The sequence below is a fragment of the Dyadobacter luticola genome, from assembly GCF_005860805.1.
Classification (GTDB): Bacteria; Bacteroidota; Bacteroidia; order Cytophagales; family Spirosomataceae; genus Dyadobacter; species Dyadobacter luticola.
In genome coordinates this window covers 461,374-519,044 of the sequence record NZ_VCEJ01000004.1, presented here as the reverse complement: position 1 = coordinate 519,044, position 57,671 = coordinate 461,374, and the positions used below count along the sequence as shown (strand labels likewise).

Sequence of the window (57,671 nt, the reverse complement as noted above, 5' to 3'; positions counted from 1 at the left end):
GCGACCAGTCCGGCATTGTGCAGTAGTTTCAGGGAAATTAATTTGCTATACCCTGTTTTGCCGTCGAATTCTAGGATTTTCAATCGATAATATGCCTGGTCGCCGGTGTGCGTGAGCGAATCGGTGTAGGTATATGCGGTACTTGTCAGGATGTTGGCACTTACTTCTCCGATCTTGGAGAACGTTTTGCCGTTTTCGCTATACTCGATCTCATACATCTGAATGTTTTCCTGCTCGGCGACTTTCCAGTCGAGCTTCACTTTTTGATCATCTGTTTGCTTTCCCTCGAAACTGATCAGTCGCACAGGCAACGGATTCTGGGCAGCAGTCCCTCCGAAAAAGCCGCTGAACCCTTCCACGGAGAATGTTACTTCCCAGCGGTTCAACGCCGCATTAAATCTGATATCCGAGTCATCTGCGTCGATCACGGTACGGGAATCTGTATACGACGAAGGGCTTCCACTGCCATCGGAGCTTTCTCCGTGAAACTGGTAAATCCGGAGGTTGGCCTTTCTCCCGTCTTCACCCTCGACTTGGCCGGTTGGTAGATAGTCGGAAGGACTCAACTTTGCATTCAATGCGTCAAATTCTGCCTGGGTGAAATACAGTACCACCCGCCCCGAGGAAGATTCCGGGTTCTCGGCAGGCGTTATATCAAAATGCCTTTGAAGATATGCCGCGCCGGCGTACGAATTCACCTGCGCATCTACCCACACCTTGGCCGTAACGTCGCCACTTATATTGGTGCCCGGTATCAATGTCAGAAGGTCTGCATCGCAAACAGTACCTGCTACGGTAAAAGTATGCGCCACCTTAGGACCGTCATCACTGAATGTGAATGAACTGGTTTTTGCATTTCCAGCCAGCGCAAAAGCATTGGGCGGCCTTACACCCTGAAATTCGAATGCACCGATATCGACCTGTTTATTAAATATCCTATTGTTTCCTGCCAAATCAGTATTTGATACCACATCTGCGGCAACCCCGTTTAAATCGCCCGCATCAATAGCCCTGCTGCATTGATCCAGTGAAAAGTCGCCCGCTTCCGTGTCGACAAATTGCGGGTCTATATCCAGGTTTCCGCCCTGATCTTCATCACTTCCGAGCTGCCAGTTTGCACTTCCTCCACTTCCGCCGACGATACTATTGGAAAAACTAGCAGTGGCGTTGGAAAAAAAATTGAGCTGGTCCGGGCCACCTTCGCCGCGCCGGACGTTTTGTGTGATAATGCTGTTGTAAATCGCCGCAAGTCTTCCGTCGATAGACAAAACGGCGACACCAACCATCCCCGATTCCGATATTTCAGATATATTCTGAGCGACTGTTGTATTAAGTATCCCAATTCCGGCGATATTTCTGCCATCGAGGATGGCACTGCCAAATCCCTTGTCATAATTGTGGTAGATGGCCGAATTGAAGATTCCCGAACTCGCCTCAAACCCCATGAACCCTCCACCCACATGTCCCAGATTGTTTCTGATGATCAGTCTGTCAAAAATGGCTATTTGTCGTGTCTGATAAACGAATATGCCTGACCCGTAGGCGGCAGGAGTTTTGGTTTCAAGGATAAAAAGCCTGTCGTCCACATTTGAAGACGTATTATTTGCTCCTTCGATCGTGAACCCGTCCATGACACGATCCGTGTTCAGGTACATTCCGTAAACAAGGTGGTGGGCGTTTTCGCTGAATGCATTAGGAATACCATTGTTCGAGACGTCAGTAAAATTGAATTCATCATCCTGATTGAAGTCACCACTCAAAACACTTGCATTCTCTTTCAGCCGGAGATTGCGTTCTGCCAGCGACGATTCAGTCCCTTTAAATCCCCCGTATAATTGAATGTCACCTGTGAGAAGGAAGCTATTTAAAGGACTTTTCGGATCGGCATTTGAAAAATCGTCCAGGCGATAAAGTGGATGATAAATGCCACCTGCAACCCAAATTTGTCTGACATTCAGAAGATGGGAGGCAAGAACCGCATCGGCTACTTCGGCTGCTGCGTTGTTCCAGTCATGTCCATTTTTCGAGCCAGAGCCGCCTTTTTTGACAAACAATATTCCATTCTCATTTGGCGTGAGTGTGGTTGATAAAATGCCGTATACACTTTCCAGCGCGCCGATGTCGACGGTATTTTTTATAATGCGCGGGGTTCCGCGAGGATCGGTTGTAATGCCTGATAAATCGGGATTCTGGCCGGATTGGAAATACAGATTATTGCCTTTGTTGACGGCAGGGCTGCCCGGTTTTAACCCTAAAAGACCATTACCCTCGTCAAACAAAGCAGGATTTACATCCAAATTACCGCCCAGATTGTTTCCAAAAGCTGCATTCCATGAACCGCTCCCGCCACTTCCCGGCACAATGCTGTTGGCAAAAGAAGGCACTGTTCCATCCAGCACTTCTACCGCAGCGCCCGTGCCGAGATTAGCGCTGATAATCGTGTTGCGGATTTTCGGAGCTGCGCCTGCAAGTACCAGCGCGGCACTGGTCTGTCCGGTATTCGCCGAGATCGTATTGTTGGTTAAAATAGCAGAAGAATTCAGGGTATAAACCGCACCTTTTCCATCCACGCTATTCGCATTGACAATCGCGTTGGTTAAAACAAAATCGGATTCGGAAGCATAAATCCCGCTGCCATCCAGCGCATAATTGCTGGTGATATGTAAATTGCTCAGCGATGGCGCCGAATTGAAAAGAACGATCCCACCTCCGACATTCTGCGGAATATCGCGCCCGTTAACAGAAACTGCCGACCCGTTGTTTGCATTTCCTCCCCGGATAACAAATCCGTCCAGGCTCGCGCCAAATACATCGCCAGCAGAGGTTACTACGTGAAAGACAACCCCGTTTCCGTCCAGCACGGAGGCAGGTGGCCCGTTAACATCCTCAGCCTCCACACTATTACCTGCGGAAATGTTGAGCTTACGTTCGGCAAGCGTTTGTTCAGTGCCTTTGAATCCGCCATAGATTTTGATATCAGGCAGTAACAGAAACGTGCTGTTGCTCGAACCTTCTCCGGTTTGTTCTATATAGTCGCCATCATAGCGGGGATAGTAGGTTCCATTGGCAACCCATATCTGCTCCACACCCGGATTTTCATGGGCATATTTGAGGGCTTCCGCCAGTTCCCAATACGCATTTTCCCAGCTGCTGCCATCATTTGCTCCGGGCGCCCCACTTTTTACAAACACAATCGGAAGAACTGCCGACGAGGTTGATTTCAAATGGCCCGCAGGCTTTTGTTCCTGAACACGTCCGACGGCAAATGCTTCGCTGATTAGCAGTTGAATGAATAGCAATGTGCAGAAAATCAGGAAAGAAGCGCCGCCGCCGGAAGTGTATAGTTTCTTCATTTGTCTGGGACCTAATGACATTGAGTAATGTGCCCGACAAAAGAAAAGAATGCTACTACACTGCGCAATGACAAGTTCCTACTATACGTAGTGAAATTTTGGGGAGATACGGAAATTAAACAGCCAATTGTGAAGGTGCTTTTCCAAACTGTTTTTTAAAAACATAGGAAAAATGGGACAGGTCTTCGAAGCCTACTTCGAGATAAACATCGCTCGGCCGCTGGTGGTACTGTGTAATTTGAAAATACGCTTCATCTAAGCGTTTCTTTTTCAGCCAGTTTCCAGGTGTCATGCCAAAAGTTTTTTGAAAATCACGCTTGAAAGAGGATTCGCTGCGACCCGTCAGAAAAGCAAACCGCTCCATGCTGACATTGAACCGAAAATTCCGGTTCATGAATGCTTCCAGGTCAATTTTGTCCGGCATCCCGAAGTTGAAGAAGATATTGGCGAGGCCGGGCTGTGATTTGAGTAAGATCAGCAATAATTCCTCGCGTTTCAAATCGGCGAAGGTTTCATCCAGTTCAAGATTACCGAGATAGTAGGGCTCCAAAGATTGAATGTAATGCTTCAAAAAGTGGTTTTCTTCAATAAATAAAAATGAATCCGTGTAGTCCGATGGTTCGGAAACACAAGAATGCCGCTCCGCAAACCGTCTTAAAAATGCTTCATCGAGGGTAATGATGATTTTTTCAAACTGGTCATCTTCCTTGAACTTGGTGTAGTGGATCAGTTGATTTTTCCGGGCGATAAAATAGTCGCCCGGATGCACGGAATAGCGTTTGTTACCATCGTAAGCCTTCATCGAACCCTTCAAGAGGAACATAAAATAATGTTCCGGAATGAAGTATTCCGGGGAAATTTCCGGACCAAGGTAGCAGGAGTGTATTTTGTTGATTTCCACTTTTCGATAACAAATGTTACGCAAATTTAATCACCTCGGCCGGCTGTCCACGCTCGCCAATATCGCTTCTTCCCTGCTGCGCGGATGCCAGTTCAGCGTTTTAACTGCTTTTTTGTTCGACATGCTCGTATATGCTTCTGCGGCTGTCGGTTGCAGGTCGGCAATCAAAGATGCGCTTTCCGGACGTTCTTTTTTAATCAGCTCAGCCACATCATAAAAACTCACGGCTCCTTCCGATGTAGCCAGAAAACGCTGTCCGGCGGCTTCCGGCATGAGCATGGCCTTGATATGAATGTCCGCCACGTCGCGTACATCCACCACGCCAAATGTAAAAGCAGGACTCTCTTTAATGTTACCGTCTAAGATCGCCTTGATAACCCCCTCAAAGGAAGCAGGATAAATGCCGCCGATGATCGGGCCAAAAATCCCGACCGGATTGATAACCGCCAGCTCCATCCCTTCGCCCTCATTTTTGACAAATTCCCAGGCGGCTTCTTCTGCAATGGTTTTGGATTTGATGTAGGCAGGGATCGCAGCGTCTTTATCCGTCCAGTCGTTTTCATCAAAAATATGCCCTTTCCGATCTGAACCATAGCCGATTGCCGCGAAGGAGGAAGTAAGTACCACCCGTTTGACGCCTGCATTTCTTGCCGCCTTTAAAACCCTGAGGGAACCGTCACGGGCTGGAATGATCAGATCATTCTCATCTTCCGGCTCGCCCAGCGGGAAAGGTGACGCTACATGCAGCACATAATCGCAGTTTTCAACGGCCGCGTCCCAACCATTATCGCTCGTCAGATCTGCTTCAAAGAATGACAATTTTGACAAATCCGTCAGCCCTGCTTCATTCAATGCGTCAACGATACTTTGTGTTTTGGACAATGTCCTAAGTGTTGTTTTAACGGTATATCCTTGCTGCAAAAGTTGCAAAATCGTGTGGATGCCCACAAATCCGGTCCCGCCGGTCACCAATACTGTTTGATTGCTCATTGCTCTTTTTATTAAGTTCTGATGCAAATATCAGTGATTTCGGAAGCGGTGACTTTGCTGTGGAGGCCAAGTTTGCTTTGTTGTGGCGGTCAGTCCTGCTCTGCATATTTATAGTCACTCTGCCTGGGCATGGTAGCTACTTCATACTTTATATTCCACGCTTTAATGTGCTCCAAAATTGGCAAAAAGGCCAGGCCCTTTTCTGATAACCGATATTCAACCCTCGGCGGCAATTCCTTGTAAGCCAATCTTTCCAATAAGCCGTCTTCTTCCAATTCTTTCAACTGCTCGGTCAGCACTTTCCTTGAAATGTGCGGGACGATGGCGTCAAGCTGACCAAAACGCATGGTACGGGTTCCCATTACATTGATAATCATCGGCTTCCATTTATTACCAATCGTGCCGATGGCTCTCGTAAACGGACAATTTGAATTACAGAATCTTTCGTCTTTCATCGCTCTGAAAATTTGTAGTTACCCATTGGTAACCAGAATAAACTATAATAGTTTCAAAAGTAAACTATTGATGGTTCCTTTGCAATACAAATTTAAATAAAATTGAAAATGAGCAAGTTAGAGAATAAAGTAGCGGTAATTACAGGCGGCAATAGCGGTATCGGGTTTGGTATTGCCAAGGAGTTTTTAAATGAAGGTGCAGTAGGAACAATCGTCGGCAGATCGCAGGAAACGCTGGATCGTTCTATGGCGCAACTGGGTGGTAATTTTATTGGTATCAATGCCGATGTGACCAGGCTTGCCGATCTGGAAAGGGTCTTTAAAGAAACATCCGAGAAGTTTGGTAAAATAGATGTGATCGTGGTCAATGCAGGTGGTGCGGTAACCGGAGCTGCATTCGGTTCTGTGGCCGATACTACCGAAGCCGACTATGACCGGACGATGGACCTGAACCTGAAAAGCGTCTATTTCACGGTTAACAAAGCACTGCCGTATATGAATGACGGCGGCTCGATCATCCTTATCGGGTCCAATGCAGCGCACCGGGCCTATACTTCATTTTCCTTATATGGCGCGGCCAAAGCGGCTGTGATCCATTTCGCGAAAGGCTTTTCAAATGACCTTTTGCACAGAAAAATCAGGGCGAATGTCATCTCACCGGGCACCACGGATACACCCGTATTCGACCGGTTCGTGCCCGCAGAACAACTGGAAGCTGTCAAAAAATACTGGGCGGATGTGATGCCGATCGGCCGGATCGGGCAACCTTCCGACATTGGGAAAACCGCCGTTTTCCTGGCCTCCGACGACTCTTCGTTTATGCTCGGCGCCGAATTGCTTGTGGATGGCGGGCTGAGCTATTTATCCAAATAATTAATCACACCGACGCAGGATCCACAAAAACTGCGTCACTAAACAATCTCAAAAATGAATCCATCAAAAAATAACTCAGCGAGTTACGCCATCATCGGTTTCGGAAAGATCGGCCAGGCTTTGGCCAAGGCATTTGCCCGCAAAGGCATCGAAGTATCCATCGCCACAACGCGCGACCCGGCAAGTTTTGCCTCCGATGCGGCCGCAATCGGCCCTACCATCATTCCCGCAACCCTTGCGGAAGCCGTCAATGCGGATGTGATCTTTTTGGCGGTGCGTTTCGAATCGCACCCGGAAGTTGCAAAAGCACTACCCGACTGGCAGGAAAAAATCATCATCGATGTGACCAATGCATACGGAATATCTCCTGAAAAACTCGGAGGACAACCTTCCGCAGTGGTCGTCGCCCAGGCCTTCACCGGTGCCAGACTTGTGAAAGGTTTCAATCATTTGGGCGCTGCGATTCTTGGCCAGGATCCTTCCGTGCATGGCGGAAACAGAGTCGTGTATCTGGCGAGCGACGATGATAGCGCGGCAGCAGAAGTAGGCGCGCTGGCGGAAAAACTTGGTTTTGCACCCGTCGATCTCGGCGGACTTTCGGAAGGCGGATTACTTGTGCAGGCGAAAGGTGATAGCTGGGGTCAATTGATTTTCAAGGACCTGGTAAAGTTTAATTAAGCGATCATTCACATTCATAGAATACACAAAATGAATAAGTTAGAAAACAAAGTAGCGGTCGTTACCGGTGCTTCCAAAGGAATAGGTGCCGCTATCGCAAAACGCTTTGCCGCAGAAGGCGCCAGGGTGGTTGTCAATTACGCATCGAGCAAAGAAGGCGCGGAACGCGTGGTAACGGAAATTACCAATAACGGAGGCCAAGCCATTGCAGTACAGGGCGATATATCCAAAGAAGCCGACGTAATCCGGCTGTTTGAAGAAGCGAAGAATGCTTTCGGTACGCTGGATATCCTGGTGAACAATGCGGTATTTCAGCAATTTCTACCAGTTGAGCACGCCACGGCAGAAGCTTTTCATCAGCATTTCAATGTCAATGTGCTGGGGCCTGTCCTCACAATCCAGGCGGCTTTAAAATTGTTTGGCGAAAAAGGCGGTAACATCATCAACATCAGTTCGGGCGCCAGCAAATCACCGATGGCGGGTGTCTCGCTGTACTCCGCCACAAAGGCCGCATTGGACGCCATCACGGTTTCTTTATCCAAAGAGCTGGGCGCCAAAAACGTCCGCATTAACTCCATCTTACCAGGCGCCACCGAAACAGAAGGCGCCACCAGCGCGGGCGTCACCCCCGGCAGCGAGTACGAAAAAATGTTCGTCGCCAACACGCCACTGGGTCGGAGAGGCCAGCCCGAAGACATTGCGAAGGCAGCGGTGTTTCTGGCATCTGAGGATGCTGCGTGGATTACCGGGGAGTCTATTTCGGTTTCCGGGGGAATGTTTGGGTTTTAGAAGTTTGGGGTAGGTTTTGGTATGAAAGGTGAAAGTTATTTTCAGCTTTATTGTCAATCAGAAATAAAAACTGCGGCGGGCTGTCGCAGTTTTTGTTTCCTCAACTCAAAACCGCATGATAATAATAATTCCCTCCCTCATCTTCGAATTCCTCGATCATTGAGAACCCATATCCAATTAGTAAGGCTCTATACTTTTCTGCTCCGAGGGACAGCGATTGCTTTAATGTAAGAACGTCTTCCCAGGTTACCTTTTGAGCTGGTGCAGTAAACAAAAATTTCCCGCCGCGATTCAGCGCATGAGCGGCTTTTTGTAAGACAATTTCCTGCTCTTTCTCGGTCAGCAAAAACACCAATCCCCACGCCACAATCGCATCGAATTTCCGGTTAAAAAATGGGGAGTCCTCCACGGCTTCGCAGGCGACCGGGTTGTCGGGGAAGTTCTGCCGGAAGATTTGAACCATCGAAGGTGACGCATCGAGCCCGAAAACAGTCAAACCCTCTTCCACCAATACCTTGGAAACAGGCACGCCGGTACCGCAACCTATATCGAGCACCGTGGCATTCGGAGGTAGCGTCTTCGCCCAGCGCCGGATCGACGATACTCCAATTCCATTCGCATCCTGCGAGCGACTTTTACTGAAAATTAGTGCGTTCTCCTCATAGCCATTTGATTTATCCATCTGCATTGAGATTGAATGTTGTCTTGCCTTACATTGCTATCATTACTTTTTATTTGCTGCTTTTCAGGCTTCCCGAAAGCCAGGGCTTCAAAACCTTGATAACCTGCGGCATCACAACCCAGGTAAGCAGCCCCACCATACAACTGGCTATAATCAAGGTCCGGAACGCAGGATGAAGTTGCTGAATGAATGGACCGATAACATAAGTCAGAAACAGGCTGGTCGGGTATACGCCGCAAAGTGTGGCCACTGCCATTTTCCACCTCGGGGGAGGAACCGGTGAGCGAAACCACGCTTCTAGCCCGGTAAGCTCCCGATAGACCGGCTCTTCCGTCAATGTCGACGCATAGGCTTCCCAATCTTTAAAAAACTTTGAATTATAAAAAGCATCGCGCTCGGCCTGGTTGGCGAAAGTCCGTAATATGCCAATTTCGCGGCTCTCGCTACCCGGCAAAGCAGTCATCATGGCGGCACCATGCACCCCGCCATGCCAAAAAGAATCGCCCAAAAACTGCCGCAACGCTTCTTTGAACTCTTCCTCTTTTCCAAGAAGTACTTTACGGGTAATCGCTACGTGAATGGGCATAGGAGTGTTATTGCATTTTTGTTGGAGTAGCCGTAAATATACTAAATGCGGGGTTTTGCCGCCTGCGATCCGAGAACAAGTGGGTAGGCTTTGTTTTGTTCCAGGATGTTTAAAATATCCGGGTTGTTTGGACGGATGAAATTACTTTAACAGTTTGGCGGCTGAACTATCACACCTATTCAAGTTCTCCATCAATTTATGTCAAACCTCAACGATACTAAACAATTATCAACATCATAGACTATTTTTCCATGCGATCGTCCATAAAAATACTTTTCCTTGTCTGCCTTTCCTGCCTGAGCTTGTTAGCATGCAAAGAAAACAAAGAGCCACAACGAGCTCAATGTGGTTGCGATAGCGACGCAGAGGCAGTGATCAATACGATATCCGGAAAAATAGAAGTTGACACTTCTAAACAGCCTGCGGTTTACAGATTGCAAGGTTACTATGCAACTGGATTAACGGTTTGCAATGACTCAACTTTTCAAACGCTTTTAGCTCAACATAAAATTGCAAATGGTGATAGCGTTGTATTCAGCGGAGAAGCAAAAAATACCTGTGCGGATTGTGAATTCTGCGGCCTGATTTCGGTTAAGACCTTAACAAAAAAATGATTATTGGCTGGAAGCTATTAGCGCAGTGGCCTGCTAACCTCTCTCTGGAACCGGGTTTTTATCCAAAAACCTAGCCATATCTTCTGCCTGTTCTAAGAACAAATCAGGCATTACGAAGGACTTAGAGACGGATACATGACTTGCTACTTTGGCATTCGTATACCCAGAAGCAAACGCAGGCTCTTGTCTTGGGCTATCCTTTTTTATTGTTTGAGTCGCCATAGTGTCTTTTTTAGAAACCATTTTCCTGACGTCAGGAAAATGGTTTTGTAAAATCAATTTCTAAGTCAAATAGTAGTATAAGCGAAAGGTCTGCAATGTAATTCTCTCACCACTGGCGAGAGTTGATCCGTGTGGTTGAAAGCTTTATTTTTTACTCCTTTTCGTACCTCTCAATACTTTCTTTTCCTCACTATCAAGCTCCGCTGAACTTTCTTAACATCGTCAGCCGGAGGTAGTTCTTCGGGTTTAATACCTCTCTCAATTAGCATTTCCCCCACTGCCAGGTTATTATCTATATGCTCTTTTTCGATTGGCGGTATACCTTTGAGATCTCTGGTTTGAACATTAATGCTTGTCATCTCAGCCGCTAGATCTTTCGCTTTCAAGCTGATAGTTGGAAGAAAATCGGCGACCGGACGGTTTTCAGGGATATTCATTTTTCGTTTCAATAGCTGGGTCGAGTGGCGGAAAAGTGCCTGGTCACCTTTCGATCTCCGAGGCCGCATTTTCAAATCCCTTGAAAAGTAATGTAATGTCTTCTGTCTTCATAGCATGTTTTATAGTGATTCAGTTGGTATATAGTTAATGCATATTGACCATTTTCCTGACGTCAGGAAAATGGTTCTGACCTAAACTTTCAAGTTTGTGATGGTCCCTATTTACTCGCTCCATTTACCGAACGGCAGCTTTTTACCGTTTATTCATTCCCCCACCTCCCATCCAAAATTTCCCCTATATTTGCCTCGCAAACTTTAATAAATTTTTCATGAAACTATTTTCTAATGTCAGACCAAAATGGTCCTGGAGAGGCATACGGGTGCAAGTCCCGAGACCTGACCGATGTAGTTTCATTCGTTAAAGTTTGCGGTGACCTCTCCTTATTTCTCACTCTTTTTTTCATGGTCAAATGCAAACTTTAACGAATGAAGAAGGAATCGGCTCGAATGCAAACCCAGTCAACGCAACGTCCGATGCACGTCACGCATCAAATGTCGGCGACCCGTTGACGCAATCGCAAGCAGAATTTTGGTACCTGATCGAATGTCAGGGCTGCAAGGAGCTGGCACAATCGCTCAAAACAATCCACGATCTGGCGCTTTATTACTCGGATATCCCGTTTGATCAGCGTGAAAAATCAGCATTGTTCGACTTGAAGGTACTTTGGGAAGGCCTCGAAAAAATGGGGGCGAAAGCTTAGAAATTGAGGACTGTCGGCGACAGTCCTTTTTTATTGTAGCACGTGAACGCTCCGCAGGATGCTGTATATCCAAATCCCGTCACACCTCTCAGAGATGAGCAGCGCGTCCAGGTCGCCAGAGACAAAGCGCAATATTATTTTTAATTAGTATAAATAATTTTACTTTTGCAGAAAATTAAACGTTTGCTTGATGAAAGTAAAATTACACTCCCTACTATTCTTTATCGCTTCCATTTTTTCCGTCCACCTCGCTTACGCCCAATCTGATTCCGGGGTAATACGGGGGATTGTTTTGGATAATCATAAACAGCCTGTCCCGTTTGCTTCCGTCATGGTGAAAGGGACTAATATTGGCACCACCGCAAATGGTGACGGAAGTTACCGGCTTGGCAATTTGCCCAAAGGAAATGTTTCGATCAGAGCCTCTTTTATTGGATATACAATTCAGGATAAGGACATTACACTTGAAGCTGGCTCGGAACAAAACCTCGACTTTGAACTCAAAGAAAGTTCTTCCCAGCTCGATGAAGTGATTGTTTCCGCAGGACGCAGGGTGGAGTCGTTGGCAGAAACGCCGTCATCTGTAACGGTTGTTAATGCGAAGGAAATTGGTGCACTCTCAACCATAAGCCCCAACATTGCCAACATTCTGGCGTTTTCGGTTCCGGGTTTGGGCGCTTCTACCAATCAAACCGGCAACTCGGGACAAACCTTGCGCGGTCGTAACCTGCTGGTGCTGATTGATGGCATACCGCAATCCACGCCGCTCAGGGCCGGCGGGCGGGATATCCGCTCGATTGATCCTTCGGTGATCGAGCGGGTGGAGGTGATCAAAGGTGCCACGGCGATTTACGGAAACGGTGCCGACGGCGGACTGATGAACTACATCACGAAAATTCCAAAGACGGACCGGAAAATCGGTGGATACAGTCAGTTGAGCCTTACAGGCAATACCCGTGGAGATAGCACGCTGGGTTTCCGTGCGTCGCAGCAGCTTTACGGACGGGTGGCTAAGTTCGATTACGTCGTAAGCGGAATGTATGAAAAAACCGGCGTATATAGAGATCCGAAAGGGCTGGTGATATCTCCTGATTACGGATTGGGCGAAACCAAGATATACAATGCATTCGCCAAGGTGGGTTACAATTTCACTGGTTCCCAGCGCATTGAGGCGATGTATAATTATTACAGCTCCAACCAGCATTCTGCTTACGTGGCCAAAGCCGGTGTTTACAGAGAATCTCCCGCGATCGGCGTGTGGGGAACCCGGAAAGGAATTGACGAAGGGACCCGCTACAACCACAATGCCAATATTCAGTATACCAATAAAAATATCGTGGGCCGGACTTCTCTGACTGCCAATGTGTATTTGCAGGATTTCTGGACGGTTTATTCCAATTCAGAATCATTTTTTGGCAGCGGACAATCCGCCATTATTTCTACTAAAAAAGGTTTCAGGCTTAATCTAAACACACCCTTTACTGTTTCGTCCAAACTGTCGGGAGACGTCACTTATGGTGTGGATATATTGAATGATAAGACGGAGCAGAACCTGGTGGACGGCCGCTCTTGGGTGCCGCGCATCAATATGAATAACCTGGCGCCCTATGCCCAGCTTACGACGCAATGGTTTGATTACCTGAACCTTAAAACAGGCCTGCGTGCTGAAAATATCAAAATGGACATTGCCGATTACGCCACGCTGGCCACGGGTCCCGATGGTGCAGGAAGCATTAATGTGACAGGCGGAAAGCTGGATTACAATGCTTTTGTGTTCAATGCAGGACTTCGTTATTCCAAATTCAAGCGGTTTAATCCATTCGTCAGCTATTCACAATCATTCTCGATTTTTGATCTGGGCCGGATATTAAGGGCTGCAAACGAGAATACGGTGGCTGGTCTGCAAACCGAGCCGATCATCGTAAACAATTACGAAGTCGGTTTCAGCAGTGCACTGGGACCATTGAATGTGTCGGCTGCCTATTATTACAGCACATCAAAACTGGGTTCCAATTTACTGCTCGTGGATGGTAAATACGTGGCGGAACGGTTGCCTGAGCGGGTTTGGGGTTACGAATTTCAGGTGGATTATCAGGTCACCAACAACTTCGTTTTGGGAGGTAACTATGCTTTCGTGGAAGGCAAAGGGGATAAGGACGGCGACGGTAATTTCAATGGTCCAACCGATAAATATCTGAACTCAAACCGTATTACACCGGCGAAAATCGCGGCTTACGCCAGGTACAACAAAGCCCGTTTCAATGCAGACCTGAACTGGCTGTATGTGGGCAAGCGCGACCGGTTTGCACCTAACGAAAAAGGTGTTTATCCGATCGGGGAAGGTCCTATCGAATCTTATAATACATTCAATTTGTCTTTGGGGTACAAAATCACGGAAAACCTGAAAGCTGATTTAGGTATTGAAAACTTGCTTAATACAATTTACTACCCGGCTATTGCCCAGTTTTACGGCACGGCCATTGATTACCGGAGAGGGAACGGGCGCAGATTTAACCTTACCGTAGGATACCGGTTTTAGCAAATATGAAATTCAAAAAAGTGGTCAGCTTTTTACACCTCTGGCTCGGACTTGTGTCCGGGCTTTTTGTGTTTTTGATTGCTGTCAGCGGCTGCCTCTACGTTTTTGTCGACGAGCTAAAACCCATCGTTTACCGCGAGCGTCTTTTTGTTACCCCGGAAAATAAGGAAAAGCTCCCTTTGACCCAACTGCTGAGCATTGCCCAAAATACAATCGGAAAGGACAAAATCATCACGCGGATCGAAATGGCCAATGCGCCGGACCGGTCAGTAACGTTCCGGTCGCAAAAGAATAACACCGATGGATTGACGCACTGGGACTATTTCGAATACTATTACCGGGTATACATTAATCCTTATTCGGGGAAAGTAATTTACGTGGAAGACTCAAAAAATGAGTTTTTTCAGCTCGTACTGGCATTGCACATGCGAATGCTATTTGGAGAAAAAGTAGGGCATTACGTGGTCGGATATTCGGTGCTGATCTTTGTCATTATGTTGATTTCAGGCTTTATTCTCTGGTTTCCCAAAAAGTGGACAGCCAAAAGCATTAAGAACCATTTCACTGTTAAATGGCGTGCAAAATGGAAAAGACTCAACTATGACCTGCACCAGATCCTAGGACTCTATGCATTTCTTATTCTGTTACTAACCTCCCTGACGGGTCTGGTCTGGGCATTTGACTGGATGCAGGATTCAGTACGTTTCGTCGCAAATGGCGGCAAAAATATAGAAAAGCCCGCCCTGCTGGTTTCAGACACATTGCAGCCGAAGGCCGTTTCCGGATTGGATCAGGCATTCAAAACCACCGCCACTCGCTACCCGGATGCGTATGCGTACCAGGTACTATTGCCCGCCAAAGCCACTTCCACAATCAATACATTGGTCTACAAAAAAGACTGGAACCGCTTCGACCGCCAGCTGATCGTATTTGACCAATATTCCGGAAAAATGCTTTCCAACACCTCCTTTCAAAACCTGAATAACGGCGACAAAGCCTACCAACTCAATTTCGACTTGCACACGGGCGCATACATGGGTCTGTTCGGTAAAATCCTCTCCTTCTTTGCAGCCCTGGCCTGCTCTACATTACCCGTCACCGGTTTTTACATTTGGTGGGGTAAAAGGAGAAAAAAGTCAACTGTCCGAAGCGGGAAGGTTGGTGCTGGGCTTGTTTAATATGTGGGAGGTTGGAAATAGCAAGGTGCAGAAGTGATCATTATGGGCCGACGTGAAAATGTAATTCAGGATGCAGCAGCAGAACTAGGCGTGACTGGGTTTGTGAGCGATCAGAGTAAAGTTGCAGATATCGAAGCGCTGGCAAAACAAGTAAGCGAGCAGTTTGGGAAACTGGACATCTTGTTCATCAACGCAGGCGTGCTGGGCGGTGCGGGAATTGAAACCGCAACAGAAAGTGATTCATGTATACTTCCAGCAAAGCGGCGTTAAATGCGGTCATGAAAATTGCGGCGATTGAACTGGCACCGCGGAAGATCCGGGTGAACGCGATCAGTCCCGGCCCGACGCAGACTGAGATTTTGAATAAAATGGGTTTGGATCCAGCAGCCCGCCTGGCATTGGACGGCGGGATGATCGAGCGCATTCCGCTGAAAAAAGTCGGAAGTGCCGATGATGTGGCTAAAATGGTGACCTACTTTTCAGGAGAAGCTTCGAGCTTTATTACCGGGGCGGAAATCGTCATGGACGGCGGGATGAGTCTTTGACCATTTGGGTTACTTAGCGCAGCATTTGAAGCAAGCGCAGGTGCAAATCACTGTGCTTTTTTGCACGTTCAGGGCATCGATTGACATTGAAGGATAGCAGCATCATGAATGAAGAACAGATCAGAAAAGCGGGTGAAATCCTGTCCGATCCGAGGAACCAGAAGCAGGAAGTCCAGGCATTGCAGGATACCATGTATGTCATCGGCGGCAAATGGAGACTATTGATTATCAACTCAATCTGTAATGGAAACAGGCGCTGTCGTGATATTCAAAGAAGCATTCCCGGCATAACAACACGAATGCTGTCCCGGGAATTAAAGGATATGGAAGCCAATCAGCTGATAAAACGCACAGTGACCCCCGACTCGCCTGTTTTGGTAGAATATACAGAAACAGATTACTGCATGTCATTTGGCGGGATCATTTTGGAAATGATCAGCTGGGGAAAACAGCACCGGGAAAAGGTAATGAAAGATCAGGGTAATTAAATCCTGCTGTAAGTAGCAGGATACAACTTTCTGAACATGACATAAGTGACGGTCACCATCATAAAGGCAATGACTGCGTCAATGGTGGCGGGTAAGCCAAGGACAGCTACTTTGGAGAAGAAGGCGAAGATAATGTCGAAGAATATGCCTGCAAAAACCCATTCTTTTAATCTCAGCAGTCGGTTTGGAGTGAGCAGTACAGCCACACCGGAAAGTTTGGCTACGCCCAAAATATAAATGAAATGAGGAGGATAGCCGAGTTGCCGGGTGATTTCCCACACCAGCGGATTTTTGGTCAGTTCAAAAAAGCCGCTTGCACCAAACCATAATGAAGTCAATGCTGCGCCAGTCCAATAGATAATTTTTGAAGTTTTCATAATCGTTTTGTTTTAAGTTCTGAGGCAAAATTGTGGCGTTTAAAGGCGCAGCGATAGCAGAATTGCCTCGAAGTGGACGATTAAGGGGGCGAGTTGGACAAGTGGTTTTAATGTTGAATGACTGAATGAGTGCCGCGGTGGAGCCGAATGAGTGAATGGTTTTTGTCTTTTCGCTGTCTAACTCACCTGTATTAATGTCTGACTCGCGGTAAGCTTTGTCGGACCCAGGGCTTTTGTGGTTCATAGATAATGTGATTACATAGACATTTGGGCTTTGGTAATCAGACATTTATATAGAAATGAAAAAGCCCGGTTTAACATTTTACAAAAGTGCAGCGGTGGTGCTGACATTGATCTTTGTGGGACTGCAAATCAGCTCACCTGACATTGAGAATCCGCCGGTGACGAGCGAAATATCGGTTCCTGCGGAGGTGAAGCAGATATTGGAGCGGGCTTGTTATGATTGCCATTCCAATGAGGTGAAGGTTGAATGGTTTGATAAGATTGCCCCGGCGTCTTTCCTCGTGGCACATGATGTGAAGGAGGGACGGTCGCGGTTTAATTTTTCGGAATGGGACAAGAATCCTCCGAGTGTGCAGGAGTTGCTGCTCTGGGAAATGGTGAATGCGATTGAGCAGGAGAAAATGCCTTTGAAACTTTACCAGGTGGCGCATACCGGTGGCAAGGTGTCTGCGTCAGAGCTGGCAGTTTTGAAACAATATGTGAACAAGCTTCCCGGAAGACATAAGATCGATACAGCTCGGATTGTAGCTAAAAATGCTTCACACCAACAAATTGCACCCTCTAAGACGCCAGTTGCCTTAAATGGCATTCCCTATTCTGCGGATTATAAAAACTGGAAGATCATCAGCATTACCGATAAATTCGACGGCGGAAGCATGCGGGTTGTATATGGAAATGACATGATGGTAAAAGCCATCAAGGATCACCAGCTTCCTTTTCCCGACGGTGCGAGGGTGGTAAAGGTCGTCTGGGGGAAGCAGGCAGAGGATAAGGATGGTAATGTACTGCCCGGCAACTTCCAAAACGCGCAATTCATGATTAAGGACAGTAAAAAATACAGCAAAACCGAAGGCTGGGGATTCGCCAGATTCGATGGACTTGATCTCAAACCCGCAGGCAAAACGGTTCTGTTTGAGCAAACTTGCACCAACTGTCACCGGATGTTCGCTCCTCAGAGTGACTTTGTTTTCAACATTCCAACCAAATAAATTTATCAAAAATGAAATTCAGCATTTCAATATACATCAGCGCGCTCGCACTTTTACTGCTATCCTGCGACGACCGCAACACTGCTACGCTCGCCCCGGATTACCTGTATGATGCTGGAAACCAGGCAGTGATCAAATCCATCATTAACAATAAAAAGGGCACCATTTCAATGCTATATGGAAATGATCTTGCGCTGCAAACTGCCCATGATTCTTTATTAAAACCAAACGACGGCGCACATTATACCATGGTAACCTGGAAACAGAAACCCATGCCGCACTGGTATGGCACCAATATGAATGGCGAGATTTACTCCATAGAGCATTTGAAAGTGGTCCAAAGAAATGACACGCAACTTGCTTTTGACTATGAGTTCCAGGCTGGGAAAGGTTATCAGCCCGGCGACGACCAACCAGAAAAAGAACAAAGGATTAAATTGATCACTTCCCAGCGGGCGGCCGTTTTCCCTTAATATTGCTTGCTTGGAATCGCAACATTGCCCGATTTGATATGGCTACAAAAGCGCCTTTAAAAGTCTCAAACAAAATCATCTGGACCAGTTCCATCGTGATCGGTTTGCTTTCTTCTGTGCCGCAGTTGGCTTCACACAAATTTGTGCCTTTGGAGGCGGCTGTGAATGCGGGCATTACAGCTGCATTTGCGGTGATTATGTGGTATTTCAATATTTACATGGTTTCGCAAAAAAGCAATCGGTCGCAGGGGCAGAAAATATCCTATGCCAAATTGCTCAACTCCCTGGCATTTGGTCTTGTCCTGATGTTTGGCCTGGCTTACATTCAGCAGCTTATCCTTTCGCACATTGATTTCGGCCCTGCCATGCTGATGGTAGAGGTGCGCGGGATTTTGATCAACCTTGTGTTTTATATGTTCCTGAATATGCTGCAACAGAATTATGAAAACCAGCATGTGAGTATGGAACTGGAACGGTTTCGGAACGATAATCTGAGTGCGCAATATGACCTTTTGAAACAACAGGTGAACCCGCATTTTCTGTTTAATAGCCTTAATACCCTCAAAGCAATGGTCGAAACCGGCGACCAGCAGTCGGTTGATTTTATATTAAAGCTCGCTAACTTTTATCGCTATACGTTGGAAAGCCGCAAGCTGGATCTGATTCCTTTGAAAGTAGAAATGGATATTCTGAATGCGTATCTTTTTTTGCAAAAAGCCAGGTTTGAAGATGGATTTGTTTTCCAAAATAAGCTTGATGATGCCGTTTCAGATACATTAATCCCTCCATTTACCTTGCAATTATTGGTTGAAAACTGTCTCAAACACAACATTGTGTCCCTCAACCGGCCTTTGCAGATCCGGATTTTCATGGAAGGAGAAAGCATTGTTGTTGAAAATCAGGTCCAGCCCAAAAAGAACCAGGAGGATTCTCTGGGTGTGGGCTTGAAAAACATTGAGCTCAAATACAGTCATTTATTACACAAACAGGTGGAGGTAATCAACGGCCAAGACCTTTTTCAGGTTAGACTTCCTATCATTTATGAACATCGCAATCATTGAGGACGAGCTGAAAACAGCCAGATCTCTTGAAAACATCATCCTGCAATTGCGTCCGGCAGCCAAAATCGCCGGTCCCTATCAGAGCGTCGAAGAATCGGTTGAAGCACTTTCGTCGGGATCGCAGCCAGACCTGATTTTTATGGACATTCAGCTGGCGGACGGGCTAAGTTTTGAGATTTTCAAATCGGTGGAGATTGATTGTCCGGTCATTTTCTGTACCGCTTTTGACGAATATTCCCTGGAAGCTTTCAAGCGGAATGGCGTGGATTACGTGCTGAAACCATTCTCGAAAGATGACATTGCGGGCGCACTCGGCAAAGTCGACGACCTGAAAAATTTTTTCCAGCAAAAGGCAATTCCCGACCTGACCGAATTACTGAGCAGGATGGCACCCCAGGCCGATAAAACCAGTTTTTTAGTATTTAAACACCAAAAATACACAACGGTCCAAACCGCACAGATCGCCTTTTTCTACATTAGAAATGAGACTTCGATGATTATGTGTTTCGATGGACAGGAGTTTTCACTGAGCCAATCCCTCGATCAGATCGCGGCGTCGGTGAGTCAGAAGCAATTTTTCCGGATGAACCGGCAGTATCTGGTCAACTTTTCAGCGATCAAGGAAATCGAACATTATTTCATGCGAAAACTGTACGTCAAGCTGGTTATAGAAACGCCTGATCAATTGCTGATTAATAAAGAAAAAGCGCCGTCGTTTCTGGCCTGGATGGAGAATCGTTAACATTCTGAATTTTCAAGACCTTCATGTCCGATTGAAGGTTATGGCGGACGTTTGAGTTTTGTATAGAGCTTCCTAGCTAAAAGATTTGCTTGCTTTCCGGTTACGTTTCTTCACAATCTTAATAATCTCCCACGTACTTCCTCCAATAAACAACAAACCAACGCCCCCGATAAGCAGGTAGAGACCCGTATAATGCTTGACTTGCCCGGATGTAGGTAGAAATGCCCGGCCAGTAGCCTGGTCAAAATAAACTGCGATGGTGTCAACACCTGATAGCTTTCGGAAGTACTTTCTGCCCATATCAAAATGATAAGTCTTTCCCAGATATTCCCCGTATACTTTATCCGGATATTTTACTGTTCCCGCCCCCCTTTCTCTGTATGTGATTTTCATACAAACAACCGGTGAATGCGTCGACATGTCATCCTGCCATTTCGCATCCTTGTACATCATGTAAGTCATTGCGACGAAGAAAATGCCTAAAAGAAATGCGATGAAATAGGTTACCCAGCCATGCCGATTGTCACTAACCAGGACTTCATGCTCAGGATTTTTGACGTTTAAAGTATTCCGTATCAAAGGAACATGCCGTACAAATTCTTCGACAGGTATGCCTTTGAAATATTCTTGTATTACCCCCAGACCTTCCGTTCTAAAAGAAAGCAGAAAGCTGTCGCCGTTTTTAAGGTGAAATTGAGTGAACCCCAGCAGCAACTTGCCATTGTTATGATAGATACTGATTTTGTGAATGTCGCCTTCTTTTATGCGTAAAGTTCTGCCAGGAAGCTGTATGTCCAGTTCATGTTCATCCGGAAAAGTTGTAATCACTACACCACGAGCATAAGGCCAATGATTCAGGTCAACAACTAAAATGACCGCCGCGATGCAAAGAAATACGAATGAGATGACGAACAGAATCGTTCGGCCAATCAGTGGATCAGGCCCCGAGAAGGTTGAAAAGAGAGCAGCGTTTATAATAATAATACCTATGAAAGCACACATTAACGCAAATAGGCAATCGATCCTTAGGAAAATCGACTGGAACGTTGTGTAGTAAATTCGTTGCACTTTCAGAGGGGAATTCGTGCCGATGGTATCACGGGTGTATCGCAGCATTCGCCACAATAGCCATCCCATGGGAAGAAAAACGACCAGAAACACCAGCAACGTGCCCATTTGCGTATATGTTTAATAATAAACAAGCTTCAATTCAAGCCGTAATGTAATAAAACAAAGGTTACATATTATGCTTAGGGTTTCGGCCGGGAGATGGCGAAGATGGCGGTTGGGGGGAGGTTTTTGTATTGTAACTGGTAAAAAAGCTAAATTTGGCTGGATCGCGAACGGAATCTTAATGAGCAAAGAAATAGAGAAATACCAATCATTGTTAGGCGATATAAAAACCGCCATACAGCAAGCTCGGTTACGTGCCGTACTTGCCGTAAACACCGAATTGATATTGTTGTATTGGCAAACGGGTAAGATGATAGCCGAACGCCAAAAGCAGGAAGGCTGGTCGGCAAAGGTAATTCCTCGCTTGGCAATAGATTTGCGGAACGAGTTTACGAACCTCAAAGGTTTTTCGGAGCGCAACCTGGGCTATATGTTACGCTTCGCACAAGAATATCCCGAAAGTTTAATTTTGCAACAGCCCGTTGCAAAATTGGAATCCATTAAAACTGAGTCGAGTGTAATTTTGCAGCAACTTGTTGCAAAATTGCCTTGGGGCCACAATATTTTACTCATGGAGAAGGTAAAAGACAAAAGCGCCCGCCTGTATTACGCACAGCAAACCATAGAAAAAAGTTGGTCAAGAGATTTATTGCTTAATGCTATCAAAATGGATCGTTATGGCCATTCAATAGCTCAATCGAAAACGCACAATTTTAGCAGTACTTTACCCGAAATAAGGGCCGATTATGCCAATGAAGTATTTAAAAGCTCTTATAACCTAGGTTTTCTGGGTATTACGGAACCCGTAAAAGAGCTGGAATTGGAAAATAGGCTTATAGCCAAAATCAGGGCTTTCGTATTAGAGTTAGGGAAAGGGTTTTCATTTATAGGCAATCAATACCGGCTTGAATACAATGGCAAGGAATATTTCGTAGACATGCTTTTCTTCCACAGAGGCCTGCGTTCACTGGTGGCGATTGAATTGAAAATTGGCAGTTTCAAAGCGGAATATGTAGGTAAAATGAATCTCTACCTCTCCTTACTCGACCTTCTGGAAAAAAGCGAGAGCGAAAATCCTTCGATCGGCATTATTCTTTGTGCCGATAAAGATCATTTAGATGTTGAGATTGCTTTGCAGGACATTAATAAACCGATTGGTGTGGCTGAGTACCAGCTTTTGCTGCCGCAGGCGGAGTTGCAGATGTTGGTGTTGAGTGAGTTGAATGCGGAATACGAAAACAAACAATGATATTTAGGTTGTGCTGTCATTTCTACAAATTTTTCTTTTTTCCGATTCTAAATTTATTGCCGCAAATAGTAGGCCTTATGTATGTCAAATGATAGTATAGATCTAGGTACCTGCATTTATAACCTAATGCTTGCCTGTAGCATACAAAGCATATACTACATGTTAATCTAAATAAAGAAGTGACATGGAAATCAACTACAAAGCTTTTTATACACAGTACGCATACGACTACCATCTGTATAAGGTGACAACATTGTCTTCAATTCTAGATAGATGCGAGGCTTTTCAGGAAGACTATTTAGCGGCCCAAATCTCAGGCTATAATGAGGCTGATTATGCTCGTTTTTTAAAAGGCGAAATTCGAGTAACCTGTTTTCATGTGATAGAAACTCTCTTTGAACTGATTTTTGGCCTAGAACCAAAGGAAGGGAAATGTAGAGATCTTGATTTATTGCAGGCTATTAGTACTTCCAATTTCCAAAAAAACTATTCGCGAATAGAACGAATAGCAACAGATGAAAGCGAACTTGCCTTTTTAGATCTAGCGACTGCTCAGTTTGGAAATCATCCATTGTGGATGCACATTTTCTTTTTTGCTCCACCTTTGAAAGAGCCGGGTGTTCCAGAGCTGCTACAAGATAGTTATGAAGCAATCAAACTTTTCTTAAAAGAGGCTGCTATAACATTTTCACGTCGATATGAATACAATGCATATAAGCATGGCACACGTGTACTTAATGCTTTCCAAGAATTCGGTTGGAGTGATCCTGATGGACAAAACGCCGTTAAATACGATCTGAGTGACTCCATGTCCTTTTTTACAGTAGAAAAACAAGATGGAAAAGCGGTGAACGAGGTTATTACTACTAAAATGTTTAATACAAAAAAGGACATTAAAATGATTCTGTTAGCTAATATGCCAATAACTAACATTATTCGGCGCAGAAGGTGGGTTTTAGTACCGGAAGATCGCGGAGGCGATAACCCGGGATCAACAAACTTTATGAAGGAGGCAGTACTTGATATGATTCGGACTCACAATGGCCCTGCAGGATTTATTATTGATGATATCATCACAAGGCGCAAAATTTAGCTTTATTCATTAATATCGTGCTATTACCTTCAATCAGGCAAATAATTTCTATATATCAATACATATTCCGGATATTTATAAAGAGTCAAGTTCACTTTTTAACTGCTCTTTTATATCGGCGGTCGGAACATGATCAACTACCTTATATGTTATAGATTTTAGTTCTTTATAACTGTTTTTCAGGTTTTCATCAACAGGCGTCTCAATTCCGTGCAATAGGTAATTGCGAATTTGTCTTAACTGTCGCAGTTCGTTAGCTTCCTTGTTGTTCAATATTTTCTTATCCTTCAATAGTCCAAAATTCGGAATCATATAACGTCGCACATCTGAGTCAGAATCTTTTAAGATATCCCTAACAGCTTTTTCTAAAACAACCCAGCACTTTACAAATGATTCGAATCCCGACGCTTTTCTTTCAGAAACATGCAGGTTTTTGAAATAGTTTTTTAAGTCAATTTTATCATTATCATAAAACTCAACCATTAACATGTTAAGCAGCTGGTCCGTTACGGATTCTTGAAGGTCGGTATTTATCATAGTGATGTAGCTGTTAAGTTCACTAACATCCAGAGTCTTAATTGTATTGAGGTAATTGTTCAATAAATATGTGTCTCCCAGCTTTATTTTGTTCAAGTAATCCTTATCAATATTACTTAGCAGGTAGTTGGTTAATTCATACTTGTCATTTATTTCGTTGTGCTTTTTAGTTCGTTCAGACATAGCCGCTTGAAGTCTTTCAAGGGCAATTTCACCGCTCAAAACTAATCCATTTATCTCATCGAGGATAGCCAATTCTTCCTTAGAAAGCTTTCCAGAAAATGGTTTGTAAACCAAGTCGTGTTCAACCTCGGACCACGCATGCATTAAAACAGATGCGATTTGTATCTCGGCAATTGTGTCAATATATCTTAACGTCAAATTTTCCTTTTTTAGTCGAACTCGATAGTGAGTTGCCCAATAACCGGAAAACCGCTTGTCATGTTTAGGTATATGGGGAGTCAAAGGGAATTTTTTTGTTTTCTCTACGTGAAAAAGATCATTAATTACTTCATCGATTATTTCGCGTTCGGAAGGAAAATACAAAGAAACCCTTATGCCCGCTAAGTCGATAATATCCGAATATATTGCTTCAACAGTTCCATAATTTTTCTCTTCATTCCTTTTTAAAAGCTTATCTTTTAATCTATCTGGCTTTTTAGCTCGATGAGTTACAATAGCTTTGATGCCACGTTTAAATAACTGGTCTTCAATTTTTGAAGCAACAATTTGACAAAGTTTTTGATAATAGTCGAATTCTTTATTATACTGTCTAATGAAATCATCAATTATGTCCATTGTTGATCGTTATGGCTTTCGTAGAAGTTTTATATTGTCTTTTATCTGTTTGCGCCTTTTTTCAATAAAGACATAATCAAAGCATATTTAACTACTGCTAGACGTAGAAAGGCAGGGTTTGCAAGTTGATCAGACTACTCATGTTGCAAGTTCAAACTTTATTCTATATTTGCCCTGCAAACTTTTTAGAAACACTTTATGAATTTTATTAGAATAGCCAGGCCAAAATGGCCTTGGAGAGGCATACGGGTGCAAGTCCCGAAACCTGGCCGAAGTGTTTCTTCGTTGAAGTTTGCGGTGACCTCTCCTTATTTAATCACCCAAAAACCATTGCCAATGCAAACTTCAGATGGTAAAGGAATTGACTCGAACCCAAATTCAGTCAACGCAACTAATGATGCACGTCACGCATCAAATGTCGGCGACCCGCTGACGCAATCACAAGCCGAGTTTTGGTATCTCATCGAATGTCAGGGCTGTAAAGAGCTGGCGCATTCGCTCAAAATGATCCACGATCTGGCGCTTTATCATTCGGATATTCCGTTTGATATGGCTGAAAAGTCGGCGCTTTTTGACGTGAAGCTCCTTTGGGAAGGCCTCGAACAAATGGGGGCGAAAGCCTAAAGGTTAAAGGACTGTTGGCCACAGTCCTTTTTTGTTTTCCCAGGTCAGCTTTCACTTTCACACCATCCCGCATCGAACATGCAGCATCTATCGTTTCAGTATCTTCAAACTTTGCGTTTGCGCTGCGGTGCTGACCCGCAGGAGGTACATTCCGGTTTGTTTCTGAGCCATCGGGATGGTTTCCTGGTAGGTACCTGTTTCGGCAGTCACCACTTTATCCAGGATCGTGCGGCCAGAGAGGTCCAGCAACTGCAGCCTCACTTTTTCTCCCCCGGCACCTTCAATGTTAACGGAAAACTGATCATCGACCGGGTTAGGATAAGTAGTAGCGCTGAAAGCCGATTTCGCGGTTTCGTCTTCGATCGCATTTTCATCCATGTCCGTACCACCTACCCTGAAGAGCGCTTCCTCGGCTGGCGAACCCGGCGTGTCAGGATAATAATAGGGGTTAATCGACATTTGCACAGCTCCGGAATTTCCCGCTGCAATATACCGGCCGTTGCCGTAAGTGACGGTATTGAGGTGCTTATAGGTGGATGAGGATGGATTTGACCACCATGTGTTGGGTATAAATCTTACGATCTTACCGTTTGTACCTGTGATCACAAAATGGTTTTCATAAATGATATCCGTATAGTCACTCTTTCCTATCGCGACATTGGGGGTTAGCGGTGTCCACTTTATGCCGTTGGTAGAGGTGAGGATGGTATTGTTTTGTCCAGCCGCAATCCATTGGTTGTGGCCAAACGCCACACCATTCAGGTGGTTTGTGGTACCACTGTAATGGTACGACCAGTCACTGCCATCCGGCGAATTCCCAATAAGACCGTACGGGCCGACGAGCACGAACATGCCGTTTCCATAAGCCACGGTCTTGATGGAATAAAGTACCTTATTCGTTGATTTCTTCCAAACTATTCCATCGAAAGACCACATGATAAGGCCATGGAGCCCGACTGCCACGAACCTGCCACCGCCGAACGTGACGCCGAGGAGATTTTGTCCAAACTCTACCTGGCGATAGGTCCAGTTTTTCCCATCCTGCGAAGTCTGGATCAAAGCATCTTCCCCCACGGCTACAAATAAACCATTTCCGAAAGCAACGTCATGAATGGCTTTTGTGCCACCAACCAGCTTTACCGTTTGCCCGACCGTAAAGTTAACTCCATCTGCGGAGGCAATGGCGAGGTTGGTTTGTCCCAGCCCCGTCGCTCCATTATCCAGAGGCACACTTCCTACTGCTACAAAAGTCCCGTTTCCATAGGCCGCGCCAGTAAGCTGCATCGTCCTGAAATTAGTGGTTGTGGAAGACCACGCATAGCCATTGTTATACGATGAACGGAACGTTCCCATACCTCCAACGGCCAGAAATGAATTTTGAAAATAGCGGACGCGGTTGAGATACCAGGCGGAACCGGTCGGCTTGGGCGCATCACCCCAGCCCTCGCCGGTGGAAGACACCAATGCCACATTTTTGTTGGAGCAGACAGCCACAAACCGACCATTCGACGGATTACATTCGACGCCGCTCAGCGACAACGTTTTGTCCTGGTTTGGAACGGCATTCCAGTATTTACCTTCCTTTGAATACAAAATAGTTCCCTTGTCACCTACGATCACAGAAGTTCCGTTGGGGCGACCCGCTACGGCCCGCAACTCATTATTCGTGCCCGAACTTTTTACGGACCAGTCTATGCCGTATGCAGAAGCTGTTTTGATCAATCCGTTGGGCCCCACAGCAATAAAGCTGTAATTTACATAGGCAACATCGTTCAGATTATCCAGGCCATTGGGACGTTTTGTCCAGTTTTGGCCGTCCGGTGATGTCAGTAATGCGCCGGCTGTGCCTACGATTACGAATATTCCGTAACCGTAAGCGATACCCTTGAATTTCTGTGTGGTGCCCATCAATTTTTGGCTCCACGAAATCCCATCCGTCGAAGTGGCGATCAGGCCCGAACTGCCGACTGCAACAAACAGGTTGTTGCCGAAAACAACACTGTATAATGTGCCGCCAAAGGCCAGGCCTGTCTGTACCGTTTTCCAGGTTGCGCCGTCTGTTGAAGTGCGGACAATGTTATTTTCTCCCACTGCAACATATTTCCCCGCTCCGAATGCCACGTCATTAAGCTGTTGCTCCGGACTTATGGTTAGTGCTGTCCATTGCGTTTGAGCATCCGCAGTGAATAATTTTAGTAATAAAAAAACGAATGTCAGTGTGTGAATGAAATAATGAAATGATCTGGTGGTAATGATTTTTTTCATGACTAATAGCATATTGAAATAATGGCTGAACAGCTCTCCGGGAACACAAACTGAAATGTCTGTTCCGTAAGGCAATGCAAACCTAGGGCGGATAAATGCCGGCAACAATTTTAGGGGGTACACAAAAGGTCGACAACCTTCAAATTGGAGGTATACAAAAGGTGAACGTAGGGGGAAATTGATTTGCCTGCCGGCGGGAATTTGGGTTTGACCTTTTTTCAAGGCGGCCACCGCTGTGGGAGGGAGACGGGTCTCGAACTTTGCCTTTAATTGGCTCGTAATCAAGGTTTTGTCTCCTTTATTTGAGATGAACTACACGAAAGACTCACTATTTTTTATACATATAGTACAACAGTATATTTGTTATGTATAATTCTTTTAGCGAAAATTGCTTGAATTGATGATGGTTTTCGCTGGTTTTTGAGTCAGTTTTCGGGTGGTTTTTGGTGTTCAAAGTTTGGAAAATGCCTGTGGTTTTGGCGGTGGTAACTGCGATGTTATTGGGGTAAAAATACAAATTTTTGTAAGAGTTTGTCTGCTGGTTGCAGTAAGAAAGCGTGATCCAAAATCAAACTTTCGGCAGTGATAAGGATTTGTTGCCGAAAGTTTGCTAAACGACAATTCTATTAATTGAAGGAATCTATTTGTCTTCTTCTGATTCCTGTTTGACGTCAACTACACCAACTTCCTTTCCGAATAGCCACAGTAATTGATTGACCTTATCAAGTCGAAGTGTTTTCTTGCCTTGTTCCAAATCACGAACAAAGCGCAGACCGACACCTGCTTTAAAAGCAAGTTCTTCCTGTGTAAGCCCAACTGCCTTACGCCTTTCTTTTAGGAATGATGAAAAAGTAGACATGTTATATACCCATTATGGTATAAAGCTAACTAGTTTGGCTGGATTATACCAGATCAGGTATAGCTTCGCTATTCGACATATTTTATTCCTTATGGTAGTTGTGATTTTTCATTATCCAGTAAATTGTCACAACATGGTTTAATAGAAATGTCACAACATAATCTAATAGTATTGACACAGCAATCGTCAATAGATTAATAACAGCCTGATTTGATGGATTGATATGGCAACACCACAGATGCCTATCATTCCCTTTCCATTAAACGCTATCGGGTCACGGCCGAACTGATTGCAAGAGTAAGTTTGGGAAAGTGGGATGCTAACGAAAATGAAGAAGATCGTAAACAATGGCCTAATCTAAGCTGAAGCCCAGGTAAAAGGCTCGCCAGAACCAACGTTAGTGACTATGTGCGTGATTGCAACTAATGGGTTTTCAGAGTGTTGCCTTCGACAGAAGCACATATAGACCTCCTTCAGGCTCAGAATTTTATCTACGACGTTTGGCAACATTACAACATTTTGGCCTTTGTAACCACTCTTAACACTCGGGTATGTTAATCCCTGTGCAGGAGTTCGATTAAGAATATAATTCGCGTAGGCGGCGGAAATCTTATAGTCATCTGGTGAATCAATTTCTGTCTTGGCAAACTCGTTGCAGATAATTTTCGATTGTAGCGCGAAGTGTTCAGTGTAGTCAACATCTTCTCGCAACTTGAGCTGTTCAATTGCTTCTTCGACATGTGCCCGCTGATTTTGTATTGACATTTGGACGTATTTGCTTGTTCCCGAATATTGATCTGCATAGATTATCTCTGCAAGCTGGACAGTTTCCAAGATTTCCCAACGACTGACAGTGAAAATTTCTTCAAATTGGCCTGGCAGTTTGAGTTCTTCAATCCGTGAACTAGTTTCAAAATACGCGACCGCGCGCGGCATTTCAATCTCCGGAGACACGATCGAGCCGTAAAAGACACCTTGCTCAGGAACATTTGCTCGCCCGAATTTGACTCTATCTCTTAGTACTTCCGGATCGCTTATATAGCTTACTTGGTCAGGGCGGGTAAAAATTTCTCCTCCATAGTTAATTCGTGCCCGTTCGATGAAATGGCCTTTGTGCAACAGACTTGTTGGGATGATCTTATGATCCAGATTCTCGATACTTTGATAGATCATTTCGTAATCTACATATGCGAGATTGTACATTATCTGCGAAAGGAAATTTAATGTCGGATGCATTTTGCGTTCTGATCAAATTTTGAGTCGTAAGGGACGAGGGGCAATACCTGGGTCATTACTTTTCTCCCAGTTTAACCAACTGGCTGATAGCCATATACAAAGGTTTAATAAATGACTACTAGTGCGGTCCGAGTTTTGTTTTGTCAAATAGCGGGAGGCCGACAGCCATTTAATTTCTGTGAGTAAAAAATTAAACTACTTTCACATTTTCCTAATTTTTGTTTATTTCTTCGCATCTCTAGTCAATTTGTTGAACCAGTTATCCTCAATAACCTAGTGGTCTGTATTCCTTGAAAGTAGCCTCGGTTATGATGTCAATCCATGGCATTCGTCCTAACCTGATCCAATCTACCACAAACGCAAGTTGGGATAGAAAAATACCATAGGTGAGGTCATTTTGCTGACCCGCCCAGTATCCTCTCTCGTGGTGATGATCTAGGTAAAATAAACTTCTGACCTGGTCTGCTCCGCTATAAAAATGTGGAGTGCAAAAATTATGAGAACCCGCAATGATCAAATCCGGATTGTTTTCATTATCATCCATTTCGAAATTTTTAAGCGCCTCATGTATTTCTTGCGTTGACAATTCTTTTTTATTTCCAATTTGAACGTTCCTTCCAATAAGCACAGCAAAAGCCGGGTTTCTCCTTTTTGGCAGATAGTCCGGGAAGGTTGAAATAACACCTCCCTGTTTGACGTAAGGATCAAGTTCATGGTGTACAACCGGGTGTCGCCTATTACAAATCTTCTTGAAGTTGATACACTGAGTAATGCCTTTTGTCAATACACAAGTTTTTGGATTTTGAGTAATTTTTAGCGTGTTTTTTGCTTCAATGTAAGCATAGACCGCTTCGATTGGAATCTTTTCTTTTAATTCATAGCTTCCCTTAGATATACTTCGAATCGTTGGAAATCTATCCTGATCAAAGATAATGATATCATCACCAGCTGTTTTGCCATCTCTGTCAATGACAAATCCTCGACAGATGCCATATTTTTGAGGCAAAAATGATCGCAAAATTTCACAAATCGCAATCTCAAATTCTGCTCCCTTTTCAAAGTTGTATTCTGATTCAATTATCTCCAACCGCCTAACGACGCTTTGGTGAAGATTTCGGACATAGTCCCCATAAAGATGTTTCTTCTCCATAGCAAACAAGTAGTGATTTGAGTATGTTACTATGACAAAATGTAATACCGCTTCGACAAATATTTGTCTATCGCTTATTTCATCGGTAATGGAGGAAAGAATTGAACTGATCGAATATCTTTACTTTTTTCGAATAATTTTATTTCCGATAGGGTGTCCTTAATATGTTCAGCCCTTCCCATTGCCAGTTCTTTCTCGTATTTAGCTCGCAACTCGTTCAGTTCGATTCTTAACTTCTCATTCTCGAGAGAATTGGCCTCAATTTCCTGTATGGATTTATAATTTTCCAGTCCCCATGTGATAGCTCCTTTAATCAAAATACCAACGAAAATCAATACTATTGCACCCTTCGGTAAAGAGACTTCAAAGTTTCCATTTTGCAGAGCTATTTCCGGCATCCAACCGGTTTTTACCTTGATTATAATGGAATTACCGGTATGTGCGGACAATATTTCAAGAATGGCGTCTTCCGGATATTCATCAAACGCAATAGGTAATCTCGCCTGGTGTTCAACCGCTAGCTGATACACTGACTTAAAGATGTAATCATATGCAAGCAAAAATCTCGACAGACCTTCCATATTTAGTTTATCATATGAGATGTAAATCGTCTGCACCGCAATTTGACGATTATCAAGGTTGAATACACCTTGGTGCTTCGCATAGATATTTAGGTTCCCCATCAGCAATTCGTATAGCCGCGCATTTTCCTTAGCAAGCATTTCCTCCTTAACAGTACGTCTGACAGAAACCTCACCCTTTTCATCGTCGTAGTAATCGTATTTGCTCGGATCGTATTTCTTTCTTTTCTTCTTCGTGGATCTTTTTTGCAAAAGAATATATAGCGAGGCACTGACAAGTATTACTATAATTAATTCCCCGACGGTAAGCAATTCAGATATGTAATTCATAGAATATGGTATAGAGGTAATGATATGGTTGTGAGCTAAATTTATATTGAATATTTGACTTCTCAAATGTCGAATTGTTTGCCCTATGAGCCAAACAATACTCACAAATAGAGTTTCTTCGTTTTGGTTATAACATCAGTTTAAAACGATGTTAGGCCAGACGCTCAAGGTGATATAAGATGGTTCGGACCTGCACCTACAAAATGCTGCCTGATTATACAGGAAGATTACGAAGCAAAAAATCACGTATCGTTCCGACGCTTCATCGCTCAAAATGATCCACGATCTGGCACTTTTTTACTCGGATATCCCATTTGGTCAGAGAGAAAGGTCAGCTCTTTTCGACCTGAAAGTACTTTGAGAAGGCCTCGAAAAAATGGTTGCAAAAGCGTAGATATGGAGGACTGTTGGCGACAGTCCTTTTTTGTTGTAGCTCAGGAAAATAGCTGTGAAACAAACCGTCACCGGGGCGTAGCCAGGGAAAGGAAAGAGTGCCTTAGTTGTTTCAGATTGTCGCCTGATTTAAAACTATTATTTTTTCACCTCAGCGCAATCGCCATTCTCACACAAAGCAAAAAGTGACGGGGTTCACCCCTTGACTGCAAATCCATGCCGCGGTTTAAGGAGCGGCGATAGCCGCGGTAAATAGCCGCATGGATTTGCAGTCGTCACTTTTTGCTTTGTACCTTTCGTTGCGCTGAGGTGCGAGCGTAAATATGCAATAAGTTAAAATCCCATCGAAAACCCTTTCTGCTTTTTCCGTTTTGGCTTCTTTAACGGATTCGGTATATACTCGCCATCCTTGATAGGAGACAACAAAGAATCAAAAGACTTATCAATCTCCAATGAACTATCATTTCCTGCATAGTAAACATTACCTGCACTGGCAGGCTGACCAACAGCCATTCCGATCCTTTGAGACTTTCGCTGATGAAGAGAAAAAGGATCCTCGACACATCGCTCGGCGATTCCCTTCGCGCTATATTGCTTGCCCAATGCACTTCCATTGAAAACACATTTAGTACGGTGGTCTAAATATGTGATCCCGTACAGCTTGCCTTCTTCATTTCTTCGGATCACCGTATCGATCCCGTCTTTTTGAAGAATATTGATTAGTCTGGGCAATGAAACGTTTTGTTTGCCATACAAAGTAAAATCTATACTATTCTTAACACGTAACGAATCCTTTGTACGGTTCGGATTCATCTCATTGTACAGAAAACGCACTTTCAGCCTTCTATGTGTTGGTTTGAAATGAAAGTCGCTTGCTTTGATGGGCACCCCAACCCGGTTGCCATCTTTATCCAGCACGCGGTATAAAATGCCATTGTTCTTTCTGATCCTCGATCCCTCAGAGCCAATGTCTGCAGCAACATTATAATGGTTGAGCGCTGCATTCAATTCACCCATCGTGGTGAACTTGTAATCGTTCAGAACCTTTTCGAGCACATTGGCAATAGCCTTCTTGGTTTCTGACTTTCCATACTCTGCTTTGATGCTGACTGGCTTCAAATTAAACTCCTGCGCTGTTCGATCTTGTGCCTTCACCAAACCAAAATCGATCTCAATCTCCTTCCTGGTTTTCTCCGATTGATTTTTGCCCAGGTTGTGCAATGAGATCCGGCTGCCATCAGCTTTGATGTTGGTCGTCACAATATGCACATGCGGGTGACCGGCATCTCGGTGCTCGTATACGAGGGCGGGTTGTTTCTCAAATCCAATACCTTTTAAATAGGCTTTTGAAATCTCCGCGAGCTGTTCTTTACTCAGCTTTTCCGATGGATCAAAGTTTAAGGACACGTGAACCGTATTGACCTTTGTCCTTTTGTTCAAAGCCAACTGCCGCTGAATTCGGTTTAGCTTTTGATCAAACGTCATCGCATCCGCATCCTTTGGATAGTTGATCGCCGAAATGCATTCTGCATGTCCCTGTTCCAGTTTGTTCTCATTGTATAGCAGCACAGCCCGGAGCCGACTGCTGGTGTGGATCACTGCAACCATCGATCTGCCAATTTATCAGTTTGCGATTTGATCTTGTCCAGGATTGAAAACAGGAATGTCTTTTCAGCTTCGTAGCTGGCAATCCAGTTTCTGAATTCTGAAATTTGGTTGACCGCATTGAGGCGTTTGGTTGCTTGGTTGAAATTGTTACCAAGCCGGTTAAGCTCTTCCCGCAGTTCTGACAGTTCACTGATCATCTGATCTTGCGAACCGTTCCTTTCGATCACAGTCACCGGTCGGTTTAAGATCAAGAGCCTTAAAAATTCACTTAATTTTCGGCAGGTGGTGCGGCTGCGCTTGGCTTCCAGATTGGCGTATTCTTTGGGTGTTAACCGGAAGATTACATGCCTTGTCTTGTTCGATTTTTCTTCTTTCATCACGATCCTATCTACACTTCAAACATTAAAAACTCCTTCACAAACCTGGACCGACTTTGGAGGGGAAGGCCAGATCGGGTGCGCAGCAACCGGCGATTGTATTACAATCGTACATCTGGCCAGACGCGCAAAGCAGGCGGCTCATTTGGATTTCAAAGTATCTGAAACCGTGTGCTGAGCCGATTTGTGAATCTAGTTTATTGAAATGGGATTTACCTATCCTGTGTAAATTTGCCTTAGGATCGAAAGCGTTTTAGGCTGACGTTTGTCTGTTCGAAAAAAGTTGTGTTTGTTCGAGAATGGTCGAAAAACTTCGAGAATGTTTGTGTTTGTTCGAGAATTTTTGAAAATGTTTGAGTTTGTGTGAGACTGCCATTTTAAATTACTTGAATAGTCATGCGGGTAACCTTTCTAGAACTTTTCTATAGGTTTGGTAAAACGCTTTCTTATCCATGGCCAGACAGTTTTATTATTTCGCAATCTTTTTTTTATAATTCTGATTTTGCTGGAAAATTTGATAAAGACGATGTTAATGATTGTCAGTCGAGGAGTACGGTGATAAATCACTTCATATACTAAGGTCTAAGTGGCCACCCCCTTTCTGGTTGATGTTAATCGCTGTCCTGATTGAACCATGAACTTGTATTTCTGCCGGAATCGTTTTGAATCATGATGGTTTCTGGTGCGATGCCCTCGAGCCGCTCATCGTCCGATCCAACAGTCGGATCATACCAGTCTACTTTCTTTCTGGCCCAATCAAGCCAGGCAGTCATCTCTTCACTCATGTTATTCTCAGCCAGGGCGTCACGCTCCCTCTGATCAATGTACTCGCGGAGAACCTGACTCTCTTTCCAACGGCTGGCATCCCTGGCAAGCTGCCGAAAGGATTTTATCTCCAGTTTTTTTTTCTGCTCACGTTCGTTTTTTATTCTTTCCTCCTCAGCCATTCTGGCGCGCCTCTTCTCCCATTCCTCGTGCTCTTTTCTAAGGTGTTCACCCATCAATTCCAGTTTGGAAATAAGCTTTGATAGCTGTTGCTCGACCTTTTGTAGTTTACCATCCTTACAACTGGTGGTGGTGTATCCCTGTTCGAACTGGAAGGTTAAAGTGCCATTCGCTTTAAAGGTTCTGGTTTGCCACCGGTCGGTGCCGATCACCACGTTGCGAGCTTCTTTTAAAGTCATATCTATGGCTTCACCGCCTATCACAACCTTATAATTACCGTCTTTGAGAAGAAAGTCGTGGCCTCTCGTTCGCATTGCTTTGATGAAAGTATCCATAATAAGCAGGGAACGCTCAATAAGACCTACGGACACGCTTATGCGAAGATTCTCCGAATAAATCAACCTAACGCCATCCTGATCAATATATTCCTTTTTCGACGCAAAAGCCTGTCTGGCCTTTACAACCAGCGGGTCCGGGTTTATTAAAGAATCTTTCACTACAAGATCAATGGCCGAGTCCGTTTCAATTGATCTTTGCAGGGCTACCTGAGGAGAAAGCCCATCCTCAATTGCGTTTTCTCCTTCTACTCTGAGAGAAAGGTGCAGCTGCTGCTCGCCTTCACTTTTCTCGGGAAACGCCTTAACCTTCACTTTCTTTCCTGCCTTTACCTTATTCCAGTGTCCCTGGTCAGGTAGAGGAATACTCATACGTATGCAGGCCTTTCGAAGGCCATTGTCTGAAATATTATATTTCTTCGAAAGGGCCGTCAAAGAATCCGACCACACCAAATCATATAAGTCCTTACGTGAAAATATCATGTTGGTAATATGGGCAAAAACTACTTATCCTAATCAGCGTTGCTGCCAGAGCCTATTGGTTTCTTAAATCTCCAGGAAAAAAAAGGAGATTTACTGATTCCTGTTAAGTACACTAATAATCAACTTTTTAACCGTTTCCATTTCCTCAGGTTTGCTGGCGGCAGCGAAAAGTGTCAGACTTGCAAGAGCTTCATTACTTATAAGTGGGACACCAGCCACCGATTTTAATAGATCATTATTTTCTAGGAACAACAGGAAACAAGCAGCAGCAATTCGCTTATTCCCGTCAACAAACGAATGGTTCTTAATGATCAGATAGAGTAGTGTGGCGGCTTTTTCTTCAATTGAGGGATAGAAGTCAATCTCTCCAAACCCTTTACTGATTTGAGCCACAGAGCTTTGAAAGCTATCATCTTTTTCCCTTCCAAAAATTTCTGAGTCGAAATCTCTTCTCATGCTCTCAATGATATTTTGGTAATCTGATAGCTCCGGATACTTCGCCTGGCGGGTTGTAATACCTTTCAGATCCAATTTTTCATGATCGTAGTCGTCCAGTAATTCGAGGCCTTTGGCGAATTGTTCAAGCAAGTTCTGATTTGCATCGCCCATCTTTGTTTCAATTGCCCGGCTTAGTATCCGGATTCCATCCTTTAAAGCCTGTACCTCCTGTTCCTTTTGATTCAGCCGTTTCTCGTTAATTGCATAACCCTGGATCAGATAATCTTTCAAGCGCTGTGTTGCCCACTGCCGGAATTGTGTTCCTTGCTGTGACTTAACCCGATAACCAACTGAGATTATCACGTCAAGATTATAATGATCCACTTGATATATTTTACCATCCGCGGCAGTTGTCGCAATATTTGCGACAACTGCCAACTTCTCTAATTCACCTTCAAAAAAAACATTGTTTACATGCTTACCAATCGTCTTAACGTCGCGGCCAAAAAGCTCAGCCAATTGACTACGATTAAGCCACACAGTATCGTTTCCGAACATAACGTCTATTTGGGTATGGCCGTCATTGCTCTGATATATTTCTATTTGATTCTCCATTAAACGAATTTAAAAATAATCTGTACAATAAATGTGGGAAGACCAACATGCGTATAGAAGGGTTGTGACTATTAACCGCCGAGATTTAGTCAGCAGCGACCCATGGCCAAGAACAACAGAGGGCAGACACGGGAAACCTTTTTTAAGGAACCATACGCTTGCTACGGGAAAGGTGGATTTTTAGCATGGTACCCAAAGCAGCTTGCCGCGACTTGAATCAAGGATACGACTACCTTAAAGAATTTGGACTCCTAAAAAGTAGCTGCTTTATACCTTTAGGAAAACGGTGGCTTTTATGTACTCTGTGACCTTTCGATTTTTCTTCCCTTTTAGCTCTGAAAAGTGCCGTTTTCGCCACTTTCAAATTACAGATTAGTGGTACACCAAAACAAATTACTGTATATTGCGAACTACCACGTTAAATTGTACTATTTGAATGGTGATTGGATACATACGGGTTTCAAAGACTGAGCAGAACCAAGACCTACAATTTGACTCCCTTAAAAAAGCAGGTTGCGAGAAAATTTATCATGAAAAGGTTTCCGGAGCCTCAATGCAAAAGCCAGAATATATAAGGATGATTTCGGAGCTTAGAAAAGGAGATGTGATAGTTGTTTGGAGAATTGATCGCTTAGGCCGGACAACTTATGAGCTGATAAAGCTCATGGTAGAATGGAAAGAAATGGGAGTAGACTTCCGGAGTATTTCTGAGGGTATTGACACTTCTACCAAAATGGGTCGCCTTTGGTATATGCTCAGTTCAGTGTTCGCGGAAAATGAACGAGAGATCTTAATGGAACGTACCTTGGCAGGAATGGAAGCTGCCCGTGCTCGCGGTAGGGTGGGAGGCAGACCAAAAGGGCTGACAAAGAAATCGAAGGAGCTCGCAGGCTTAGCAGCAACCTTATATCAAAGTAAGAAATATACTACAAATCAAATTTGTGAGCAGTTAAAGATTGGTAGCAAGACAACGCTTTATAACTATTTGCGGCATGAGGGGATAGAAATTGAGGGCTGGATTCGGGTTAAAAGGGAATAGATTGTTGTTCAAATGATAATTTATTAATCAATGCGTCGGAAAATTTGATGATAAAATAGTTATTATCCGCACTGCGATTATACTCCAATTACGAGACTGCGCTGATCTAAATAAATGTGCTGAATCATATTCGGTTATGTTATCTTCGTAATAACAACAATACTAATAATTTAACAGAAGTAGAAAGTGGCTGAAAGAAAGGATGTTAGTTCCTTGTCGCAAGTTAATAAAATGGCCTTTGCGGGGCACGAGTCTTTTCAATGCCGAAATTTATGGCTTAAGAAAGGATTTGATTATGTAAAAATGAATAAGTCTTTCAACGACGAAGATGCTGTTGTAGAGCTTGGTGTCGGAAAAAACATGGTTAACGCTATCCGATATTGGATGAAAGCGTTTAATCTGTTGACCTTAGATGATAAAACTACTGACTTGGCAGATTTTCTGTTGAGCGACAATGGTTGGGATCCTTATTTAGAAGACGTTGGGACATTGTGGCTCCTTCATTTTCAGCTTGTTACAAGTGGAAAGGCATCGGCATACGCCTTGATATTTAACGAGCTACGAAGGGATAAGATAGAGTTTACGAAAGACAATTTTTTAACATTCGTAAAACGGAAAGCAGAAATACTTCAAATTACAATTAATGACGGCACGGTATTGAACGATTTTGGAGTCTTTATAAAGATGTATAACCGATCGATTGCACAGTCCAAAGATAGAGAAGAAGGGTTTTCCGGTTTACTAACAGAATTGGACCTAATGAATGTATCTCCACGTGACAAGGATACTTTCGTGATAGAGAATACTGATAGACGTAATTTACCGGATGAAATAGTATTGTATGGAATGATGACAACCGGAGGTTTTAATAAATCTGTAAACTTTAACACTTTACTTACGGAACCTAACCAAGTGGGAAGTGTATTTGCATTGAATGCAACGAGTCTTTATACAAAGCTCGAAAGTATAGCCCAGAGATTTCCTGAAATTGTCTTTAGCGACCAAGCCGGTATCCGAGAAATATCATTTAAATCGAAGCCTGATCCACTTTTAATTTTAGCTAATTATTATGAGCAGTAATACCTACACTCCGTCAGTAAACATTATTCGCGATGCTGAAAGGGAGTTGGTATACTATCCAACACCTAATGCTCAAAGGGCTGTTCGTCAGATAGAGAGTGATTTTAAAAAGGGCAATCGTTCCTTTAACATAATAGGATCTTATGGTACTGGTAAATCTTCATTCTTATGGGCGTTAGAACAAACTCTAAGGAATAAAAAAAGGTTTTTCGACATAAATTTAATTTCCGATCCGACAGTTGAAATAATAAATTTTGTTGGAGAATATAAGTCGCTAATCGAAGCTTTTGCAGATCATTTTGATATTAGAGACATTAGTTCAAAAAAGATTCTTTCAGAGATTTATAATTGTTATTATGACTTAGGAACAAGAAACGCAATATTGATAATTGTTGTTGATGAATTTGGCAAGTTTCTTGAATATGCGGCACAGAATACTCCTGAAAAGGAGCTGTATTTTATTCAGCAACTAACTGAATTTGTCAATAATTCAGATGAAAATATATGTCTAATAAGCACAGTTCACCAAAACTTTGATGCATATTCCTTTTCTCTTTCTGATTCGCAGCGGAAAGAGTGGTCGAAAGTAAAAGGCCGTTTTAGGGAAATAACATTTAATGAACCAGTTGAACAGTTATTATTACTTGTAGCTGAACATTTAGAAGGTAATAATAATCCAGTTGAATTAAAAGCTATTAGTAATATAAGAGAAGCTCAAAGAATTGCTTTAAGTACATCTGCTCTAAAAATAGATAAGGCGGTAGCTCCTGAAATTGCTGATAGGTTGTATCCACTAGATTTGTTGAGTGCTACTGTTCTAACATTAGCACTTCAAAGATATGGTCAAAATGAGAGGTCACTATTCTCTTTCCTTCAATCAACGGACCATACAGGACTAAGTAAAGTTCGTATTACGAAAAACAACCCATTTTATAATGTTGCTAACATATACGACTATTTAACGTTCAACTTTTACTCCTTTCTAAATTCCAAAGACAATCCTGATTATTTAGCATGGATGGGTATGCGATCGGCGTTGGAGAATGTAGAACGGTCTTTCGTTGAGAACTTGGATGGTTATGAGAAGCTTATCAAGGTTATTGGACTTTTAAGCCTAGTTATGCCAAAAAGTGCTGTTTTGGATCAATCTTTCCTCGTTAAATATGGAGAGGTGTGTTTAGGTCTTGCGGACGTCTCTCCGATGATTGCAAGCCTGACCCAACGCAAGATAATCCTATATCGAATACATAATGCTCGATTTGTGCCGAATGAAGGTACTGATCTAGACATTCAATTGGCGCTCCGAAAAGCGGGGAATGATGTTGATGAAATTAGAGACGTTACAACACTGCTTCAACGTCATTATCAACTTCCACCTGTTTTGGCAAAGATGTACTCTTATCAAAATGGAACACCTCGCTCATTCCAGTACTGGATCTCAGAGAAACCAATTAGTACGGTGCCAAAGGGAGAAATTGATGGTTATTTGAATCTCATCTTCCGTAAATCACTTTCTATCGATGATGTTAAAATATTTTCTTCTACGCAGCACGAAGCCATAGTGTACGTATACTATCAAAATACAGCGCAAATTCGAGAGCAGCTTTTTGAAATCGAAAAAACACAAAAAGTCATAGATAGAAATCCAGATGACAAAGTAGCTATACGAGAGCTTAATAATGTAATGGACCATCAGAAGAATCTTCTGAACCATTATATTCTGGACGGGCATTTCCGCAATGAAGTTACTTGGATTTTTAAGGGAGAGTCAAAGGAGGTTTTTAGTCAACGGGATCTTAATAAATTGCTGTCCCAGGTATGCTACAACGTTTACAGTGATACTCCAAAGTTTAAGAATGAGTTGGTTAATAGGCATAAAATTTCTGCGTCTATCGGAAGTGCAAAAAAAATGTTTTTGCAACGTCTAGTATCGCAATGGAATGAACCGGATTTGGGATTTGAGAAAGATCGATTCCCTCCTGAGAAAACCATCTATTTGACTCTAATCAAGGAGAATGGACTCAATTTGAATTTGGAAGACGCAGATAATATTCCTGTAATAGGAGAAAATTCTTCGTTTAAACCTTTATGGAATTCCTCAATTAAATTTTTGGCTGAATCAAAGCAATCAAAGCAATCAGTAGCAGAATTTATAGAAACGCTATCGAAGAGGCCATTTAAATTAAAGCAAGGTCTGATAGATTTCTGGGTTCCTACGTTTTTGTTTTTGACTAGGAACGATTTTGCACTTTTTGAAGAAGGAACCTACGTTCCTGATATTAGTTCCGATATTCTTGAGCTAATCGTCAAAAATCCCCAAAAATATGATGTCAAGGCGTTTGACTTAGACGGAGTTAAACTTGATTTGTTCAATAGTTATCGCCATTTGCTTAGCCAGGGTTCTCAACTTCATTTTAGTAATAAGGTTTTCATTGAAACAGTTAAACCGTTTCTAAAATTTTATCGAGATTTACCTGAGTATGCCAAGAACACGAAAAGACTAAGCAAAGAGGCTATTGCGGTACGCGAGGCGATTATTAACTCAAAGGAACCTGAAAAAACGTTTTTTGAGGATTTCCCACAGGCATTGGGATACTCTTTTGGATCAATTCTTACTACCAAAGAGCATTTTCAAGCTTATATTTCTCACTTGCAAGAAGCGATTAGAGAGATCAGAACATGTTATGACAATCTTGTAAGTCGTTTTGAAGAATTTATTATTAATGAATTTATAGGAGAAGAAATTGAATTTGAGGATTATAAGCTGCGACTACAATCGAGGTATAAGAACTTGAAAAGACACATGCTTCTAGCTAATCAAAAGGCTTTTATACAAAGGCTTGACTCTCAGTTAGATGATCGTAAAGCCTGGTTAAATTCAATGGCTCAGGCAGTCATCGGTAAATCGCTTGATATTTTCCGAGACAATGACGAACTTCAACTATACGACAAGCTGCGGAGAACTGTTCGTGATCTAGACAATTTGACTACTATTTCTGAGAAGGAGTGGGACGGTGAAAAGGAAGAAGTATTTAGTCTTGAAATTTCTTCCTTTGTTGATGGTATAAGTACAGATCTGGTAAGAATGCCAGCTAGCAAAAGAAAGCAGGTGTTACAAGTTGAAAAATTTATTCGGGAACAACTGCAGGTCGGTGATGACGTCGTTAACATCGCGGCCCTAACTAATATTTTAAAAGAATTGCTTAGGAAATGACAAAAGTAAGACACCTTCTAGGAATTTCAGGCGGAAAGGACAGTGCTGCTCTGGCAATATACATGCGCAATTTGTATCCCGAGCTCGACATTGAATATTATACCTGTGATACGGGGAAAGAATTGGAAGAGACATATCAATTGATAAAAAATCTAGAAGTTTATCTTGGTAAGACAATAGAGCTTCTTCAAGCAGCAAATCAAAGTACGCAGGATCCGTTTGACCATTATTTGGACCTGTATGGAGGCTTCTTGCCTTCAGCTAATTCGAGGTGGTGTACGAAAAAACTTAAACTTGAGCCTTTTGAAAAATTCGTTGGCAATGACCCTGTAATTTCATATGTTGGCATCCGGGGGGATGAGGATAGGGAAGGTTACATATCTAAAAAGCCAAATATTCAGTCTATTTTTCCGTTTCGCAAGAACATTTGGAGCGAGGATGTAATTGGCAAAGCGCTTACAAATAACAACCTCGTGAAGTTGATTGAACAGTTTGATGGATTATCATATACACCGTCAAAAGTTAGATTTAGAGAATTGCTGCTGAAACCAATTTCATTCAATTTTACTCAAACCCAGAAAACAAATATTTTATTAGATGTCGATGTTAGGCTTTTTAATGAGTTGATATTTTCGTTTTTAAAGCAAACTAGTTATCCCTTGTCAGAAGAGAATACCTTTCCCCTGGTTGATAATGAGGACGTTTTAATCAGAGAAGATATTTTTAAATTATTAGAAGAAAGTGGGGTTGGCGTACCTGCCTATTATAATAAACTTGATTTCGACCTAAACGGTAAAGTAGGGCAATATTCAAGAAGTAGATCTGGTTGTTATTTTTGCTTTTATCAGCAAAAAATAGAATGGATTTGGCTGTATGAACAACATCCTGATCGCTTTTTGAAAGCAGTTGCATACGAAAAGGACGGCTATACTTGGAACGACAACGAGAGACTTGAAGATTTAATTAAGCCTGCTCGGATGCAAGCAATAAAAGAAGAATATTTGAAAAGAACTGCAAGAATTGCTCATAAGTCAAAATCACCGTACCTATTAGACATTCTCAATGAGGCTGAGGGTGAGGGATGTGCTAGCTGTTTTATTTAAGTGATGTAAATTAAATATAATGAATTTTGTTATCGAATCTTGGACCATTAGACAATTAATTGACTTATATGAGTCTGGTTCGCTGAATTTAGCTCCTCCTTATCAAAGAGGCGATATTTGGTCTGCTAATGCGAAAAGGAAATTAATTGGTTCAATTAAGTTGTCCTATCCTTTACCAGCATTCTTTTTTTACAGAAATGACGATAATACATTTGAAATTGTCGATGGACAGCAAAGGACTAGGACAATTTTGGGCTACCATAATGGATTTTTTGCGGACGACGGAAAAGAAACGATTGAGACAGTTGACAAATCTTTTTTTTATCAAGATTACAAGATTGCAGTCTATGTTATTTCGAATTCTAGTAAATCAGAAATTGAGGACTTCTATTATCGTGTAAATTCCTCAGGAATTAAACTAAATCGGCCAGAAATTTTAAAAGCGCAATATTCTTCCACGCCACAGCAGATATTGGCTGAGAAATTAGCTGACCACCCTGACTTCGAGTCTCTGCAAATATTTAGCGAAACATCTTTGAATAGATTAAACCACACAGATTTAGTAACTGAGTTGTTAACCTTACTATTATTAGGTAACACAGACAAAAAGATTCAAGTAGATAAACAATTTTATGGTGATGAGGATTTTTCTGAATCAAAGAGTCGTGAACTTGAAGAACGATTTCTTGACATATTATTGCATTTGCAAAGGTTTAACTCTATTTATCCAATAAAGAAAACTCGGTATAAGCAGCGAAGTGACTTTTATACTCTTTTCGGTTTTTTAGACAACAATAGGGTACTCACCGGGGAGACTTTGGATCATTTTTATAAGATATTGATTTTAATTGGTCCAGATATTTATCCTACCAATGAAAAGTGTTATTCATTTAAAGAATATGCGGACAATTGTGTGAGCCAGTCAAATTCAAAAAAGGCTCGGGACGCTAGGTCGGAATTTTTTGCAAAGCTTTTAGAAAATTCGGATTCGGTACCGCTAAGTAAGTCTGAGGAAGATGAAGACGCAAATCTTGTTATAATGGATGCTTTAAATTTTTATGAACTAACAAACGATGATTTAACTGAAATTGAAGGCTACTGGCCTATCAAAGTATCTTCTCTCATATCTTCAACTGGTAGAACTTTGTTTTAGAATGGAATTTCGAGATCGCTCATTAGTTTTATCAGAGGTTGGCGGGGAGCTTGTTGATGAGCTTAATGAAATAGTGAACGATGGCACTAGATACCATCTTAAATATTTATCTTCTGAATTTAAATTTTCAAAAGGGGGAAACTCAAATGTATATGCATTAAGAGATTCTAGTGGAAGGAATGCTGATTTTGCTATTAAAATTTGCAATTATTCGAGTCCTGGAAGGAACGCTAGCCCTCATGTTAAGAGACGTCATGGCCGATTTATGAACGAGATTTTTGTTTTACGAGAATTAAAAGAGAAGGGTAAACAAAACATAATCCAGATAGAATTTGATGGTGTAATTAATGTTGATAATAGAGATTTTCCCTACTACGTTATGGAAAAGGCTGACACTGACCTAAAAGAATATATACTTGGGAATAACAATTTGGACGATTCTGAAAAGGTTAAATTATGTTTAGATATCTATAATTCGATAAAGGAATTGCACGATGAAGGATATTATCATCGAGATATTAAGCCGGATAACGTACTCTTATCATTTAAAGGTGGTGAAACTGCTACTTGGAAATTATGTGATCTTGGAATAGTCGCGCATAGAGAAAAGGATTACGATGATATCGGTGAGCGGATCGGGCCCATCGGTTGGTTATCTCCCGAAGCAATGAATAAGCTGTTGACTCAGAAAGCAAATATCGGTTTTGATTGTGTTATAGATGATAAATCGGATATTTTCCAGTTAGGCAAGCTATTCTGGTTTATCTTTCAAGGTAATACCCCAATTGGTCAACTTGAATTAGATGACTTTATTTGTGAAATTGTTCATAAGGATGATATTTTCACATTAATCAAAGAGATGCTCAGATACTCAAAAGAAAAACGAGCTGACAGAGAAATGATTGATTTGTTTATGGGTGATATCGCAAAAAGATACGCTGTAGCCTAATTAATGAAATTTAGAGAGTGTTTAAGAAACTTACGGCCCCATATGGATCCTCAAATAGTTGAGGCTCATCGGCTAGTTTCGACTGCATCAAATCAAATCCTCCGTTAGCATATTCTTCCATAAGACGAATTAGATCAAGAGCTTTGTCATCAGTCTCTTTTTCGTCTAGCTCCTCTAAATCAGCAAAATTTATGTCTGAGAGCACCAACAATGACATAAATATATACTCGACCAGTTCCCTTGGTCTCCAAGATTCAATCGTTAGAAATTTTGCGCCTTCGGTTGCGCGGCTAAACGGAATTCTATACTCTTTACGTATACCAAGAATGGTTGCATATATAAAACACTCATAGTAGTTTGCGAAAATCTTGCCTTGTGAATATTTCTCTTCTTCTGTGCCTAGCGACGTATCAAATGCCCGTTTTCGAGCTAGTCGATCGATTAAGCCAATAAATCGTATTGGATATCGAGGATCTTTTTTTTCGAATCGGTCGAAAATAGTTTGCATTTATATTTTAATTTTTTGAATTGTTACTTCGATTTCGTTTCTAAAAGAATTAGCGATACCGTCAGGCATATCCAATTGGTAAACGTTCAATTCTTTACTATTTAGTTCCAGTTGTTCTTTCAGTTCTACTAGACGGTCCATATCCGGTTTGTAGCGACCATCCCGACTATCGTCTTCAATCAGTAATTCCTTTACAATAACAATGCTTTGTGTAAAAGTATTTGCCGTTTCTTTGAAAAAAGTCATGGATTTTACAACATCAAAGTCAGATACTGGTGCATCTGAAATTAATGGATAGTATGATGCGTAATTTCTGGTTTTGTTAGCTGACACTATTGCCATAACAATTGACAATTTTAACGAGCTGACAAGAGATGTATTTAGATTTCCGACCTCTTTGCTATCATTATCAATAATTGCTGGTCGGTAACCACCATCTGTTGTGTCTATAAAGCGAATACGGCCATAAAATGCTCCTGTTGGAGCGTTGATATTTTTATAATGCAGATTTGCCGTATCTTCAAGTTGCCGTACTAGCTCCTCATACTTTGTTTTCTTAATTCTTTTAGTGAGTTCAACTAGATCAAAAAGAATGGCCTTTTTTTTGGTCAAATGAGGTGGTACCTGTCCTTCTGATAACCGTGCCAAAATATCATTGATTTCTCTTAAGCGACTTTCTTTTTGATTTTTTTTGTTCATATCGGTAACTAAATCACCTTCATATTTTTGAATATCGTCCACCGCGATATTCATTGAATTTACAATGTCCCGGGCATTTGTTATTCCGCTTAGCTGCTCTTGTTGTTGGAGCTCTCGTATTTTGGAATCTAGCTCGTCTTTTAAAGTTCTAACATTCTCTCGAATGTAATTTTGTTGCAGTATCGATTTTTGTACTCTTTCTGGAATAGTATCGATACTATACTTCATCCCCAAACCAGCCTGATAATAGTGCCTAAAAAACGGTCTTAAATTTTTACGTTGTTTTTCGGTTGGAATTATTTCTGGCTCCGATTTTAATAAGCTGTTTATCGCAATGAATGCATCAGTACCTCGTGGTGCAGGTCGATCGCAAACTAAACAATGTTCCTTTTCCATCATTGAGCGCACATACATGGGTTCGGGAACGTTTTCCGGAAGTCGGACTTGAAGTTTTTCAGCTGCTTGCTTTGTTAGGTTGGCCTGATACTTACGATCGGCTACAACGTCATCATAAGCAGTCAGTTTTTCTTCAAACTTTTCAATTAAAAATGATGTGTTCATCAATACCCAGTTGTCATTAAACAGGGATTTGCTTAGAATTTCATCAAAGCTGTCTGATTGCTTCGTTGCCGCTGTATAGGATGTTTCAGCTTTATATCTCTCTTTGATGAGTTTATTTATTGTTTCAGCAAACTCAATGCTGGCCAACAGAGAATCTTTCTTTTCTTGCGCATGTTGCTGATTTTGAGAGGCATTGGTAATTTGTTGCTCTATTTGACGAACATCTTGCTCTAATAGCCTCTGTTCTGTTTGTAATTCGATAATCTTTGCCCGGTCTTTCTGAGACTTTTTTAATTCTTGGTCAAAAGCGCTTCTGGCGGATTCATGAGCCTTTTCTGCTACACGAATATATTCTTCCCAACGATCAATGTCTGAGAGACGCTTAATTACAACTTTTAAAGATGCGTTACTTGACGTGTCTATGAGGTTACTTATTCCACGTTCGCCTTGGAACCACAAATACGGACGAACATCTGTGGGAATAAGTCTGTCTAGGACTTCATCATGCAAATTGTCCGGGATTGGCTTGTATGAAATTATGTCATATTCTAATATCTGGAATTCGCTTGATCCCGGTTCAATCCAGGTTTTTTCATCCAAGCGTTGAATGCCGTAAGTTCTTATTAATTGATATTGTTTCAATGATCCATTACGGACGTTCTCTACTTCTATCACTACTTTGGTTTCAACGAATTTACCAATTTCACATTCTACTCTTGCCTTTTCTGATATCAGTTCTCCTTTGACCAGATTTGTTGTCTTCAAGCCTCCTGGTATGGAACGAGGAGAAGTGTCTGTTATCCCATTGTTAAAAACCCATTGGAAAGCATCATATAGTTTTGACTTGCCATATCCGTTTGCGCCGAGAATGATATTAAGACCTTCAACAAAATTGAAGTTATTTTCTGTGCCGTAATAGCACATAAAATTGCTTATGCTGATTTTCCGGATTAACATATTTATCGAAGGGCATTTTCAAGATGAGCATTTAGACGAGCAGCAGCGGAATTAGTTGTCGTATTTTGATCTTCTACTTCCTTGACCATTTGTGTGACTAAATTGACGAAAGTTTGTGTTTCTAGTGAGAATTTGCTGGTCATCGACATCTGATCAACGTCAGTTGGAGTGAGACCGTACTTCTTTTGTATTTCATCGTCTTTTAAAAAGGACTTAATCAGCTCAATTTGTAACATATTCAGGAGGTTAGGTCTAAGTGGATGGTGTCCAAGTTGAGATTATATTGCTGGCATATTTCCCAAAAGGTTTGTGTAGCTTGGTATTTGTTAGTGGACAGAAATGCAAAGTGTACCACTCGTTCTAGTTCTTTTCGAACGAGTTTTCTCTCCAATTGAAAGCTAGGACTATTTGGATCTACTCTTGGTATAACCACCATATCATAAATGTATGCAAATCCTTTGTCCCGGTGCTTTCTTAAAATGCGACCGCGTCTTTGAATGAATTGCCTTGGATTACCCGTACTTGAACAGAATATCGCTTGTTCAGTCCTTGGAATATCAACTCCTTCGTCCAAACATTTCATTGAAAGTAGTGCATTGACCTGACCCTGCTCAAATTGCTGCAAAACTAAATCTTTGTCAGCGGATTCACTGGTGTATTGGGTTAAGGTGGTCAGTGGAGAAACTCTTCGAATTATTGTAGAATAGAAGTCAATAATTCGGTTTTCATCGGTAAATTCAGGAAATGTATCATTGTCAAATTCGCTATCCTCATAATAGCCTTCTGGTGCATATACCAAAGTATAACCTATCTGTCCGCGTTCGCTTATAATCTCAGACAAAATGGATTCAAAAGCTGCTAGTTTTCCTTGCGCTTTATGGATTATCCGTTTGCGCTGCATTAAAAGCATTTCTATTTGTTTGGATGACGTGGCTTCATGAGCATTTCTCGCATAGAGTCGCGCAAGCTTATTAGAAATTTCTGAATAGACTTCCATCTCCTCCGAAGTCAAACTTACAACCTTTGGGTAATAGTAGTAAGGGCAAAGTATTCCTTCATTAATGGCCCGTTCCATTGAGAAGTTGTATACATATGGTTCTTTATCGTTAAAAAAGATTTCCATATGTTCAGATCCAATAGGATCATAAATGCGTTTAGGAGTTGCTGAAAGCCCTATACGTTTATTAAGATGTATGCTTTCAAGCAAACGAGAAACAGCCGGGGATGCAATATTATGAGCTTCGTCCGCTAGTAAAATTGTTGAAGACGGAAGCTTTTTAAAATATGTTTGAAACTGCGCCTTCGTGAACGACTTGTATGTTACGATAACTATAAACGAGACATTTACTCCAAAACTAAGCTGAGAAGTTATACGACTTAATTGAGCCTGCCAGTCCTTGGTTTCAGACGACACCGTAACTATTTCCCCAAAATTAAATTTCTTAACTTCTTGGATCCATTGTGTCAACAAAACGGTGGTCGGCACTAGAATTACGGCTTGGTAGCAGTTGTTTGTCTGAAGTGATTCATTCAAAACGCAGTTCAGGGAAGTTATTGTCTTGCCCGTGCCAGTAGCCATGGCAAAAATACCTTGGTAATTATTGTTGACCCAGTTTTGATAAGCTTCTTTTTGGTAATCCCTCGGGCCACTTTCATATGGAAAACGGGGTGTGATGAGGTATTTCTTAATATTTTCCAAAATCTTTAATACTGCTTGTTGATGCTTCTTACTCTTAATTTCTTTGGCTTTTAATAATACTAAATTTTGTTCATTTACAAGTAATTCATCCAAGTCTTTCCCACCATACTCACGAATTATGACTTCCTCTATCTGTTCAAATGGAATAATTTCAGCATAGTCCGTAAGACCGTCAAAAATCTGATTATAGTCGAATTCGTACTCTGAAAAAATGTTCTCGTCCGTTTTCCAAGAGACTTTGATGTCCAATTCTTCCAAATTTTCAAGTAATCCTGATCCTGTGAAGTTACAGGATCCCCTGAATTTAACCTTGCTCGAATCATCATAAAAAATTCCAGATTTGTAATGAGCTATTCCGCGACGCCCTACTGGTTTTATTGCCCGTATCTGAATTCGATTAGCCGAAATCAACCAGGCAATACATTCGAAGAAGTGGATGCCATAACTATCTAATGATTCCCTTAATCTTTTAAAGTCTTGGACGGAATACTCAAAGCTATCAATGTCTGCTGTTGTACCATGTACAAGAGCAGCTTTATCAAAAGTGGATAAAACATGGTTTATAATAAACCTTACCCTACCACCGTTACTGATAAATTTTGCGAACCCTAGGGATAAAACGCTAATTGCCGATGAACTAAAATAACCTAATAGAAGATCAAGCCTAGTGCTTTCCATCAAGGACTCCATGTAAAAGGTCAATGGCTCGTTCTCCGTTCCTGTTCGGTACTCTTCACTTTTTGGAAACTCAATACCGGACAGCATACATGCGATTTTTAATTGACTCTATTGTTTGTTCAATTTCATCCTTTGTCGTGTATCGGCCAAGAGAAAACCTGATAGATCCCAAGGCATTGTCATCATTTAGGCCCATAGCCTTCAAAACATGAGACGGCTCAGATATGGATGCGGAACATGCGGATCCATTTGATACGGCGATATTGTCAAGTTGACCTATCAAAACATTAGCATCGATTTCAGGGAAGCAAATATTTGTGACATTATATAAGCGTTTTTTAGTATTGCCGTTAACAAACGTGCCTTCAATTTTTAATAATTCCCTTTCCAGATGATCTCGTAATTGGACAATCTTCAAGGCGTCAAATGACATTTGGGCTTCAGCAAGTTCAAAGGCTTTCCCCATTCCAACGATACCAGGGACATTTAATGTGCCACTTCTTAAGCCTCGTTCGTGTCCACCGCCGTGCGTTGATGCTTCAAGGGTGATGCCGCCAGGCAATACCTTCCGAATAAATAACCCACCGATGCCGTTGGGACCATAGAATTTATGGGATGAAAATACTATGATGTCCACACCGGTATCATTTATAGAAAATGGAATTTTTCCAATAGCCTGGGTTGTGTCCGATAAAAATACAGCTTCTACCTCATGAGCAATTGAAGCCGCTTGCTGTAAAGGTTGTTCAACTCCTGTTTCATTGTTTATTGCCATCAAAGCAACCAAAATCGTGTCTGGACGAACGGCAGCCCTTATGTCTTCCTCATTTAGCATTCCATCGTGAGAAACAGATAAATAGGTTACTTCAAATCCTCTTTTTTCTAAAAATCGACATGTGTCAAGTACAGCAGGATGTTCGGTTTTAGCAGTGACAATATGCTGACCTTTATGGTGATAGGCATTGGCAACCCCCATAATCGCTAAATTTATTGCCTCTGTTGCTCCTGAGGTGAAAATTATCTCGCTACTATCACATTGCATGAATTCAGCAATCTGATTTCTGTTCTGTTTTACGGTCTCGCTAATTTGTTTTCCAAACTTGTGCGTGCTAGATGCGTTACCGTATATTTTGGAGTAGAATGGTAACATCGCATCAATCACCTCCGGAGCAGTTGGTGTTGTGGCGTTGTAGTCTAAATAAATAAGATCCATTGCAGAGGATGGCTAGTTTAATGGACTAATGTAATGAAAATGGAATTGTATTTTTCTACATTCGTTGTAGCGCTTTATAGTTCTGATGGTTATTTTCCATAAGTGTAATATGTGTCAGTGTAGAGACGGTGGATATTGTAAACGCGCTGTCGGTGCTGACGTTTGAAGTGTCGGTAGAAGAAATTTCATTGGACGACAACATTTTATAATCTACTCTCAATCATGAATGATGATGCGATTTTTGACAGTTTTAGCACATTGTATGAAGCGCAAACCAAGCTTACAGACTATAATGGCGTTTTTATCAAAGATGGAATAATCAACAAAAAGTTATTCCTCAGTAGCAGGGAAAAAATCCTTTTTATCGCCAAGGAGCACAACTTGCCTAACACCTACAATAAGGAAACTTATGCAGCAGACTACCGGATATGGTGGGAGGATCATGTGCATTTGGGTTTTTCGGTCAGAATAAGTGAGTGGGCACATGGTATCGAAAACAACTTTTCAACGCCATATGATGCGATAGAAAAAAATCACCGAGAACAAGCTTTAAAATCAATAGCCTTTATCAACGTAAAAAAGACCGCCGGTAGAGCAAAAGCTCACCCAAAAACGATTTGGGGCTACATTGGAGTGAGCCGTTCACTGCTGCTACAACAAATTCGTGAAATTGCTCCAACGCTAATTGTTTGCGGTTTTCGATATGACAATTATCCCATTCAGTTGTTTGAAGTCCCAATTAAAAAATCGGAGTCCGGAACTTTTAGCATGGGGACATGGGAAGGTATCAAGATCATTAATTTCTTTCATCCATCCTGCCGCAAAGATAAAAAGTGGCTTTATAATGAATTGGCACTCGCTTATAAGAGCATAAGATTTTAGGTTTTATTTTTATTATGGTGCTAATAAGCAGTAGGATGTATTGTCAGCCTTAACATTTTGGATATAATTTTGTATGGATAATATATTAAGGATTTCCTTATGACAGATTACATAGCTCTCTTAGAGCAGCTTAAAAAAGAGATTAGAGAAGCTCGGTTAAGAGCGACGATTTCGGCTAACGTCGAAATGCTGTCTCTTTATTGGAGAATTGGTAAGATCATATTAGATCAAGAAAAGCAAGAAGGGTGGGGGCAGAAAGTTGTGTTACGTTTGGTAACAGACTTGAAGGCGGAATTTCCAAATATGAAAAGTTTGTCGCCGCGTAACCTGCGGTATATGAAGTCGTTCGCTGCGGCGTATCCTGATGAGTCAATTTTGCAAGTCACACTTGCAAAATTGACCTGGTACCATCACATCACCTTACTTAGTAAAGTAAAAGACCCTGACAAGCGCCTATTTTACATCGCAGAAACAGCTCAGCAGGGCTGGTCCCGCGATGTTATGATCATGCAAATTGAATCGAATTACTCAGAACGCCATGCTAATACAGTATCAAACTTTGGGCGGGCTCTTCCGGATCCTTTGTCTGATCTGGCACAACAATCGATCAAAGACCCTTATCTATTTGATTTTTTGACGTTGGCTGACGGTTATAAGGAACGAGATCTGGAAAATGGTCTGGTTGCGCACATAACGAAATTTTTACTGGAACTTGGCAAGGGATTCGCATTCGTAGGTCGACAATATCCGATCGAGGTCTCAGAAAGAGAGTTTTCGATAGATTTATTATTCTACCACCTAAAACTAAGAGCTTATTTAGTCATTGAGTTGAAAGCGGTTGAATTTGAACCAGAATTCGTCGGTAAACTAAATTTCTATTTATCTGCTGTTGATGACCAGCTACGAACCGAGCATGACAATCCGACTATTGGGCTTCTAATCTGCCGAAAGCGTGATAAAATGATGGCAGAGTATGCTCTGCGTGATGTAAACAAACCAATAGGTATATCCGAATACCGGATTTCTGAGTCGCTACCTGATGACCTAAAAAGTACTTTACCGACAATTGAGGAAATTGAAGAGCGATTAGAGCAGGGGGAAAGCAAGTGAATGAAAGCACGAGCTAAAAAACTGTTAATCTTTAAAGATATAACTCTTCAATACTTTCAGATAATGTAATCCCGCTTAATTTTCATACAATGTCAAACGAGCCAAGTACTTCATCCAGTTCGATAACAACCACTATACAGCCAAAGTCTAGTGACGTTGAATCACTTTTTGACTTTTTAGATAGGAATGTAGTTGGAGATATAATTACACTTTCGAAGATTGAAACAGGGAAAAGTAATTCATTGACATACTGCTCAGTACCTCAAACTCAATGCCTATTTTCATTTTGTGATCTTTTAGGCTATCTAGAATCAAAAAATAGAGAGGACGATACACATGGTAACCTGCGCCATTTCTTTGTTAATTATCTTGATAGTCAGTATATTAAATACTTCCCTATCTTGAAGAAAATCTATCGGCATGGGCTAATTCATTCCTATTTTCCAAAATCTGTTTATTGGGGAATATCGAAAAAACTTCCTGAGGGAGGCAGTCTATACAAAGATAATTCATTGAACGTCAATCGTTTTTCGAATGATGTGTTAGCCGCATATAAGAAGTTCAAAACCAAATGTCGTGCTTCTAAGGAATTGGGTGATAGTATTGTTAAACGATGGTCTTCTCTTCAACACAAGGGATCGGAAGACGCTATTATTCAGCTTTTTTCCTTAGTACCTGACAAATGTGCTGAGCTTGTCAAAAACATTCGTCAATTGCGACCATTCGAACTTTGGTTTGATGTCTCCGCCGATACAGAGAAATATTTCTTGAATTCAATTAGGAAGTTTCCGTCTCTGAAACATGAGAGATGTGACCAAATGTTTCACGATAATTTCAATACATATAGAATTCAAATACCTGATTTAGAAATTGTATCAAAAATAATTGAAGCAATTTTTCCCAGTAATAACTCGTATTTTCTAGAAAAAATATTTTGGTATTGCACATTCTCGGATATTAAAGCGCAAGATTACGAGATTGAACTACTTTTAAATTCCGCACGAAGATATATTATTGATAGAGATTTGGTTACATATTCTGACTTGTTTAGGAACACTGAGTCAAGTCGCAGATCCCTTAACTATTTCCTTACGTCAGATCCCCGTGATTCACAACTTAAAAATATTTGTAGGTATAAACCATTTTTGAATGAAGATCTCATCAACTATAAGAATTTAGTCAATTGGACGAGCATTTTCTATAATGATGAAATTGAGTGGGTAGCGGATGTTGAAGTATTTAAATCCAGCGACGCCGCGGATTTTAAAAGATTCAAAAGAAATTTAGAGACAATCAATGTCATTGATAATACATATGGAGCGTATTTGGGGGTAAAACGCCAACGGCCTTACTTTCTTAGAAATGGCACTAATGAACTTGTCTTTCATAATTCCTCGATTGAGACAGTTGATACTACTGATTCGAACAATAAGTATCGACTGTCACCAGAAAATCTCCAGAGTATAACTATTGATGGGTTACGGGGCTATATTAGAGATGTGGAGATTAGTAAATATCGTAACATCTCATTGGATGATCTGGAAAAAAGTGATGAAGAGCTAGGAAAGGTTGCTCTATTTATAAGTACGTCTGCCGGAAGCTGGGGGAGGGAAGGCTATCATGATGTTAGCATCGACAGCTTATATGTATGTCTTGAACATAATGAAAATTTGGTTGTAGATGATAACATATTCACCTTTCTGATGAGTAAAAGGGTTTTTAAATTGAAACGTGAACGCAGTTTTCTTTTAAAATCAGATAGTTACAGTCACAGAGGGAATGAACAGTTCCAAGAGATCTTTGCTTACCTATATGATCAATTGGAAGGGGATTTTTATTCTAATGATAAACGAATATTTAGCATTGAACAATTTTCGCCCTCACAGAAACTAAAGTTTAAAAATCTAAACCTATCCGAAGCCTATACTTTATCCCATGTCACTGAATTGATGGAACATGGTTATTTGGGGTTCGAGTCGTTAGCAGGTCAGACTTACACAATTGATAGACCATGCTTTACACCAACAATCCTTCGGCCATTTATTCCTTATATACTTGACAATGACTTTTTTGAAAGATATACAAGTGTTTTAAAAAGAGAATACGGGTTAGAAGATTGGCATAAGTCACTGATTAATAACGATTTTGAGTAGAGTTTTACTTTTAGATGGTTGTAACTAAACGTCGGATCAGTGCTACATGATAGAATACTTCAAATAACCCCAAACCAAATAATATTTTATTGTATAACAAAATGATATGTTTAGTATTATCTGTTTGCAATGAGCGAAACGCCAAGCCTCCGCGATTGACGCTTCGCTCTTACAACCCTACATCCCCTTCAATCGCTCCCGCAACCCCTTCATATCCTCACTAATCTTCACGTCCAAGATCTTGGCATAAATCATAGTCTGCTTCAAAGACCGATGCCCGAGCATCTTGGAAACCGTCTCAATCGGCACTTTATTACTCAGCGTCACGGTAGTAGCGAAAGTATGCCTCGCGATATGAAAAGTGAGCGTCTTCGAAATCCCGCAAAGGTTAGCAATCTCCTTCAAGTAAGCATTCATCTTCTGATTACTCAGCACCGGCAGCACGACGCCCTTATTACAGCACTGCGGATGCTCCTTATACTTCTCGACGATATCGAGCGCAGTAGGCAGCAGAGGAATACGTGTAGGGGCATCCGTTTTCTGCCGGGTGGTGTCAATCCATGGCTCACCATCCATTCCCACGACAATATCTGTAGTCTTCAACTGCTTCACATCGACATAAGCGAGCCCGGTGTAGCAGCAGAAAAGAAAAATGTCCCGCACCTGGCTGATCCGTTCGACTTCGAAAACTCTCTCAGTAAGCCGTTTCAGTTCATCCCGAGACAACGGATTCTTCACCACTTCCTTCTTGGTCAGCTTAAATCCCTGAAACGGATCTTTCTTCAACCATTTGTTATTAACACAAATCAGTACAACCTTTTTCAGATTGCTCATGTACTTAATCGCGGAGTTATGGTTGCAACCTCGTGCGCTACGGAGCCAGAAGTTAAATTCCGTAATGAACTCGAAGTTTAGATCTTTGATCTCCATATCATCCTTCTTGTACTTCCATTTGATGAAGGAAGCAGTATGCTCCTTAGCGGTCTTGTAGCGCTTCAAAGTGAGTGGTGCGAACTCCTGGCCGACCAGCGCTTCCATCTGCTCATTATGGTGCGCAAAGACTTCAAGAATGGTACGGGTCTCATTGCTTTTGCCAAGCAAAATGTTTTTCAAGCCTTCCGCAGAAATTTCTTTATCATCTTCGGTAAGAATCTTCTTGGCCTGATACACTTTGGCAGTAAGCATGTCCAAATACGCATTGAGCGTTTTGGCATCTTCTTTGTTTCCGGCGGGGCGTCCGACTGAGGAATTCCACCTTTCGGTATTCCATAGCTTCTTGGTAGATAGCTCGGCGACCTTGCCGTCGACGGTAATTCGCAGGTAAACGTAGCGAACTGTTCCTTTTTGATTTCTGGCGGGCTTTAAATAGAAAAGCAGGCCGAATGTTTTTTCCAACATAACACAAGCGTTTAAAAGTGGTTAAATATCGAGCTACCACGCTTGCCAGTCAAGATGTCCATGCGGTGAACAGGTTGTCTATCAATTTGTTATGCCGTTTCCAGTGAGTCTTTTTCTCAAAGTGAGTGAACTACACGAAAGACTCACTGAAAACATGGGAATTTTTGCATTTTTTGATATGATCTGAAAAACAAAAATGCCCGCAAATCA

General features: G+C 42.2%; 52 protein-coding genes (1 of these 52 running past the window's edge). 26 read left to right on the top strand and 26 right to left on the bottom strand.

Annotation, left to right across the window (positions count from 1 at the left end):
- The 4 genes from FEN17_RS12870 to FEN17_RS12855 all read right to left on the bottom strand — a co-directional run.
- Positions 1-3,353, bottom strand: the 5' portion of a protein-coding gene (locus tag FEN17_RS12870) for a choice-of-anchor Q domain-containing protein (protein ID WP_138365759.1). Its footprint begins 208 nt before the window's first position; the window shows 3,353 of its 3,561 coding nt (coding positions 1-3,353); its start codon is at positions 3,351-3,353; its stop codon lies beyond the left edge, outside the window.
- A 115-nt stretch (positions 3,354-3,468) separates the two neighbouring features.
- Positions 3,469-4,254: a helix-turn-helix domain-containing protein gene (locus tag FEN17_RS12865; protein WP_171037918.1), complete on the bottom strand. Its 786-nt coding sequence runs from the start codon at positions 4,252-4,254 to the stop codon at positions 3,469-3,471.
- Between the two features lie 30 nt (positions 4,255-4,284).
- Positions 4,285-5,244, bottom strand: a complete 960-nt coding sequence (locus FEN17_RS12860) for an SDR family oxidoreductase (RefSeq protein ID WP_138365758.1) — start codon at positions 5,242-5,244, stop codon at positions 4,285-4,287.
- A gap of 89 nt (positions 5,245-5,333) precedes the next feature.
- Entirely contained in the window at positions 5,334-5,699 is a 366-nt protein-coding gene (locus tag FEN17_RS12855; protein ID WP_138365757.1) for a winged helix-turn-helix transcriptional regulator, read from the bottom strand.
- A gap of 108 nt (positions 5,700-5,807) precedes the next feature.
- Between FEN17_RS12855 and FEN17_RS12850 the strand changes: the two genes are divergently transcribed.
- Genes FEN17_RS12850 through FEN17_RS12840 form a run of 3 tightly spaced genes read left to right on the top strand, consistent with a single transcriptional unit; the run spans position 5,808 to position 8,039 of the window.
- Positions 5,808-6,572 carry an SDR family NAD(P)-dependent oxidoreductase gene (locus FEN17_RS12850; RefSeq protein WP_138365756.1) on the top strand — a complete coding sequence of 255 codons (765 nt, stop codon included), beginning with the start codon at positions 5,808-5,810 and terminating at the stop codon, positions 6,570-6,572.
- A 54-nt stretch (positions 6,573-6,626) separates the two neighbouring features.
- Positions 6,627-7,250: an NADPH-dependent F420 reductase gene (locus FEN17_RS12845; RefSeq protein WP_138365755.1), complete on the top strand. Its 624-nt coding sequence runs from the start codon at positions 6,627-6,629 to the stop codon at positions 7,248-7,250.
- Between the two features lie 30 nt (positions 7,251-7,280).
- Positions 7,281-8,039 (top strand): SDR family NAD(P)-dependent oxidoreductase, encoded by a 759-nt coding sequence (locus FEN17_RS12840; protein WP_138365754.1) that lies wholly within the window; start codon positions 7,281-7,283, stop codon positions 8,037-8,039.
- 100 nt (positions 8,040-8,139) lie between these two features.
- On the opposite strand, the gene FEN17_RS12835 is transcribed toward FEN17_RS12840, so the two are convergent.
- Together FEN17_RS12835 and FEN17_RS12830 are read right to left on the bottom strand one after the other, a co-directional pair.
- Entirely contained in the window at positions 8,140-8,721 is a 582-nt protein-coding gene (locus tag FEN17_RS12835) for a class I SAM-dependent methyltransferase (protein WP_138365753.1), read from the bottom strand.
- A gap of 49 nt (positions 8,722-8,770) precedes the next feature.
- A complete protein-coding gene (locus FEN17_RS12830) occupies positions 8,771-9,307 on the bottom strand; it encodes a putative antibiotic biosynthesis monooxygenase (RefSeq protein WP_138365752.1) in 537 nt (178 codons plus the stop codon).
- Between the two features lie 251 nt (positions 9,308-9,558).
- Here FEN17_RS12830 and FEN17_RS12825 point away from each other — a divergent pair, with 251 nt between their 5' ends.
- Positions 9,559-9,921 (top strand): hypothetical protein, encoded by a 363-nt coding sequence (locus tag FEN17_RS12825; RefSeq protein ID WP_138365751.1) that lies wholly within the window; start codon positions 9,559-9,561, stop codon positions 9,919-9,921.
- Positions 9,922-9,954: 33 nt separating this feature from the next.
- On the opposite strand, the gene FEN17_RS27495 is transcribed toward FEN17_RS12825, so the two are convergent.
- Positions 9,955-10,200: a hypothetical protein gene (locus FEN17_RS27495; RefSeq protein ID WP_205748154.1), complete on the bottom strand. Its 246-nt coding sequence runs from the start codon at positions 10,198-10,200 to the stop codon at positions 9,955-9,957.
- Between the two features lie 113 nt (positions 10,201-10,313).
- Positions 10,314-10,580, bottom strand: coding sequence for a hypothetical protein (locus FEN17_RS12820; protein WP_205748153.1), 267 nt, complete (start codon positions 10,578-10,580; stop codon positions 10,314-10,316).
- Between the two features lie 470 nt (positions 10,581-11,050).
- Between FEN17_RS12820 and FEN17_RS12815 the strand changes: the two genes are divergently transcribed.
- The 6 genes from FEN17_RS12815 (at position 11,051) to FEN17_RS12795 (ending at position 16,091) form a co-directional block, all read left to right on the top strand.
- On the top strand, positions 11,051-11,341 hold the full coding sequence (locus tag FEN17_RS12815) for a hypothetical protein (RefSeq protein ID WP_138365750.1): 291 nt from the start codon (positions 11,051-11,053) through the stop codon (positions 11,339-11,341).
- 190 nt (positions 11,342-11,531) lie between these two features.
- On the top strand, positions 11,532-13,880 hold the full coding sequence (locus FEN17_RS12810) for a TonB-dependent receptor (protein ID WP_138365749.1): 2,349 nt from the start codon (positions 11,532-11,534) through the stop codon (positions 13,878-13,880).
- 5 nt (positions 13,881-13,885) lie between these two features.
- A complete protein-coding gene (locus FEN17_RS12805) occupies positions 13,886-15,058 on the top strand; it encodes a PepSY-associated TM helix domain-containing protein (protein ID WP_138365748.1) in 1,173 nt (390 codons plus the stop codon).
- Positions 15,059-15,100: 42 nt separating this feature from the next.
- Positions 15,101-15,328, top strand: coding sequence for an SDR family NAD(P)-dependent oxidoreductase (locus tag FEN17_RS27770; RefSeq protein ID WP_205748152.1), 228 nt, complete (start codon positions 15,101-15,103; stop codon positions 15,326-15,328).
- The gene (locus FEN17_RS27765) at positions 15,301-15,603 is read left to right on the top strand and encodes an SDR family oxidoreductase (protein WP_205748151.1); all 303 of its coding nucleotides are present in this window, start codon (positions 15,301-15,303) and stop codon (positions 15,601-15,603) included. The genes FEN17_RS27770 and FEN17_RS27765 overlap by 28 nt, the downstream gene beginning before the upstream one ends.
- Before the next feature lie 104 nt (positions 15,604-15,707).
- Positions 15,708-16,091 (top strand): winged helix-turn-helix transcriptional regulator, encoded by a 384-nt coding sequence (locus tag FEN17_RS12795; RefSeq protein WP_138365747.1) that lies wholly within the window; start codon positions 15,708-15,710, stop codon positions 16,089-16,091.
- Here the strand turns inward: FEN17_RS12795 and FEN17_RS12790 are convergent.
- A complete protein-coding gene (locus FEN17_RS12790; RefSeq protein WP_138365746.1) occupies positions 16,088-16,468 on the bottom strand; it encodes a DoxX family protein in 381 nt (126 codons plus the stop codon). The genes FEN17_RS12795 and FEN17_RS12790 overlap by 4 nt on opposite strands.
- A 299-nt stretch (positions 16,469-16,767) precedes the next feature.
- On the opposite strand from FEN17_RS12790, the gene FEN17_RS12785 reads away from it, so the two are divergent.
- The 4 genes from FEN17_RS12785 to FEN17_RS12770 are packed head-to-tail and all read left to right on the top strand — an operon-like array spanning position 16,768 to position 19,976.
- Positions 16,768-17,700, top strand: coding sequence for a heme-binding domain-containing protein (locus FEN17_RS12785; protein ID WP_138365745.1), 933 nt, complete (start codon positions 16,768-16,770; stop codon positions 17,698-17,700).
- Between the two features lie 11 nt (positions 17,701-17,711).
- Complete coding sequence (locus FEN17_RS12780) at positions 17,712-18,173, top strand: hypothetical protein (protein WP_138365744.1); 462 nt, start codon at positions 17,712-17,714, stop codon at positions 18,171-18,173.
- Positions 18,174-18,211: 38 nt separating this feature from the next.
- Positions 18,212-19,234 (top strand): sensor histidine kinase, encoded by a 1,023-nt coding sequence (locus FEN17_RS12775; RefSeq protein ID WP_138365743.1) that lies wholly within the window; start codon positions 18,212-18,214, stop codon positions 19,232-19,234.
- A complete protein-coding gene (locus FEN17_RS12770; protein ID WP_138365742.1) occupies positions 19,215-19,976 on the top strand; it encodes a LytR/AlgR family response regulator transcription factor in 762 nt (253 codons plus the stop codon). The genes FEN17_RS12775 and FEN17_RS12770 overlap by 20 nt, the downstream gene beginning before the upstream one ends.
- A 72-nt stretch (positions 19,977-20,048) precedes the next feature.
- Here the strand turns inward: FEN17_RS12770 and FEN17_RS12765 are convergent, their stop codons facing one another.
- Positions 20,049-21,152 (bottom strand): hypothetical protein, encoded by a 1,104-nt coding sequence (locus FEN17_RS12765; protein ID WP_138365741.1) that lies wholly within the window; start codon positions 21,150-21,152, stop codon positions 20,049-20,051.
- Positions 21,153-21,330: 178 nt separating this feature from the next.
- On the opposite strand from FEN17_RS12765, the gene FEN17_RS12760 reads away from it, so the two are divergent.
- On the top strand, positions 21,331-22,398 hold the full coding sequence (locus tag FEN17_RS12760) for a PDDEXK nuclease domain-containing protein (protein ID WP_138365740.1): 1,068 nt from the start codon (positions 21,331-21,333) through the stop codon (positions 22,396-22,398).
- Positions 22,399-22,582: 184 nt separating this feature from the next.
- Positions 22,583-23,491 carry a hypothetical protein gene (locus FEN17_RS12755; RefSeq protein WP_138365739.1) on the top strand — a complete coding sequence of 303 codons (909 nt, stop codon included), beginning with the start codon at positions 22,583-22,585 and terminating at the stop codon, positions 23,489-23,491.
- 75 nt (positions 23,492-23,566) lie between these two features.
- Here FEN17_RS12755 and FEN17_RS12750 read toward each other — a convergent pair whose 3' ends face one another.
- Positions 23,567-24,826, bottom strand: coding sequence for a GTP pyrophosphokinase (locus FEN17_RS12750; protein ID WP_138365738.1), 1,260 nt, complete (start codon positions 24,824-24,826; stop codon positions 23,567-23,569).
- Positions 24,827-25,162: 336 nt separating this feature from the next.
- On the opposite strand from FEN17_RS12750, the gene FEN17_RS12745 reads away from it, so the two are divergent.
- Complete coding sequence (locus tag FEN17_RS12745) at positions 25,163-25,450, top strand: hypothetical protein (protein WP_138365737.1); 288 nt, start codon at positions 25,163-25,165, stop codon at positions 25,448-25,450.
- 87 nt (positions 25,451-25,537) lie between these two features.
- On the opposite strand, the gene FEN17_RS12740 is transcribed toward FEN17_RS12745, so the two are convergent.
- The 9 genes from FEN17_RS12740 to FEN17_RS12700 all read right to left on the bottom strand — a co-directional run bounded on the left by FEN17_RS12740 (position 25,538) and on the right by FEN17_RS12700 (position 37,065).
- Positions 25,538-27,715 carry a T9SS type A sorting domain-containing protein gene (locus FEN17_RS12740; RefSeq protein WP_171037917.1) on the bottom strand — a complete coding sequence of 726 codons (2,178 nt, stop codon included), beginning with the start codon at positions 27,713-27,715 and terminating at the stop codon, positions 25,538-25,540.
- 640 nt (positions 27,716-28,355) lie between these two features.
- Positions 28,356-28,574 carry a helix-turn-helix transcriptional regulator gene (locus tag FEN17_RS12735; RefSeq protein ID WP_138365735.1) on the bottom strand — a complete coding sequence of 73 codons (219 nt, stop codon included), beginning with the start codon at positions 28,572-28,574 and terminating at the stop codon, positions 28,356-28,358.
- Positions 28,575-28,931: 357 nt separating this feature from the next.
- Positions 28,932-29,810, bottom strand: a complete 879-nt coding sequence (locus FEN17_RS12730; protein ID WP_138365734.1) for a hypothetical protein — start codon at positions 29,808-29,810, stop codon at positions 28,932-28,934.
- A gap of 265 nt (positions 29,811-30,075) precedes the next feature.
- A complete protein-coding gene (locus FEN17_RS12725; RefSeq protein ID WP_138365733.1) occupies positions 30,076-30,960 on the bottom strand; it encodes a DUF6602 domain-containing protein in 885 nt (294 codons plus the stop codon).
- 74 nt (positions 30,961-31,034) lie between these two features.
- Entirely contained in the window at positions 31,035-31,871 is an 837-nt protein-coding gene (locus tag FEN17_RS12720) for a hypothetical protein (RefSeq protein WP_138365732.1), read from the bottom strand.
- A gap of 726 nt (positions 31,872-32,597) precedes the next feature.
- Positions 32,598-33,872, bottom strand: coding sequence for a relaxase/mobilization nuclease domain-containing protein (locus FEN17_RS12715; RefSeq protein WP_138365731.1), 1,275 nt, complete (start codon positions 33,870-33,872; stop codon positions 32,598-32,600).
- Entirely contained in the window at positions 33,860-34,249 is a 390-nt protein-coding gene (locus tag FEN17_RS12710) for a plasmid mobilization protein (protein WP_138365730.1), read from the bottom strand. Before FEN17_RS12710 ends, FEN17_RS12715 begins: the two co-directional genes overlap by 13 nt.
- A gap of 611 nt (positions 34,250-34,860) precedes the next feature.
- Positions 34,861-35,901, bottom strand: coding sequence for an OmpH/Skp family outer membrane protein (locus tag FEN17_RS12705; RefSeq protein WP_205748150.1), 1,041 nt, complete (start codon positions 35,899-35,901; stop codon positions 34,861-34,863).
- 201 nt (positions 35,902-36,102) lie between these two features.
- Positions 36,103-37,065 (bottom strand): virulence RhuM family protein/type II toxin-antitoxin system death-on-curing family toxin, encoded by a 963-nt coding sequence (locus FEN17_RS12700; protein ID WP_138365728.1) that lies wholly within the window; start codon positions 37,063-37,065, stop codon positions 36,103-36,105.
- Between the two features lie 436 nt (positions 37,066-37,501).
- On the opposite strand from FEN17_RS12700, the gene FEN17_RS12695 reads away from it, so the two are divergent.
- The 6 genes from FEN17_RS12695 to FEN17_RS12670 all read left to right on the top strand — a co-directional run bounded on the left by FEN17_RS12695 (position 37,502) and on the right by FEN17_RS12670 (position 45,603).
- Positions 37,502-38,104, top strand: coding sequence for a recombinase family protein (locus FEN17_RS12695; protein ID WP_138365727.1), 603 nt, complete (start codon positions 37,502-37,504; stop codon positions 38,102-38,104).
- A gap of 186 nt (positions 38,105-38,290) precedes the next feature.
- Entirely contained in the window at positions 38,291-39,184 is an 894-nt protein-coding gene (locus FEN17_RS12690) for a DUF4007 family protein (RefSeq protein WP_229208807.1), read from the top strand.
- Positions 39,174-42,398, top strand: coding sequence for a hypothetical protein (locus tag FEN17_RS12685; protein ID WP_229208806.1), 3,225 nt, complete (start codon positions 39,174-39,176; stop codon positions 42,396-42,398). Before FEN17_RS12690 ends, FEN17_RS12685 begins: the two co-directional genes overlap by 11 nt.
- Entirely contained in the window at positions 42,395-43,501 is a 1,107-nt protein-coding gene (locus FEN17_RS12680) for a phosphoadenosine phosphosulfate reductase family protein (protein ID WP_138365725.1), read from the top strand. Before FEN17_RS12685 ends, FEN17_RS12680 begins: the two co-directional genes overlap by 4 nt.
- Before the next feature lie 19 nt (positions 43,502-43,520).
- Positions 43,521-44,654 (top strand): DUF262 domain-containing protein, encoded by a 1,134-nt coding sequence (locus FEN17_RS12675; protein WP_138365724.1) that lies wholly within the window; start codon positions 43,521-43,523, stop codon positions 44,652-44,654.
- Position 44,655: 1 nt separating this feature from the next.
- Positions 44,656-45,603, top strand: a complete 948-nt coding sequence (locus FEN17_RS12670) for a protein kinase domain-containing protein (RefSeq protein ID WP_138365723.1) — start codon at positions 44,656-44,658, stop codon at positions 45,601-45,603.
- A 10-nt stretch (positions 45,604-45,613) separates the two neighbouring features.
- On the opposite strand, the gene FEN17_RS12665 is transcribed toward FEN17_RS12670, so the two are convergent.
- Genes FEN17_RS12665 through FEN17_RS12645 form a run of 5 tightly spaced genes read right to left on the bottom strand, consistent with a single transcriptional unit; the run spans position 45,614 to position 51,918 of the window.
- On the bottom strand, positions 45,614-46,111 hold the full coding sequence (locus FEN17_RS12665; RefSeq protein WP_138365722.1) for a DNA phosphorothioation-associated 4-like protein: 498 nt from the start codon (positions 46,109-46,111) through the stop codon (positions 45,614-45,616).
- Positions 46,112-48,328: an AAA family ATPase gene (locus FEN17_RS12660; protein WP_138365721.1), complete on the bottom strand. Its 2,217-nt coding sequence runs from the start codon at positions 48,326-48,328 to the stop codon at positions 46,112-46,114.
- Positions 48,329-48,330: 2 nt separating this feature from the next.
- Complete coding sequence (locus FEN17_RS12655) at positions 48,331-48,564, bottom strand: hypothetical protein (RefSeq protein ID WP_138365720.1); 234 nt, start codon at positions 48,562-48,564, stop codon at positions 48,331-48,333.
- 2 nt (positions 48,565-48,566) lie between these two features.
- Complete coding sequence (locus FEN17_RS12650) at positions 48,567-50,792, bottom strand: DEAD/DEAH box helicase family protein (RefSeq protein ID WP_138365719.1); 2,226 nt, start codon at positions 50,790-50,792, stop codon at positions 48,567-48,569.
- Positions 50,776-51,918: a cysteine desulfurase family protein gene (locus FEN17_RS12645; RefSeq protein ID WP_138365718.1), complete on the bottom strand. Its 1,143-nt coding sequence runs from the start codon at positions 51,916-51,918 to the stop codon at positions 50,776-50,778. The genes FEN17_RS12650 and FEN17_RS12645 overlap by 17 nt, the downstream gene beginning before the upstream one ends.
- A gap of 222 nt (positions 51,919-52,140) precedes the next feature.
- Here FEN17_RS12645 and FEN17_RS12640 point away from each other — a divergent pair, with 222 nt between their 5' ends.
- From FEN17_RS12640 to FEN17_RS12630, 3 genes are all read left to right on the top strand, one after another.
- Positions 52,141-52,800 (top strand): hypothetical protein, encoded by a 660-nt coding sequence (locus FEN17_RS12640; protein ID WP_138365717.1) that lies wholly within the window; start codon positions 52,141-52,143, stop codon positions 52,798-52,800.
- 99 nt (positions 52,801-52,899) lie between these two features.
- On the top strand, positions 52,900-53,910 hold the full coding sequence (locus FEN17_RS12635) for a PDDEXK nuclease domain-containing protein (protein WP_138365716.1): 1,011 nt from the start codon (positions 52,900-52,902) through the stop codon (positions 53,908-53,910).
- 89 nt (positions 53,911-53,999) lie between these two features.
- Positions 54,000-56,063 (top strand): hypothetical protein, encoded by a 2,064-nt coding sequence (locus tag FEN17_RS12630; RefSeq protein WP_138365715.1) that lies wholly within the window; start codon positions 54,000-54,002, stop codon positions 56,061-56,063.
- A 177-nt stretch (positions 56,064-56,240) separates the two neighbouring features.
- Here the strand turns inward: FEN17_RS12630 and FEN17_RS12625 are convergent, their stop codons facing one another.
- Positions 56,241-57,461 (bottom strand): site-specific integrase, encoded by a 1,221-nt coding sequence (locus FEN17_RS12625; RefSeq protein ID WP_138365714.1) that lies wholly within the window; start codon positions 57,459-57,461, stop codon positions 56,241-56,243.
- Positions 57,462-57,671 lie beyond the last annotated feature (210 nt).

Coding starts and splice junctions, on each gene's coding strand:
- FEN17_RS12860 (WP_138365758.1), bottom strand. CDS start 5,244: ATGAGCAATCAAACAGTATTGGTGACCGGCGGGACCGGATTTGTGGGC.
- FEN17_RS12855 (WP_138365757.1), bottom strand. CDS start 5,699: ATGAAAGACGAAAGATTCTGTAATTCAAATTGTCCGTTTACGAGAGCC.
- FEN17_RS12850 (WP_138365756.1), top strand. CDS start 5,808: ATGAGCAAGTTAGAGAATAAAGTAGCGGTAATTACAGGCGGCAATAGC.
- FEN17_RS12845 (WP_138365755.1), top strand. CDS start 6,627: ATGAATCCATCAAAAAATAACTCAGCGAGTTACGCCATCATCGGTTTC.
- FEN17_RS12840 (WP_138365754.1), top strand. CDS start 7,281: ATGAATAAGTTAGAAAACAAAGTAGCGGTCGTTACCGGTGCTTCCAAA.
- FEN17_RS12835 (WP_138365753.1), bottom strand. CDS start 8,721: ATGGATAAATCAAATGGCTATGAGGAGAACGCACTAATTTTCAGTAAA.
- FEN17_RS12830 (WP_138365752.1), bottom strand. CDS start 9,307: ATGCCCATTCACGTAGCGATTACCCGTAAAGTACTTCTTGGAAAAGAG.
- FEN17_RS12825 (WP_138365751.1), top strand. CDS start 9,559: ATGCGATCGTCCATAAAAATACTTTTCCTTGTCTGCCTTTCCTGCCTG.
- FEN17_RS12820 (WP_205748153.1), bottom strand. CDS start 10,580: ATGAATATCCCTGAAAACCGTCCGGTCGCCGATTTTCTTCCAACTATC.
- FEN17_RS12815 (WP_138365750.1), top strand. CDS start 11,051: ATGCAAACTTTAACGAATGAAGAAGGAATCGGCTCGAATGCAAACCCA.
- FEN17_RS12810 (WP_138365749.1), top strand. CDS start 11,532: ATGAAAGTAAAATTACACTCCCTACTATTCTTTATCGCTTCCATTTTT.
- FEN17_RS12805 (WP_138365748.1), top strand. CDS start 13,886: ATGAAATTCAAAAAAGTGGTCAGCTTTTTACACCTCTGGCTCGGACTT.
- FEN17_RS27770 (WP_205748152.1), top strand. CDS start 15,101: ATGGGCCGACGTGAAAATGTAATTCAGGATGCAGCAGCAGAACTAGGC.
- FEN17_RS27765 (WP_205748151.1), top strand. CDS start 15,301: ATGTATACTTCCAGCAAAGCGGCGTTAAATGCGGTCATGAAAATTGCG.
- FEN17_RS12795 (WP_138365747.1), top strand. CDS start 15,708: ATGAATGAAGAACAGATCAGAAAAGCGGGTGAAATCCTGTCCGATCCG.
- FEN17_RS12790 (WP_138365746.1), bottom strand. CDS start 16,468: ATGAAAACTTCAAAAATTATCTATTGGACTGGCGCAGCATTGACTTCA.
- FEN17_RS12785 (WP_138365745.1), top strand. CDS start 16,768: ATGAAAAAGCCCGGTTTAACATTTTACAAAAGTGCAGCGGTGGTGCTG.
- FEN17_RS12780 (WP_138365744.1), top strand. CDS start 17,712: ATGAAATTCAGCATTTCAATATACATCAGCGCGCTCGCACTTTTACTG.
- FEN17_RS12775 (WP_138365743.1), top strand. CDS start 18,212: ATGGCTACAAAAGCGCCTTTAAAAGTCTCAAACAAAATCATCTGGACC.
- FEN17_RS12770 (WP_138365742.1), top strand. CDS start 19,215: ATGAACATCGCAATCATTGAGGACGAGCTGAAAACAGCCAGATCTCTT.
- FEN17_RS12765 (WP_138365741.1), bottom strand. CDS start 21,152: ATGGGCACGTTGCTGGTGTTTCTGGTCGTTTTTCTTCCCATGGGATGG.
- FEN17_RS12760 (WP_138365740.1), top strand. CDS start 21,331: ATGAGCAAAGAAATAGAGAAATACCAATCATTGTTAGGCGATATAAAA.
- FEN17_RS12755 (WP_138365739.1), top strand. CDS start 22,583: ATGGAAATCAACTACAAAGCTTTTTATACACAGTACGCATACGACTAC.
- FEN17_RS12750 (WP_138365738.1), bottom strand. CDS start 24,826: ATGGACATAATTGATGATTTCATTAGACAGTATAATAAAGAATTCGAC.
- FEN17_RS12745 (WP_138365737.1), top strand. CDS start 25,163: ATGCAAACTTCAGATGGTAAAGGAATTGACTCGAACCCAAATTCAGTC.
- FEN17_RS12740 (WP_171037917.1), bottom strand. CDS start 27,715: ATGAAAAAAATCATTACCACCAGATCATTTCATTATTTCATTCACACA.
- FEN17_RS12735 (WP_138365735.1), bottom strand. CDS start 28,574: ATGTCTACTTTTTCATCATTCCTAAAAGAAAGGCGTAAGGCAGTTGGG.
- FEN17_RS12730 (WP_138365734.1), bottom strand. CDS start 29,810: ATGCATCCGACATTAAATTTCCTTTCGCAGATAATGTACAATCTCGCA.
- FEN17_RS12725 (WP_138365733.1), bottom strand. CDS start 30,960: ATGGAGAAGAAACATCTTTATGGGGACTATGTCCGAAATCTTCACCAA.
- FEN17_RS12720 (WP_138365732.1), bottom strand. CDS start 31,871: ATGAATTACATATCTGAATTGCTTACCGTCGGGGAATTAATTATAGTA.
- FEN17_RS12715 (WP_138365731.1), bottom strand. CDS start 33,872: ATGGTTGCAGTGATCCACACCAGCAGTCGGCTCCGGGCTGTGCTGCTA.
- FEN17_RS12710 (WP_138365730.1), bottom strand. CDS start 34,249: ATGAAAGAAGAAAAATCGAACAAGACAAGGCATGTAATCTTCCGGTTA.
- FEN17_RS12705 (WP_205748150.1), bottom strand. CDS start 35,901: ATGAGTATTCCTCTACCTGACCAGGGACACTGGAATAAGGTAAAGGCA.
- FEN17_RS12700 (WP_138365728.1), bottom strand. CDS start 37,065: ATGGAGAATCAAATAGAAATATATCAGAGCAATGACGGCCATACCCAA.
- FEN17_RS12695 (WP_138365727.1), top strand. CDS start 37,502: ATGGTGATTGGATACATACGGGTTTCAAAGACTGAGCAGAACCAAGAC.
- FEN17_RS12685 (WP_229208806.1), top strand. CDS start 39,174: ATGAGCAGTAATACCTACACTCCGTCAGTAAACATTATTCGCGATGCT.
- FEN17_RS12680 (WP_138365725.1), top strand. CDS start 42,395: ATGACAAAAGTAAGACACCTTCTAGGAATTTCAGGCGGAAAGGACAGT.
- FEN17_RS12675 (WP_138365724.1), top strand. CDS start 43,521: ATGAATTTTGTTATCGAATCTTGGACCATTAGACAATTAATTGACTTA.
- FEN17_RS12670 (WP_138365723.1), top strand. CDS start 44,656: ATGGAATTTCGAGATCGCTCATTAGTTTTATCAGAGGTTGGCGGGGAG.
- FEN17_RS12665 (WP_138365722.1), bottom strand. CDS start 46,111: ATGCAAACTATTTTCGACCGATTCGAAAAAAAAGATCCTCGATATCCA.
- FEN17_RS12660 (WP_138365721.1), bottom strand. CDS start 48,328: ATGTTAATCCGGAAAATCAGCATAAGCAATTTTATGTGCTATTACGGC.
- FEN17_RS12655 (WP_138365720.1), bottom strand. CDS start 48,564: ATGTTACAAATTGAGCTGATTAAGTCCTTTTTAAAAGACGATGAAATA.
- FEN17_RS12650 (WP_138365719.1), bottom strand. CDS start 50,792: ATGCTGTCCGGTATTGAGTTTCCAAAAAGTGAAGAGTACCGAACAGGA.
- FEN17_RS12645 (WP_138365718.1), bottom strand. CDS start 51,918: ATGGATCTTATTTATTTAGACTACAACGCCACAACACCAACTGCTCCG.
- FEN17_RS12640 (WP_138365717.1), top strand. CDS start 52,141: ATGAATGATGATGCGATTTTTGACAGTTTTAGCACATTGTATGAAGCG.
- FEN17_RS12635 (WP_138365716.1), top strand. CDS start 52,900: ATGACAGATTACATAGCTCTCTTAGAGCAGCTTAAAAAAGAGATTAGA.
- FEN17_RS12630 (WP_138365715.1), top strand. CDS start 54,000: ATGTCAAACGAGCCAAGTACTTCATCCAGTTCGATAACAACCACTATA.
- FEN17_RS12625 (WP_138365714.1), bottom strand. CDS start 57,461: ATGTTGGAAAAAACATTCGGCCTGCTTTTCTATTTAAAGCCCGCCAGA.